The organism is Nonomuraea sp. NBC_00507 (assembly GCF_036013525.1).
Lineage (GTDB): Bacteria > Actinomycetota > Actinomycetes > Streptosporangiales > Streptosporangiaceae > Nonomuraea.
In genome coordinates, this window is the sequence record NZ_CP107853.1 from 3,367,159 (window position 1) to 3,424,829 (window position 57,671).

The following is a 57,671-nucleotide window of genomic DNA, read 5'->3' on the forward strand; positions in this document are numbered from 1 at the left end:
CAGCGTTCGCGCTCCCCGACATTCCCGGGATCGAAGTCGAACGACCAGGTCCCGTTCAGCGACAGCCACGTGTCGCCGGTGAACGGGCGCCGGTCGGCGTCCGGGCGCGGGTAGTCCTGCCGCGCCGGATCGGTGTCCCTGGCCAGTTCGAGGGTGACCGAACCGGCCGCGGTCGTGGACGCGAACGCGTACCCCTCCTTGCCGGCCACCACGAGCGCGCTGCTCTCCGGCACGCCGGCCAGCACGAACGTGCCGTTCTCGGCGGTCGTGGCGAACACGTCGCTCCGCGAGGCGTGCACGCTGGCCCCCTCGATCGGCGCGCCGCTGCCGGCGTCCACCACCCGGCCGCTGACCTCAATCGTGCGCCCCTCTGCGGGGGTCGCGGGCGGCGGCGGCACCGCGAGGGCGGGCGCCGTCGCCGCCAGCAGCGCCCCCGCGGTGAGCACCGCGACGGCGAAGGTCCGTCGTAACGTCATCGCCCATTCTCCGATCCGGCCCGCTCGATCGCCGCCGGGCGCAGTTGCGCCGCGCGGATCCGCGCGACGTCCAGCTTGCTCGACCGGTCGAAACGGTAGACGCCGTTCTGCTCCTGGTAGACGTCGGTGAGCTGCGTGTAGCAGTAGCCGAACATCCGGGGATCGTCCAGCAGCACTCCGACCAGCCCGGCGAAGCGCCGCTGCAGCTCCTCCTCACTGGCGGGCCGCTCGCCGTAACCCCAGGACTGCTCCTCGGGAGGCGCGTCCGGGTTCCACCAGATGCCCCCGAACTCGCTGCAGAAGTACGGCTGCCCCTGGTACGGCACCGACCACGCGGTCCCGTCGGGGCCGGCGTTGACGTACGGCTCCCCGTCCGCCAGCCCGGCCATCAGCTTGCCGAACACCTCGGGATCCTGCTCGTAGCAGTGGGAGTCGTACACGTCGGCCCCCGGCACTCGGTGGGCGTACCCGGACGCGTCGATCACCGGCCGGGTCGGGTCGGCCGCCTTTGTGGCCAGGTACATGCCCCACGTGACGTCGTCGAGCACGGTGATCCGGTCGTGCAGCTTCTGGAAGGTCTCGTTGAGCGGGCACCAGCCGACGATGGACGGATGGGAGTAGTCGCGTTCGACCGCCTCCAGCCACTGCGTCACAAAGGAGGCGGTCGGCCGCTGGTTGTCCCACGACGCGCCGCCGCCGGTGTTGGCGCCCCAGTCCCCGAACTCGCCCCACACCAGGAACCCCATCCGGTCCGCGTGGTACAGGTACCGCTCCTCGAACACCTTCTGGTGCAACCGGGCGCCGTTGAAACCGGCGGCCACGGCCAGCTCGATGTCGTGGCGCAGGGCCTCGTCCGAGGGCGCGGTCATCAGGCCGCCGGGGTAGTAGCCCTGGTCGAGCACGAGCCGCTGGAAGCGCACCTCGCCGTTGAGCAGCACGGCATGGCCGTCGATGGAGACCGAGCGCAGCCCGGCGTAGCTGGCGGCGGTGTCGATCACGGTGCCGTCGCCGTCGAGCAGGTCGATGCGGACGTCGTACAGGTGGGGGTCCTCGGGGGACCAGAGCCGGACGCGGTCCTGCGGCAGCGGCAGCCACACCTCGGGGGCGAGGTCGAGGTCGGCGCGCGCCCGCGCTCGCGCGACCTCGCCGTCCTGGTCCGACACTGTCACCTGCACCTGGTGCCCGGCGCGGGCGGCCGACACCGGCACGGTGATCCGGAACGCGGACGCGGCGACGTTGGGCGTGATCCGCGGCCGGCCGAGGTGCTGGGCGGGCACGGGCTCGCACCACACCGTCTGCCAGATGCCGGTGGTGCGCCCGTAGTGCGCGCCGTGCCCCTCGTACGTGGTCGCCTGCTTGCCCCGTGCCTGCGGACCACTCCGCGGGTCGCGGGCCCGTACGACCACCGTGTACGTGTGCCCCGGATCGGCCGAACCGGCCAAGTCGCAGCTGAACGGCGTGAACCCGCCCCGGTGCCGCCCGGCCTCCACGCCGTCCACCCACACGGTGGCGTCGTGGTCCACCGCCTGGAAGTGCAGCAGCACCCGCTGCCCGGCCCAGCTCCGCGGCACCCGCACGGTACGGCGGTACCAGACGGCCTCGTGGAAGTCCGGGTCGCCGATACCGGACAGCGGCGCCTCCGGGCAGAACGGCACGACGATCTCGCCGCTCAGCTCCCGGCCGAGCAGCCCTCGCTCCAGCCCGGAGTCGCCGGCGTCCCGCTCGAACTGCCACGTCCCGTTCAGGCACTGCCATTCGTCGCGGACGAACTGCGGCCGCGGATACTCGGGACGGGGGATCATGGAATTGTCAGGCACAATGCTCACTTTCGATAGATCAGGATTTGACGGCACCGGCGATGCCCTCGATGAAGTACCGCTGCAGCACGATGAACAGCACGACGACCGGCAGCAGCGAGATCGTCGCCGCAGCGGCCATGCCCGACCAGTCCGTGGCGTTCTCACCGACGAACGCCAGCATGCCGACGCTGACGGTGCGCAGGTCGGGCCGCGAGAACGTGAAGACCAGCGGCAGGAAGAACGCGTTCCAGGTGGACAGGAAAGTCAGCACGGTGACCGTGGCGGTCACCGGCTTGGCCAGTGGCAGCATGACGCGGAAGAAGATGGTGGCGAAGCCGGCGCCGTCGATGAGCGCGGCCTCGGTCAGTTCCTTGGGGATGCCGCGGAAGTAGCCGAAATAGAGCAGGATGGCCGCCACGTTCGCGGCGCCCGACATCGCCAGGATGATGCCGGTCAGCGAGTTGAGCAGGCCGAGCTTTTGGGACAGGTCGACCAGCGGGATGATGGTGTACCCGGCCGGGACGAACAGCGTGGCCACCAGGACGCCCATGATGATCTTGCGGCCGCGGAACTCGTGGCGCGCGAGGACGTATCCGGTCATGGCGCACCTGACCACCACGACCACCACCGTGCACACAGTGACGATCACGGTGTTGAGCAGGTATTTGCCGAACTCCGCCTCGACCCACGCGCGCTCGTAGTTGGCCCACTCCGGTGCGTCCGGCAGCAGGTCGAGCCCCTTGGTGAACACCTCGGCCGACGTCTTGAACGACGCCGAGACCATCCACAGGAACGGGTAGATCCAGATCAGGCAGCCGATGGCGAGCGCGGCGGCGGCCAGCCACCAGGGCAGCCGGCGCATGACCTTGGCCGCGTTCACGCCATCCCCCTGGTCCGGCGGGTGGCGCGCATCGCGAGCAGTTGCAACATGCCGACGATGCACACGAACAGGCCGAACAGCACGGCGGCCGCGGACGCGTACCCGAGTCGGGGGACCGTCGCGGCGAAGGCCCACCGGTAGATGTACACCTCGATCACCTCGGTCGAGTAGAACGGGCCGCCGTTGGTCATGGTCAGGACGAGGTCGAAGACCTGCAGCGACGCCTCGATCGAGAGCAGGGTGATGATCACCAGGAAGGGCTTGAGCAGCGGCATGGTGATGTGGCGGAGCGTGGCCAGGGCGCCGGCGCCGTCGAGCCGGGCCGCCTCGTACACCTCGTTCGGCACGGTCTGCAGCGCGGCCAGCCAGTAGACCAGCGTGATGCCGAACCACTTCCAGACGTACACGCCGATCGTCGTGCCGAGCGCCGTCGAGGACTGCCCGAGGAAGTCGATGCCGTCCGGCGCCAGCCCGGCCTCGCGCAGCGCGAGGTTCACGGGGCCGCTGGCCGGGTCGAAGACGAACTGCATGACGACGCCGACGATCGCCGTGGTGGTGACCACCGGCAGGAACAGGGCGGTCCTGAACAACTTGCGCAGCGGCATGCGCGGCGAGTTGAGCACGATCGCGATCAGCAGGGTGGCCAGCACCTGGATCGGCACCGCGACGAGCATGAACGTCAGCGTCAGCCGAAACGAGCTCCAGAACATCGGGTCGGCCAGGACCTCTTGGTAGTTGGCCAGGCCGATGAACGACGGGCTCGCGTCGAACCCGTTCCAGTCGGTGAGGGAGTACACGTAGCTGCCGACGATCGGGTAGACCGTGAACGCGCCGTACAGGAGCACGGTCGGGGTCAGGAACAGCCAGACGTACAGGGTGGTGCGGTCGCGGAGCCGACGCGCCGCGGAGGGGAGTGCGACCGTCATCCGCGCGCGCCCGTGGTGCTCTCGTCGACCATCAGCCGCCACGGCGCCTCGAGATGTACGGGGGCGCTGTCGTCGCCCTCGACGCGCTCCAGCAGGCGCCGCACGGCCAGCTCGGCGATCTTCTTCTTGTCGGGCACGATGGTGGTCAGCGGCGGGGTGGCGAACCGGCCCTCCTCGATGCCGTCGAACCCGGCCACGGCGATGTCCTGCGGCACCCGCAGACCTCGCGCCAGGATCGCCCGCATCGCGCCGAGCGCCAGCAGGTCGTTGTAGCAGAACACCGCGTCCGGCGGTTCCGGCAGGTCGAGCAGCCGCTCCATCGCGAGCCGGCCGTCCTGGCGCTGGTAGCGCAGCACCGGCACGGTGAGCTCGGCACGCAGGGGCAGCCCCGCCTCGTCCAGCGCCTGCCGGTATCCGGCCGACCGATGCGCCGCGGTGTTGCCCACCGGCCGGTCCACCAGGCCGATGGCGGCGATCCGCGTCCGGCCCAGGGAGGCCAGATGCGCGGTGGCGCTCCTGGCGGCGGCGGTGTCGTCGATGGCGACGTGGTCCACACCCTTTACCTGCACCTCGCCCAGCGTCACCGCCGGGCACTTGCCCGCCCAGTCACGCAGCTCGTCGGGGGTCAGGCCGAGCGGGCTGAAGATGAACCCGTCGAAGAGGGCCGAGCGGTCGCGCCGCATGACGATCTGCCGCTCCCGTTCCGCCACCCCCTCGGTGCGGTCGATCAGCACCGTGTAGCCGCGCTCCTCCGCCTGGTCCACCACGTGGGCGGCCAGCTCGGTGAAGTAGGGCACGTCCAGCGGTAGCACGAGGGCCAGCAGGTTGGAGCGCCCCAGGTTGAGGCTGCGTGCCGCGACGTTGGGCCGGTAGCCGAGCTCGTCCAGGGCCTGCTGGACCTGGGCGCGGGTCTCCTCGGACACGTACGCGAAGTTGTTGACGACGTTGGACACGGTCCGTACGGAGACTCCCGCCAGCCGCGCCACGTCTCTTTGGGTCACCAAGGTCGTTCACCTTTCGGTCGGAAGCCGGCGACATTTCCGTAGTGAAGAGTCTTGCCGCGCGGCATGCCGCGTGGCAAGAATGAATTTGCCACGCGGCAACATTTTTTACGACACGTTCACGGGCCGCGCGGTGAAAGGCAGGACCGATGACCGCGATGACTCGGCGAGGGTTCCTCGCCGCTGCGGGTGCCCTGACGGCCGTGGCCGCGACCAGTGCATGCGGCGGGAGTGGTGGTGGTGCTGGTGGTGGCGGTGCCGGTGGCAACTCGCTGACCTGGTGGGACCACCAGAACCAGCTCCAGTCGGCGAAGAAGGAGATCTTCGCCCAGTTCGCCAAGAGCCCCGGCGGCGCCCCCGTCCAGTACACGTACTACAACCCCGCGAAGCTGGGCCAGGCGCTGCAACTGGCCAAACAGAGCAACCAGCTCCCCGACCTGCGCAGCAACGCCGGGCTCACGCTGCCCGCCGCGGCGCTCGTCGCCGCCGGATGGTCGCAGCCGCTGGAGCTCAGCGCCGAGGCGAAGGCCCGGGTCCAGGACTCGCTTATCGAGGGCCTGCACATGTTCGACGGCAAGATCTACGCCTTCCCCATCTTCAGCCACCAGACCTACTCCGCGGTGACGTGGTTCAACAAGGAGCTGGTCGCGCGTGCCGGGCTGGATCCGGAGGCGCCGCCGAAGACGTACGACGAGTTCCGGGCCGCGGCGCGCGCGGTGCAGAGCAAGGGCGGCGGCCAGACGTACGGCTGGGTGTGGAACATCGGCATGCCGATGCGGTTGGCCGAGCAGGTCAACGACCTGGCGCAGGCGGCCGGGTTCGCCGGGGCCGGCGGCGTCCGCTACGACAACGGCGAGTTCGCCTTCCACTCCGACGAATACCTCAACGTGATCGAGTTCCTGGTCACGCTGAGCCGGGACAAGGTGCTGGTGCCCGGGGCGAACTCCTGGCTGGACGACGTGGCCCGGGCCCGGTGGACGGCCGGGATCGCGGCGTACTACTTCGACGGCCCCTGGTGCCCCGGCGTGGCGCTGAAGGCGACGCCCGGCTTCGCGGACAAGCTCGGCGTGGGACCGATCCTGACGCCGGAGGCCGGCACCGAAGTGGCCACCTACCATGTGCCGCAGCCCGGGGACTACTGGTTGTCCTCGACGAGCAAGAACGCCGCGCTGGCGAGCAAGCTGCTGAGCGAGCACTTCACCACGGAGGAGTACTCGCGCCGGGTCGCCGACACCATGTCGCAGCCGCCGCGCGACATCTCCGTCGTCGACCAGTCCCAGGCGCACCCCGCCTACAAGAAGCTGATTGGCTGGTTCAAGGAGAGCGTCTTCCTGGCCCCCGAGCCGATCGCCGGCAACAAGGACCTCCAGCAGGTGCAGATCGCCACCAAACCGGTCACCCCCACCCTCGGGGACATCATCCAGGGCGCGCTCACCGGCGACGTCACCGACGTGCGCGCGGCGCTGACCAAGCTGTCCAGCGACAGCGCCAGGCAGCGCGACGCGGCGATCGCGGCGGCCAAGGCCAAGGGCGCGCAGGTCAGCCTGGACGACTACACCTTCCCCAACTGGAAGCCGCGGACGGACTACACCAAGCCGATGTACGCCGAGCGCTGACGGAGCACCGTGAACCGACCCAACATCGTGCTGATCATGACCGATCAGCAGCGGGCCGACTGGACGGCCGCGAGCGGCTTCCCCCTGGACACCATGCCCTTCCTCGATGGGCTGATGGGCGGCGGGACGCGGTTCCGGCGGGCGTACACCACCTCGCCGCTGTGCGTGCCCGCCCGGATCAGCCTGCTCACCGGGCGCTACCCGTCCGCGCACCGCGTCCGCCAGAACCGCGCCGCCCGGCACGTGCTGCGCGGGGCCGACCTGGTGGACGTGCTCCGCGACGCCGGTTACGCGCTGCACCTGGCGGGCAAGACGCACTTCCACCGCGAGCGGGCCGACTTCGACACGTTCGCGGCGCCGTACTGGCATGATCGCGGCCCGGACGGCGCGGCGACGCCCGAGCAGGCCCGTTTCGAGCGGTGGCTGACCGAGCTGGACCACTCGGTCGGGCACGAGCCGACGCCGTTCCCGGTGGAGTGCCAGTTCCCGTACCGGATCGTGGACGGCGCGATCGACGCCATCGATCGGACCCCCGCCGACCGGCCGTTCTTCACCTGGTTGTCGTTTCCCGAGCCGCACAACCCGTACCAGGTGCCGGAGCCGTACTTCAGTCTGTTCGACCCCGACGAGATGCCGGAACGGCTCGCAGGCCCCGAAGGCGCCGCGCGCAAGGGCGGCATGTACGCCTGGCTGCGCGAGCTGATCGAGGAGAAACGGCCCGGCTACGACGCCGAGTGGCGGCGCTACCGCGCCAACTACTGCGGCATGCTGCGGCTCATCGACGACCAGCTCCGCCGGTTCTTCACCCACCTGCGTGAGACCGGGCGGGACACGGACACGCTGGTGTTCTTCGTCGCCGACCACGGCGACTACGTCGGCGACTACGGCCTGCAGCGCAAGGGCGCAGGCATGCCCGAGTGCCTGATGTGCATCCCGTTCGCCGTGGCCGGGCCGGGCATGCGGCCTTCGGTCAACCGCACCGACTTCGTCTCGCTCGCCGATCTGTTACCGACGATCTGCGACGCCCTCGACGCCGAGATCCCGCCCGGCGTCCAGGGCCGCAGCCTGTGGCCCCTGCTCACCGGCGCTCAGTACCCGGCCGAGGAGTTCGCCACCGGGTACGGCGAACGCGGGTTCGGCGGGCTGTCCTACGGCGTCGACGACCGCCCTCCGCTGCACTTCCCGTACGAAGGCCGCACCTTCGACGAGCTCAACACCGTCACCCAGGCCGGCACGACGGTGATGCTCCGGCGCGAGCGCTGGAAGCTGCTCCTGGACGAGCGCGGCGCCGGCGAGCTCTACGACCTGGAGGCCGACCCGGCGGAGCTGGACAACCGGTACGACGATCCGGCGCTCGCCGAGACCCGCGCCGCCCTCACGACCGACCTCGCCCGCTGGATGATCCGCGTCCGGGACGATCTGCCGGAGGCGGCGTACTCCCTCAAACGCGCACCACACAACTGGCACGCCCCGGAAGGGAGGTAGCCCCCGGGCCGCGCAGGCCAGCCAGTCCTCGATCTCGCGGTGCTGTCTCAGCCCCACCTGGTCGAACTCGTGCCAGCCGCAGCTCGACTCCACGCCCAGCGTGCGCCCGCCGGCCATGCCGCAGCGGCGGCTGGACGAGCCGGCCCGCTACGGTAAAACCTCGTTCTGACCTGCGGCCTGACGTTCTAGAGACCCATGCGAACGCCCCTGGAACAAGCTCCAAGGACGCTCGACGAGATGGCCCGGGCACCGCTGCCGCAGCAGCGACTGCCCCGCGTTTCGTACCGGGAGTCGACGGCGCTGACGCGGACGGACGTAGGCGTGGGACCGGGCCGCGCGGCCGGGACCGAGACGGTCGAGGCCGCGTTCACCGACGGCGTCGAACCCGGGCCCACCGACGGGAACCCCGCCGTCTGGGACTCCACGTTCCTCGACTGGCTATGTCGGTCTCACCCGACACCGGATGTCAGTCTCGTTCGACACCAGTATGGATGAGGGGTATCGGAGGTCGATGGGCGTCGACACCACGGGTGTTCCGCCGGGGATCGGGCCCCAGCCTCGATGGCTTCTACTGCCGCAGAGGTGACGAGGGGGTTGCCTACCTTGGTGATGCCGCTAGAGAGATCGGCAAAGGGCGACCCGCGAGATGAGGCGTATGCCAAGTGGCCGATCGCCGCTGAGACGGTGGGTGCTATCCAGCACGTTGACCGAGTCGCCGTTGAATGGCGTCCGGGTGGCCACAAGGTCGAAGTGCGCGCACTCGCCGACGAGTGAACAACGCGGGAATCCCAATCCGCCCGGGTGCGGGATCCCTCGCGGAGCCACGCCGTAGCGCGTTCGATGGTCCAGCGGGGGCGGCCCCTGACGCCACGAACGCAAGGCAGTCTTCCTCCTTCGTCAGCATCCTCCGCACTCATCTGCTACCGCAGAATCCGCGAACGAAGACGAACTCTTAAGCCGAACGTGGCGTCAGGATACCTGGATTGACTTATATAAGTGGAAACCGGTATTCTTCCTGTTCGTGCACGCGTTCGACATCCTCAGCGACCCGGTGCGCCGGCGCATTCTGGAGCTGCTCGCTGACGGTGAGCGGACCTCTGGCGCGATCACGGACGTGATCCGGGCCGAGTTCGGACTCTCCCAGCCGGCTGTCTCACAGCATCTGCGCGTGCTGCGTGACAGCGGGTTCACGTCGGTGCGGGCTGAGGGCGCTCGCCGGTTCTACGCCGTCGAGCCCGCGCCGCTGAGCGAGGTTGACGCGTGGTTGGACCGGTTTCGCCGGTTCTGGGAACAACGCCTCGACGCCCTGGAAACCGAGCTGGCCCGGGGCAGGCGTGCAACTCGGAGTCCGGCTGGTGGGGAGCCCACACGACCGGCCGAGCCCGGCACCGATGCGGACAAGACCGATCCATCAGCGAAGGGACCCTGACATGAAAGACATATTGGATGAACTGGCCACCGCGCGCCGAGCGATGGGCAAGGGCAGCGTGCCCGCCGGCGACGCGTACACCATCGAGGTGCGGCGTCGATACGAAGCGCAGATCGACGATGTCTGGGACGCCCTGACCAGCCCCGAGCGGCTGCATCGCTGGTTGAAACCGGTCACCGGGGATCTGCGGCTTGGCGGGAAGTTCGAGCTGGACGGTGGTGAGCACGGCGAGATCCTCCGGTGCGAGCCGCCGCGTCTACTAAAGGTGTCCTGGCTCTACGGGCCGGACGCTGACGCTTGGCCCGGCACGAGCGAGGTGGAAGTGCGCCTGGTCCCAGGCCCGACCGGCGACACCGAATTCGAACTGATCCACGCAGCGGTCGTCGAGGAGCCCCTCTTCCCGACCTACGGCCCCGGTGCCGGCGGCGTTGGCTGGGACCTGCATCTCCTCGCCCTGGCCCAGCTGTTGGCCGGTGGCGAGACCGCCGACCACGAGGCGGTCGAGAAGTCTCCCGAAGGGCGCGAGTTCATCCGGCGCAGCGCTGCGGCCTGGGGCGAGGCTCACGTGGCCGCCGGTGGCGAACCGGAGCACGTCGCGGCCGCAGTCGAGGCCACCACCAAGTTCTACGCACCCGACCCGACCTGACATCCCCGCTGCGGTGGGCTTACCAGCATTCCTGGGGCCTGCACCGCCGATGAATTGTCAATCGCGAGACGGATGTCAGGCCCCTCCGTCGAGGAGCAGGACGAGCAGCACAACAGCATGTTGTCCCACGCCTAGAAAGAATGCGCGATGAAGTACACCAACTCGATCGAGATCGCCCTGCCGCGGGAGCGGGTGGCCCAGCTGCTCGCCGACCCGGCACACCTACCGAAGTGGCTGCGGGGCTTGGTGCTGCACGAGCCGCTGAGTGGGATTCACGGGCAGCTCGGTACCAAGTCGCGGGTCGTGATGCAGTCAGGGCAACGGAAGATCGAGTGCACCGAAACGATCACACGGCGGGAGCCGGCAGACCTGCACGGGATCCCCAAAGGGATCGTCGTTCACTTCGACCGCGAGATCGTCGGCGCGGGCATGCGGAGCGTCGTGCGCGATCGGCTGACCGAGGCCAATCCGGAGACGACGCTCTGGGAGAGCGAGAGCGAATACCGGTTCAGCGGCCTGCTGATGCGGCTGGTGGGGCTCCTCATGCCCGGTGCCTTCCACAAGCAGTCGCAGCAGCACATGCAGGATTTCAAGGCGTTCGCCGAACAGGGGAAGGATGTCCGCGAAGGGAGGAACTGATCTGCCGCAATCAGCAACGAGAATCGCCGACGGCGATCGGCCGCTGCTTGGCGCGCCGGTCACGGGATCTTGGGGCGTGATCACGTCGGGCACTTGCGTTCCCACGTTCGGGTTCCTGGTGAGCGATCCCATCCGGGCGGGACGCGTCTGGAATGCCTGCCGCCGAGGAGGTTCTGACGTCATGGCTCGCGATGCACGTACGTCCCGTGTCGACCTGTACGCGGCGATCCGGCGCGACGCGAAGGCCGGTCTGTCGAACCGGGCACTGCAGCGCAAACACCGGGTCGGCTACCGCACCGTCGCGGCCGCGCTGGCCTCAGCGTGGCCGAAACAGCCGAGGCGGCCACCTAGGGCCTGTACGGAGTTGAGATCAGGGCATTCGTCTGCGTCTTGGTCCGGGATCCTGGTAGGCCATCGCCATGGCGCGTGGAGACCTCACCGATGGGGAATGGTCCTTGATCGAGCCTCACCTGCCCTTGGGTGAGCGGGGCCCGATCCCGGGCCTGCGGCAGCAGTTCAATGCCGTGATGTGGCGGTTTCGTACGGGCAGTCCGTGGCGGGATCTGCCCGCTGAATACGGGCCGTGGTCCACCACCTATGACAGGTTCCGGTCGTGGGCAAGGGCGGGCGTCTTTGAGCAGCTGATGCAGGCGTTGATCGCTGAGGCCGCTGCCCGGGGACAAGGTCGACCTTGACCTGATCAGTGTGGACTCCACCATGGCCCGTGCCCACCACCACGCCGCCGGGATGGTCTTGGACGGTGCGTTGGTGCAGGCGTTGGAGGAGGCCGCCGAGCAGGAAAGGGGGCTGCACCGAAGGGGCAAAACCCCCAAGTCGGCGGGCCCGGCAAAGACGAGGACGGGGATGGGGGCGGACGCCGGCGGTTACGACTGCGGCGCAGGATCCGGCTGAAGGCGGCGAAGTTGGGCCGCTCGCGGGGTGGGCTGACCAGCAAGGTCCATCTGTCCGCCGACCGGAGATGCCGTCCGCTGTCCTTTGTCTTGACCGCGGGCCAAGCTGGAGACAGCCCGCAGTTTCGCGCGGTGCTGGAGCGCATCAAGGTGCGCCTGCCCGTCGGCCGCCCGCGCACCCGCCCGGGCGCGGTGGCCGCCGATAAGGCCTATTCCTCCCGCGGCAACCGCGCCTACCTGCGCCGACGCCGCATCAAGGCGGTCATCCCCGAGAAGACCGATCAGGCGGCCCACCGCAAGAAACGTGGCTCTCGTGGCGGCCGCCCGGTCAGCCATGATCCAGATCTCTACAAAGAGCGCAACACGGTGGAACGCTGCATTAATCGGATCAAGGAGTGGCGTGGGCTGGCCTTCCGCTTCGACAAAACTCCCGACAGCTACCTCGCCGGCCTTCATCTACGCGGAGCAATCTTGTGGGTCCGAAGCCTTCGACCCATCTGAAGACCTCAAGTCCGTACAGACCCTAGGGCGCAGCCAAGGTAAGCCCAAAACCCGCCACGAGTGGATCTTGAATGAGGTCTCTCGTCTCGGTGTCAATGGTCTCACGTGGTGTCAGTGCCGAGCGCTGGTATCGACATCGGCTAGGTAGCGGTGCAGCGAGGTCTTTGGGAACCCGTTCTGCTGACGGCCTACCCCATCTTGCGGATCATGGCGGTGACCGCGTCCGGGTCGACGAGTTGGTGCAGGTGCAGACCTCGCAGGTGTTCGACCCGCCAGCCCCGCTCGCGCGCGTCCGCCGCCTTGTCGTCGTCGCCCTGCGCCTCGTCGCTGTCCGCCCCAAACATCAGATAGCCGCACGGCCGGTTGTCCCAGCCGGTCGGCACCGGGATGTGCTGCTCGAAGAAGGAGAGCGGCAGCCGCGGCTGCTCGTCGCAGATCGCCCGCCTGGTCTCCTCGTCCGGAAAGAGCGGGGCGACGTCGGCCTCCTCCCACCACTGCGACCAGGGCGGCAGCCGTCCGGCCTCCGCCTTGCGGCGGACGGTCTCGAGCAACGCGGGCGCGACGGCGTCGGTCAGTCCTTCACGGACCGGCAGGGCGGCATCGACGAAAATGCAGCTTTTCACCGTACGGTCAATCGCGTCCACAACGACCGGCATGAACCGGCCCGCGTTGCTGTGGGCGACCAGCACCACCTCCGTCTCGGGCGGCAGCGGGGCGACAGCGGCGGCCACGGTCTCGGCGACCAGCGGCCAGAATGGCGGCTCCGCGTCGGCAAAGATGCAGGAACGACGGCACCACCGCGCTCGGCAGGCGCTGAGCCACCAGCGCCCAGGTCGACGGTCCCACCAGCGGACTGTGCATCAGAACATAGGCGATCGTCACCGGCGTCATTCTGTCAGCGCGTGCCGCAGGGAGTGAGGCTGGAGACCACGGGGTGCCGGTTGTTCTTACGTGTCACCAGATCCAAACAGGCTGATCTTGCCTGGTCAGTTGTTCGGCGGAGGGACGTCCTCTGATCCCAACTCCGTACAAGCCCTAGCTCGACTCGGCCCGCAAGCACGGCCTGAACGCCCTGGACGCGATCCGCCGCGCCTTCACCGGCCCACCTCTGGATGCCCCCAATCGTCCTGACCGACTGACCAGCGAGCATCACACAACGCCACCGAGTTGATGAATGTTTTACCCTGGCGCTAACGTGATCACGATGTTCCGCCTGCCCGCCCCCTGCCCAGCTGTCCTGACTGTTGCGGGCCGCGTCGATGTTGAGCGTGCACACGTTGTTCGACGGCCCCGTGTCGAAGTACGCGAGCGACATCCTCCGCACCGTGCTGATCTGCACGCTCACGGCACGGATCCTCGCCAGAATGAGCTCCTGTGTGGCGGCGTGCCAGCGGCCGAGCCGAGCTGGGTGATCGGGTTCGCCCAGCTCGGGGAGATCCCGGCCGCGCTGCGGCCGTTGCCGGGCAGCACGTTCAACCCGCCTCACCCCTTCTGGTATGCGGCGGCCCGGGCCGAGCACCCGCGCTGGTTACGGAGAGTCGGATGACGGCGTGGCGGATCCTGCTGGTCACGGCGGCCGTCGCAGGCCTGGTGTGCCTGGCGACGTCGATCGGCCGCCCGTGGGCATACTTCACGGTGCAGAGCAACGTCATGCTCGCGCCCTACTACGGCTGGCGGCTGGTCAACGACCGCAGGAAACCAGCCTCCGCCGACGTCAAAGGCGCGGTGACCCTGTACCTGCTGGTCACATGCCTGGTCAACTACGTCTCGCGGGACCTGGCCAACCCGCTGACACTGCTGGCCGGCGGCGGGATACGCGGGCTGGGCAACTTCCTGCTGCATTACGTGACGCCCGTCATGGCGCTGGTCGACTGGACCGCTTTCGACCGGTCGCGCCGAGTCCGATGGGCGGCGCCGTTCGCCTGGCTGGGCTACCCGCTTCTGTACGGCGCCTTCGTGCTTCTTGTCAGCCCCAATCTGCCCCGCCGCTACGTCTACCCGTTCCTGAACGTGGAACGACTGGGCTGGCCGGCCGTCGCGTCGGCGTCGCTCGCAGCGCTGGCCGCCTTCGTGGTGCTCGGCTACGCCCTGCTCGGCATCCACCGGCTCAGGGCCGAACCCGCGGACCCCTGAACCCGCGCTGGATCCGTGCACAACACACGCACCGTGGACGGGCGCACCCAGCCGGACTGCAGCACCGCCCGGGACGGGACGAAGGCAATCCTCACGACCTACTCGATCTTGAGCCCTGTTGAATGCTTACCCTCGGGGAGGGTCCATGGGGGAGTTCGTCGGGATCGATCCCCTCGGCGCAGAGAAGGGCTACCATGCGAGACCCGCTGGTCAAGGTCGATCACCTGCCCGCCTCGACGGACCTGCTCAAGGTCACCGTGGGACGGCTGGAGAACGGCACGCCCTGGACCATCGACTTCCGCACGGTGCCGCATTGGCTGAACGCGGGCGCGACTCAGTCCGGCAAGTCGGACCTCGCCAACGCCCTGATCGTCGAGCTGGCTCCGCAATCCGTGGCCTTGGTCGGCTTCGACCTCAAAGGCGGGGTCGAGTTCACGCCCTGCAGTCCGCGCCTGTCCGCGCTGGCCACCTCGCGCGCCGAGACGGTCACACTGCTGGATGACCTCGTCGGCCTGATGGTCGATCGGATGGGGCTCTGCCGTCAGGGAGGTGCCCGCAACATCTGGCAGCTCCCGCCCGGCATCCGCCCAACGCCGATCGTCGTCCTGGTTGATGAGGTGGCCGGGCTGTACCTGATGGCCGACAAGAGCGAGAAGGACGAGATCGCCAAGACCTCGACCGCGCTGCTACGGGTGGCCCAGCTCGGGCGGGCGTTCGGCATCTACCTGTTCTGCTGCGGCCAGCGGATCGGCTCCGACCTCGGCCCCGGTGTCACCGCGCTCCGAGCTCAGTGCTCGGGCCGGATCTGCCACCGGGTCAACGACCTCATCAACGAGTCGGCCTATGCGTGTCCCAAAGAATTGCTGGCTGATGGTGGCAGCCTGGGTTCGTGACGCGCTCTGCTGAGTTGAGTGACGGGGGCAGCAGAGGGACCCCGCACCTCGCGATCCTTGCCGGCGATCTCCACTGACAAGATCACAGCCCCACTCGTCCGCGCGGCTACAGCGTGGCGAGCCTGCCGCCAACCTGGCGAACTTCGCCCTGTTCGCGGTGCTGTACGGGATGTTCTTTTTCTTCGCACAGTTCTTCCAGACCGCTCAGGGCGTCGGGCCGCTGGAGGCGCGGCTGCTGCCCGCCACCGGCGCGCTGATGATCGTGGCACCGGTGGCGGGGGCGCTCGCCGACAAGGTAGGCGAGCGCGTGTTCACGGTCACCGGGCTCGGTCTGTGGGGGATCTCTTTGGGGTGGCTCGCGCTCGTGGCCGATCCTGGCTGCCGTACTTGCAGATTCTGCCGTTGCTGGTCGTTCCGCTTCCTCGGCGGTGTCTTCGGGGTCGCCGTTGCCGGCATGCTCTTCACGAGCACCGGCGGGTACGGCTCACCGCACGCGTTCAGCGCCGGGTTCGCCGCGGCGATGGGCGGCGTGGGCATGATCGCGCTGCTCGGCGCGGTGGCCGCGCTGGGCATGCCGGGCCGGCGACGCGTTCCGACGCCGGAAAGGGAGCCGGTGGCATGACCCGCACACCATCGCCGGGAACGGAGCCAGTGGCATGACGCTCATGCCAGCCCGCACGGGGAGTTCGGTGAGGGCCAGGCGGCTCCTGGTCGCCGTCCACGTCCTGGTCACGCTGAGCTGGCTCGGCGGCGCGTACGCCACCCTCGTGCTCGCCGTCTCCGCCACATCAGCTTCCTACGCGCTCATCCAGCTCTATGACCTGGCCATCGTCGTCCCCTTGGGCCTGGCCGCGCTGGTGAGCGGGGTCGTGCTGGCGGGCTGGGCGGGACTGTTCGCCCAGCCCTGGGTGGTGGCCAAGCTGGTGCTGACAGTTCTGGCCCTGGCGGGTCGCTGCTCCTCCGTGCCGGGTTCGTGGTCGACGCGGCCGCGGGCGACGCGCGGGCCGCCTCCCGGGTGGTGACCGGATCGGTGGTCATCCTGGTGGCGCTGGTCGCCACCGCACTCCTCGGGATGTACCGGCCTTGGGGTCGCCGCGCAAGCAGGCGCTGAAACTCGGATGGCGGCCGAGTGCTTCGGGGCTCCGACAGATCACCATCAACGCACTCCCGTCACGTTCGCCCGTTGGTCGGATTCGGCGGTCAGGCTATTCGTGGGCGCTGGTGGCTTTCATCGCTCGGCGGCGGACCCCCGGTCACGGCATGATCGCGAGTCCGGTGTTCGGCTGATGATGCAGTGAAGCCCTGGTAGACGGGTTGATCACCACAATCTTCGCCGTCCCACCAGGCGCTTCGGTGCTGTCCTATCGCGCTGCCGTCGATTTGTCGTGTTCAACGCTGAACCACGTGGCCAGGCTGATCCGCCGGCATCGGCGCGCGAGCGGGTCGACCTGGCGGCTGCTCAACCCCGGACAGCAAGCCCTGCTGGTGCTGGTCTACCCCCAAGGGCGGGATGTTCACCGAGCTCGGAGGCCGTGACCTGGATGGCGAGCCTTGCAACTCACGGCCTCCCTGACGCAAAGGTGTTGCACGGATGCCAGATCAGATAAGGGAGCCGAAGACGGCGCGGTCTGGGTCGAGGTCGGCTGGGAGGGGCAGGGATTCGAGGGCGCCGGTTCGGGCGTCGAGGGAGAAGTAGCCGTAGTGGACGTTCTTCGATCCGGCGATGTGGATGAGGAGATGATTGCTGTCCACCCAGCCGAGCAGGTCGGTGAAGGTCTTCCCCCATGGCATCTTCGGCGCTATGCATGCGGCTCCAGCCCATACGGCGAGCCGGTCGGCTGATCAGCCGACCGGCTCGCCGATGGTGCCCAGGTCAGCTCCGGTAGCGGCGAAGACGAGCAGCTTGACGACGTGCTGGATGATGACGGTGCTCCTTGCAATGGCGGGAGCCGCGCGTTGCAGCGGGCGGCGTGGCAGTGGGCGCTGGAGCATCGTGGACCCGATGGTGATCTCCCCAGTGGGTCCCCAAATGCAAGCAACATGATCGTCTCCAGCATGAAAGCCTCCATGACGTCCAACGCGGGAAGCGATCGTTTCCTGGGTTTTCAGGCTTTCTTGAGAGGATGCCTGACGAACCGGCGACGGACGGCACGGTTTCGGCGTATGACAATCAAGGACCAGACGAGGTGGACGGTGGCACGCGAGGGGAGTTCTCGCCGGGCTCGAATGTATGGATCACGTGGTCGGGACTCAGTCGCGTGCCGTGCTCGAACGCGGCCGTGAACGACGCATCCCCGAGAGTCTCGCGCAGGGCCGCGGTGATGCGGTCTACGTCCCCTCGTTCGGCCGGTGGCAGCGGTGCGCCGACCGACTCGCGCAGCGCCGCGGCGACGCCCAGCAGGCGTGCGGCGCGTGGTGCGTTCACAGCGGTGAGTGCCCCCGCCAGTCCCTCGAAGGCCAGGGCCACGGCCCGGGGGTCGCCGATCTTGCGGGCGGAGGCGAGGCCGTCGAGGTGCAGACTCACCGCGGCTTCGGCGTCGCCGCGCTGTTCGGCGGCGAATCCCAGCTCGGCCAGGGCCAGGGCCAGGCCGGGCTCCCCTGACACGCCGCGTAGCCAGTCCACCCATTTGGCCAGGTGGGATTCGACCAGCTCCGGTTTGCCCTGGCGGCGAGCACTCAGGGCCAGCCCCATCTCGGCGAAGTGCTCGGCGACCTTGTTGGACTGCTCGGCGGCCAGGCGCATCGCCTGCTCGTGGTACGCGTCGGCGGCCGCGAGGTCGCCCGTCAGAAGGGCGATCCTGCCGAGCCCGGACAGCCGGAATGACGCCTCGCCCCAGAGGGAGAGCTCCTCGGCTATGCGCAGGCCCTCGCGGTGCAGCCGGGCCGCCTCGCGATAGTCGCCCGCGATCTCGGCGAGTTCAGCGAGAGTGTTGGTGGCCTTCACCCGGCCCCACCGGTCGCCGAGTTCCTTGAAGAGCTCGTCGCTGTTCAGAGCGTCGCGGTGGGCGGCGGCGAGGTCGCCCCGGGCCCGGGCGATCGTGGCCCGCACACTCAGCGCGGCGGCCACCCCCCAGCGGTCGTCCAGCTCGCCGAAGCCGTCAAGGGCCTGCTCAAGCAGGGCTGAGGTGACGGTCAGGTCGGTGAAGCCGCGGTGCGCGTAGCTCAGGAACCACTGAGCCCGTGCCCGCGCGCCCATGTCGGCGATGTTCTCGTAGGAGCTGGTCGACGCGCGGGCATCCGCATCGGTGCCGTCGCTCATCAGGAGGCGCACGCCGGTCCGCCAGGCGACCACGCGGGCGTCGTCGCATACGTTCAGCGCCAGGTCGAGCGCGCGCCGGGCCTCGGCCAGGCGTCCGCGCAGGAGCCAGTACCAGCCGAGCGCGTTGACGAGGCGGGCTGCGGCGTCGCCGTCGGCCAGCCGTACGGTCGTGTCGAGGGCGGCGCGCAGGTTGGCCCATTCGCGATCGAGGCGTTCCAGCCAGGGCCGCTGGCCGGGGCCGCGGAGGTGCAGCGCGGCGCGTTCGGCCAGCCCGGTGTAGTGGCGCAGGTGGCGGCGGTGGATCTCGTCGTATTCGCCGGCCTCCCGCAGGCGGTCGAGGCAGTATTCCCGTACCGACTCCAGGAGATGGTAGCGGGGGCCGACCGGACCGTCCGCCATGACGACGAGCGACCGATCCACCAGTCGCGCCAGCACGTCTATCCCGTCCACCCCGTCCAGCGAGCCGACCTCCTCTGCCGCGGTCAGCGTGCACCCGTCGGCGTGAACGCCGAGCCTGCGCAGGGCCACGCGTTCGGGCTCGGACAGCAGCTCCCAGCTCCAGTCGATCATCGCGCGGAGCGTACGCTGCCTAGCTGGGGCGCCGCGCCTGCCCGCCACCAGCACACCGAACCGGTCGTCGAGCCGGGCGGCCAGCTCGTGCACCCCAAGCGCGCGCACGCGAGCGGCGGCCAGCTCCAACGCGAGCGGGATCCCGTCCAGGCGCTGGCAGATCGCGGCCACGGCCGCGGCATTGCCGGGGCCGAGCCCGAAGCCCGGTGCAGCGGCGGCGGCACGGGTCACGAACAGCTCCACGGCGGCGAAGCGGCGTAGTTCCTCGGGCTCTGCGGCGGGGTCCGGCAAGTCCAGCGGGGGCACGGCCCACAGCCGTTCGCCGGGGAGACCCAGGGACTCCTGGCTGGTGGCGAGGATGCGCAGGCCGGGCGCCGTCCGCAGCAGCACCTCGGCCACCACGGCGACGGACTCGATCACATGCTCGCAGTTGTCCAGTACGAGCAGGAGGCTCCTCGTACGGAGCGCGTCGGCCAGCCGGCCCAGCAGGTCACCGGCGGCCTCTGCCTGGTCACGGATCCTGAGAGCGTCGTCGCGGACGCCGAGGGCCGAGGCGGCGACTCCGGCCACCGACGCCGGGGAGTCGCCGGAGGCCCGATCGAGGCCGGCCAGCTCCACCAGCCACGCGCCATCGGGGATGCCGCCCTCCAGTTCGCGGGCGACCTTGAGCGCGAGCTGGGTCTTGCCCACCCCGGCCGCGCCGGTGAGCGTGACCAGTCGTTCCGACTCCAGTAGCGTGCGTAGGTGGCTCACCGCTTGCTCCCGGCCGATGAGTTCGGCCAGGGCTGCGGGCAGATTGGTACGCTGCCGCACCGCGACGGCGGTCCCCTCCAGCGCTGGGTCCTGCCTGAGTATCGCCTCGTGCAGGGCCACCAGCTCAGGGCCGGGGTCCAGGCCGAGTTCGTCGGCCAGCCGCTCGCGCAGGTCGGCGTAGCTCGCCAGTGCCTCGCTCTGCCGTCCAGCCCGGGAGAGGACACGCATGTGCAGGGAGCGTAGGCGCTCGCGCAGCGGATGCCGGGTCACCAGATCGCCCAGCTCGCCGGCCAGCCAGCCGTGCTCGCCGAGTGCCAGACGCGCCTCCGCGTGCTCCTCCAGCGCGGCCAGGCGCTCTTCTTCCAGCCGGGCCGCCACCGGCCTGGCGAAGTCCTCGTCTACGAAGTCGGCGTACGCCGGTCCCCGCCACAACGCCAGCGCGTCGGCCAGCAGCTTCGCCCGCTCCCGTACGTCGACCGCCGCCTTGGCCCGGGTGACCAGCGACGCGAACCGGCCGGCATCCACGGCCTCGGGTTCCAGCCGCAGCAGGTAGCCCGGAGGCTGCGACACCACCAGGTCGCGACCGCCCGGCTCGGCGCTCTCCAGGACCCGGCGCAGCTGGGACACCCTGGAGTGCAGGGTGCCGGTGGGATTGCGCGGCAGCCGCTCGCCCCACAAGTCGTCGATCAGCAGATCGGACGACACAGGACGCCCCTCGTACACGAGTAGATCGGCCAGCAGCGCCCTCACCTTCGCCTCGGGAATGCGTACGGGCCTGCCGTCAGCCGTCCAGACGGCCAGCGGACCGAGCACCCCGAAACGCACAACCGCCAGGTTAGACGAGTTCGGACGGGCCCAAAGACGCCCCGCAGAAAACCCGAAGGGGCCCGGATCAGGATGAAGCCATCAACCGATCTTTCAAAGGATGAATGAACGATGAGGGTCAATCGCGAGATCCGGCTTGCCTCCCGCCCGGTCGGTGAGCCGGGACCGGACAACTTCGAGCTGGTCGAGGTCGAGCTGCCGGAGCCGGGCGAGGGTCAGATCCTGGTCCGTAACACGTGGATGTCGGTCGACCCGTACATGAGGGGCCGAATGAACGACGCCGAGTCGTACATCCCGCCGTTCCAGCTCGGCGTCGCGCTGGAGGGCGGCGCGGTCGGCGAAGTGATCGCCTCCCACGCCGAGGAGATCCCGGTCGGGGCGACGGTGTCCCATTTCCTGGGCTGGCGCGAGTACGCCGTGCTGGATGCCACCGCAGCGGCCGTCGTGGACACCGGCCTCGCCCGCCCGCAGGACTATCTGGGCGCACTCGGGCCGACCGGCCTGACCGCGTACCTCGCCGTCACCGAGATCGCACCGGTCAAGAAGGGCGACGTGGTCTTCGTCTCCGGCGCCGCCGGCGCCGTCGGCGGCGTGGCCGGGCAGCTCGCCCGCAAGCTGGGCGCCGCCAAGGTGATCGGCTCAGCCGGGGGACCCGAGAAGGTCAAGAAGGTTGTCGAGGACTTCGGCTTCGACGCCGCCATCGACTACCGAACCGGCTCGCTGCCCCAACGGCTCGCCGAACTCGCGCCCGAGGGCGTCGACATCTACGTCGACAACGTTGGCGGCGACCACCTGCAGGCCGCCATCGGCGCGCTGAAGGTGCACGGTAAGGCCGCCCTCGTGGGCATGATCAGCCAATACAACGCGACCACCCCCGTTCCCGGCCCGAGCAACATCTACGACGTGGTCACCAAGCGGCTGACCCTGCGCGGTGTGCTGGTGACCGACCATCTTCACCGCTTCCCCGAGTACATCTCCCAGGCCGCAGCCTGGCTGACCGACGGCGGCCTGCGCACGGAAGAGACTGTGGTCGAGGGCCTCGAGCAGGCTCCGGACGCCTTCCTCGGTGTGCTGCATGGCGCCAACACCGGCAAGATGCTCGTCCGCCTGGCGCGAGGATGACGACATGTCCACTCGCATGACGATCGAGGAACGCGAGACGTTCCTGGCCGGCACCCACATCGGCGTGCTCAGCGTCCCTGAAGGTCGCGCCTCGCAGCTGATCCCGATCTGGTACGCCTACGCGCCCGGCGGCGAGATCAGAATCAGCACGCCGTCCGGCAACCGCAAGCTGGGCCTGATCCAGGAAGCCGGTTACGTAGGTTTCGCCGTCCAGCAGGAGGAGATGCCGTACAAGTTCGTCTCCGTCGACGGCCCGGTCGTCGCCTACGAGCCGGCCGACCCGACGGAGTACCGTCGATGGGCGATCCGGTATCTCGGCCCTTCTGATGGGAAGCGGTTCTTCGAGTCGATCGAGGACGGTCTGCCGGATTGGGTCACCATCCGGATCCGGCCGGAGCGGTGGCGCACGTTCGACTTCGGCAAGGAGTTCAGCTGATCGGTGCTTGGACCGCGCGGGTCAGTGCAGCGTACGTGCCCATCCATCGGAAGATTCCGAACGCAAGTCGATACCATGCCGCAGTGCCCTCAGAAACATTGATCGTGACGGTCGCCCAGATTCCCCCCGAACCAGGGGATGTGAGAGCGAATGCCCGTTCAGCGGCGGCTCTGATGATCGAAACCGCGGATGCCGGTGCGAAACTGCTCGTGTTCCCCCAGCTGTCACTTGTCAGCTACGACCTGGAGCTCTTCACCGACCCGTCGGCTTGGGTGACCGAGGACGACCCGCGGCTCGACGTCGTCCGCCAAGCCAGCGCGGAGTGCGGCGTGACCGCTGTGGTCGGCGCCGCGTACCGCGGGCCGGACAACACGGCCTGGATCGCCTCGCTGGCGATCCGCCCCAATGGCGAGATCCAGGTTTACGGCAAGCAGAACCTGCACGGCGTGGAGCGCGACCTGTTCCAGCCCGGCGACAAGATCCAGATCCTGGACATCGACGGCTGGCGCGTCGCCCTCGCCATCTGCTACGACGCCGCGGTACCGGGGCACGCAGCGGAAGCGGCCGGCCTGGGCGCCGAGGTATATGCTGTGTCCGCCCTGTACACGCAGGAGGAGGTGCGGCGCATTGACGTCCACTCCGCGGCCCGGGCCATGGACCACCGCATGTACGCGGTCGTCGCGAACCTCGCCGGCCGGGGACCGGGGTGGGAATCGTGCGGCGGCAGCGGCACCTGGCACCCGGACGGCACGCGGCTGAGCCAGGCCGGGACCGACCCGGGTGTGTTCACCATGGCGTTGTCGCGCAGTGAGCTGCAGGCGTTGCGCGACAAGGACGCCCTGGCCGGAAACCCGCGGACCGCGCTCGTCGCAGACACGTGGACGTGACGGCACCAGGCCCGGCTGAGCCACACGGCGGCTCTCTCACGGGACAGGTACTGATCTTCGACGCCGATGACACGCTGTGGGAGAACAACGTCCTCTTCGAACGCGCCGTGGACGACTTCCTGCTCTGGCTGGACCACCCGACCCTCGACGGGGCCGAGATCCGCGCCATCCTCAACAGCATCCAGGCGGCGAACGCGGTCACCCACGGATACGGCGGCAAGATGTTCTTGCACAGCCTGAAGGAGTGCCTGAAGCGACTCCGCGAGCGGCCGGCGAGCGCTGCGGAACTGCGCTATGTCGACGGGTTGGCCGCGGCCGTCCTGGAAGGACGCGTGGAGCTGGTCCCGGATGTCGCCGAGACACTCACAGTTCTCGGCGGCCGGCATGAGTTGCTCCTGCTCACCAAGGGCGATACCGAGGAGCAGCAGCGCAAACTGGATCTCTCGGGGCTCGTGCACCACTTTCGCGGCATCCATATCGTGGCCGAGAAGGACGTCGACACCTACCGGCGGCTCACTCGCGACCTCGACCTGGCGCCGGCTGCGACCTGGATGATCGGCAACTCGCCGAAGTCGGACATCCTTCCCGCCCGGCAGGCGGGCATGAACGCTGTCTTCATCCCGAACGACAACACCTGGGTGCTGGAGCACAGCGAGCTCGATGACGACGATGAAGGAGTGCTGCGGCTGCGGACGTTCTCCGAGCTACTGCATCACTTCTGAAAGCGAAAGGAACCTGCTGTTGAGCAACGATCCGACTGCAAACGTTCTCGCCGGGCCGTCCCAGCCGGGCGCCGATCAGGTGCGCAGGACGCCCAGTGTCTCGTGCGTGTTCATCTGCCACGACGGAGACGGCCGGGTGCTGCTGGCCCGGCGCGGCGCCGGTGCGCGTGACGAGCCCGGAGCCTGGGACTGTGGTGCCGGAGCGCTGGAGTACGGGGAGTCGTTCGAGACGGCTGTCGCCCGGGAGGTCGGCGAGGAATACACGACCCGTCCGCTGACGATCGAGACCATCGGCGTTCGCAACGTCCTGCGAGAGGAGCCGCCCTCTCACTGGGTCGCGGTGATCTTCGCGGTCGGGATCGATCCCACCGAAGCCGCTATCGGCGAGTCTCACAAGTTCGACGAGCTGGGCTGGTTCTCTCTGGACTCGCTGCCGTCGCCGATGCACTCGCAGCTCGCCGAGAGCATCAGGCTGTTCCGCGCATGGCAAGGGGTATAGCGCGGACACCACGGCTTCCACGCTACGGTCGGCGACGGTCAGGCGTTCGACTGGCGCCCGAGCCGTGCCTGCGCGCGAGGAAAGAGCAGGAATCATGATCCAAGTCTTCGGCGAGGGCACAGCGCTGCACCCGCGGTTGGGTGGAACGGAATCCGCACAAACCCGTGTTGGGACGCGCCGACCGACACAGCTGCCGGGGGGCGGGCTGCCGGGCGGGTGAGGCCCGGGCGTAAGCAGGGCAGCCTGGTCAGCGACGCACGATCAGCCAGGTGGCGATGGCGGTGACGGGGTGATTGCCGATGATGTGCTGCCGACTGCACGGAAAAGTGATCGAGTCACCCTTGGACAACGTGACGAGCTCCGACTCGAACTCGATGGTCAGCTCCCCGCCGTGACGGTGCCCACCTCGTACCCCTCGTGCTTGAGGAACTGTCCGTGAGCCGTGGAGACGGCGTTCGGCGGGTAGGTGGACTCGAAGAACTCCACGTTCGGCGCTGGCACCGGTGACAGCCGTCGGCAGGTCACTCCTCCGCTGAGCTGGATCGGCGCGACCTCCCAGGCCCTCCTGATCGCGAAGCCGGGCACGGAGGCGTCGGCACGGGGCCCCTCCTGTGTGTCGAAGACGGGGCCGGCGGCACCCCGATGGCCTACACGTATGCGATCAGGCGGCTCACCGAGGGCTGCATCGGCACACGCTCGATCTGTGACACCGCCCTTGCCGAGATGTCCAGCTCACAGGAGTGGCGGAAGGCTGCGCGGCCGTAGACGATAAGTAGATAATCTATTTCAGAACTATCTGCTAATGTCCTTCTTGTCGTAGCGGCTTCCACCAGAGGAGATCTCGATGTTCACGCGTGCCCTCATCGTCGACCCGTCCGCCCCCGCAGGCATCGGCTTCGGGGAGATCGCCGACCCCGTCGCCGGTCCCGGACAGGTGCTCATCGATGTGCAGTACGCCTCGCTCAACTACGCCGACATCAATGACGCAACCTCTGGACGCGTTCCGGTCGGCGCAGCGCTGGGCCTCGACGCGGCCGGGTCCGTCCTGCAGGCGGCGACGGACGGCTCCGGCCCTGCCGTCGGAACCCGTGTCGTGCTCTTCGCGCAGGGGGCGTTCGCGGAGCGGGTGGCCGTCGATGTGTCGGCGGTGGCCCAAGTCCCGGACGGTGTTGGGCTGGCCGAGGCGGCCGCACTGCCGACGGCGGGCCTGGCCGCGCTCCGCTCGCTGCGGGCCGCCGCGGCCGGACCCGGCAAGCGCGTGCTGGTGACCGGCGCCTCGGGCGGTGTGGGACGGTACGCCGTGCGTCTCGCCTCCCACGCCGGGGCGTACGTCATCGCTTCGGTCGGCTCTCCCGCGCGAGGGGACGGCCTTGCCAAGGCGGGCGCGGATGAGGTGGTCGTGGGCCTGGACGACGTCAAAGAGCCCGTCGACATCGTCGTGGAGACGGTCGGCGGACCCCATCTGGTCGCGGCCTGGGGACTCCTTGCTCCCGGCGGGACCCTCCAGTCCGTCGGGTGGACCTCGGGAGAGCCTGCTGTCTTCTCGCCGTATGCCACTGTCGGCCCGACCAGGACGCTCGCTTCCTATGTCAACGAGTTCGGAGCCGCCGCCGACCTGGCCGAGCTGGTACGGCTCGCGGCTGAAGGCGTCCTGGTGCCCGAGATCGGCTGGCGCGACTCCTGGGAAAGCTTCGCCGAGGCGGCCGACGCGCTGCGCGGCCGGCGCGTGGCAGGAAAGGCGGTATTCGACCTCAAGTCCCGCGATTGACACCCTTCCGTCCGAAATGCGGCCTGGCGTGGGTCAGCGGGCTACGTCCATGCGCTGTGTGCCGATGACCGACAGCAGCCGGTCGGCGCGATGCTCGGTCCAGTCGGCCAGCGCGGCCGTGGTGGCGGGCGTGTGCCTGGGCAGATCCAGCAGCCCGAGCAGGGAGAGCAGCCGCGCCGCGTCCTGTCCGGCTGGCTCCACGCGCAACTGCTGGTGGCTGACCGCGATGCTGGTGCGTACGGTCAGGTCAGCGTAGTCCAGAGATCGAGCCGCCGGGTCGCGTCGGCCAGCCGTACCGGGAGGTCGGAGAGCGACCCGTCGGGACGGGCGGTCAGGCGGACTCCCGCGATGCGCAGGGCGAGCGGGAAGCCGCCGCAGAGCTGTACGATCTCCTCCGCCGACTGCGGCTCGGCATCCACGCGGTCGGATCCGGCGACCCGGGCGAGCAGCGTGGCCGCGTCGGTGTCGTCGAGCCTGGCGAGGTGCAGGTGCCGAGCGTTTTCCAGGGTGGCCAGCGGATCGCGGTTGGTGATCAGGACGCGGCAGGCCAGCGCGGCCGGGATGGCGCACCTGACGCACGTCCCGTGCGTTGTCGAGGATCACCAGCAGATGGCCTGTGGCGGTGAGCGAGCGGTAGCGGGCGGCGGCCTCCTCGATGTCCGTGCGTAGGGCAGCGCCGTCCAGCCCCAGGGAGCGCAGCAGGCGGCGGAGCGCTTCGATGGGTGCCAGCGGAGCGAGTCCGGCGGTGGAACCGTGCAGGTTGACGTAGATGACGCCGTCGGTGAAACGCCCGAGCGGCACCAGGCGCCTCACCGCGTAGGCGCAGCCCGCCACCTCGGCCACGGTCAGGGCCGTCGGGGTGGAAGTTGGGGTCGAGCAGCACTTTCTCGCGCCACCATCGGGTGGTGACGGGGTCGGCAGGCATGCTTCTGTTCCATGCCTCTACGAAGGCCTCCGCGTCACCCGGGAGAAAGGTTCGCATCCGTCCAGTATGTTGCTCAGGTGAAGCGGCGTGCCTTGCGCTCGATCAGGTCGCCGGGCAAGTCCCATGGCCGGTCCGATCTCAAGCGCCTGGTCAGCCTGGGCATTCTCATGGAGATCGAGCCGGGATTGTTCGCTCAGTCGCGTCCATGGCCGGGCAACGAGCCCGTGACCAGCCCTCCCCGTGCAGCGCAAGCGATCAAAGGGACATCAACTCGCGAACCGCCCTCTGAGTGGGCGTTTAGGTATGGCCGGTTAGCATATGCCCGCTCTGCGGTCGCAGACTTTTGAGCTCTTCGCCCTAAAGGAGTAGATTTGAGTAGTCCTCATCGCCGATGAGAGCACTCGCTTGATTATCAAATGACGCTCAAATTCCGTCTAGTCTAGAAACGTGGCAGAAACTCCCTACCAGTCGAAGACCACTACCGATCACATGTTTCTGGTAAAAGTTCCGCCATGAGCAACCGGAAGCCGTACCCCAGTGACATATCCGACGCCCGCTGGGCCTTAATCGAACCCACCTTAACCGCCTGGCGGCAAGCCCGACTCGACCGCCGGCCCACCGGTCAACCAGCCTCAGTCGAACTACGGGACGTCTTCAACGCGATCCTATATGTCAACCGCACGGGAATCGCCTGGAAATACCTACCGCACGACTTCCCCTCGTACAACACCGTCTACGCCTACTACGCAGCCTGGCGCGACGAAGGAATTTTCGCACAACTCAACTACGAGCTGACCGGCCTGGCCCGCGTCAAGGAAGGCCGCACGGCCGAACCGACCGCGTGCATCATGGACACCCAGAGCGTGAAGACCTCCACCAACGTGCCCCTCACCAGCCAAGGAACCGACGCCGCAAAGAAAATCGTCGGCCGCAAGCGAGGCATCGTCACCGACACGCTCGGCCTCATCCTCGCCGTGGCCGTCGCCGCCGCAGGCCTGTCCGACAACCTGATCGGCAAAGGACTTCTCGACCAAACCAAAAGCGCCTACCCGACGATATCCAAAACCTGGGTCGACACCGGCTTCAAGAACGCCGCAATCGAACACGGCGCCAGATTAGGCATCGACGTCGAAGTCGTCTCCAGAAAATCCGAGACCCGTGGATTCCACGTCGTCAAACGCCGCTGGATCGTCGAACGCAGCCTGGGCTGGCTCATGCTGTACCGCCGTTTAACCCGCGATTATGAAACCCTGCCCGCCAGTTCCCAAGCCGTGATCCACATCGCTTCAATCAACAACCTGACCAAGCGCATAACGGACGAGAATACTCCAACCTGGCGAGGCACCTACTAGAACATAAGCCGCAAACTACTCAAATCAAACGCCCTCTGAGAGCGGCCTCAGGGCAACGCGCGATTATCCCAACCCCCGATGCAGAATGCCTCACTACGAGAGAATGAGACCTTCCACAGGAGTCCACGCCAGACTCGCCTCCACGATCGAGGGGGCGTATAGCCCGGTGCATGACTACTCGGTCAGGCTCATCGACGTGAAGGACAACTGCTCGTCCGGATCCCGCCTGGGCGTGTGGTACCAGCGCAGTCGGATCAGAGAAAGATCGCCCTTCTGGGTCGACATCAAGCTGGCCGAGCAATCCAGACCCGTGAGCGGAGCACCCGGGGTCGTGGTGACCAACCCGTTCCCGGACGAGGTGCTGGACTTCAACGGCTGCACCGTGGACGGCATCGGACCGAACATCGTGGGCCCGCCGGGACCAGGAAACTGATCAGATGATGGGTGGGGCGGCGACACACCGCCCCCTACCGGAAGACTGAAGCAGAACGACGATGAGCCAGCATTTCGACGCCTACACGGACGCGCACTCCTACCTCCCCGAACAGGCGTGCCTCACCTGGATCAGGACCTACGACCTGGAACAGGTCATCCACGCGTTGGGTGCCGATCCGGCCGAGGCGTCGGAGGAAACCTGGACCGACCTGATCGACGAGGGATCCGGCGAGGACGTGCTCGCCGCGCGGTACGGCGGCTGGACGCTCCTCCTGGAGCCGTTCACCTGTCACGGCATGAGTGAGCCGGTCCTGAGCGCGGGCCAGGAGGTCTACAGCCTCCGGTGGACCGTAAACCACGATGTCGTCGTCTCTTACGCGCGCGCGGGTGAGATCGTCAGCGTCTTCGATCCTCTGGATCTCGAAGGCGCGGAACGGGCGTGGGCCAACCGGGTGAGCGAGGACGAATGGCGGCGGGACTGGCTGGCCGCTGCGCTGGCCCAGGGGGAGGAGCTGTCAGGTCTCCGCCTGGACCGTGCCTGGCTGGCCCGCCCGCATCTTGCCTTCATGCCCGCACCCGTCCAGAGGCGGCCGCCGCTCCGGCTGGACGCGGACATGAGGGCTGCCGTCGCCGGGGACGCGCGGCTCGCGGCCATCGTTGCCGATCCCGCCGAGGACATCCTGCCAGAGCTCATTGCCTGATGCCGCTGAGCTCGCGGTCGCCACAACCGGCCTCCACGGGCCCCTCGTCGAGGAGGCCCTGCGTCTGATCTCCGAGCGCGAGTGGAACTCCGAACGCGCCCGGGCAGCGGGCCGTGAACTGGACACGCTCAGCCGGAGTCTCCAGGAGCAGGCCCGGGCCCTCTTTGACGGGACGGGCGGCATGTATCCCGGCCACGCAGCACGGCCGGCTGCTCCTGCAAGACAAGGCTGCCCAGACCCTGATGTGCCCCCTGGGAACGAGCCGCCCCCTCCCAACCGTGGCCAGGGAAACTGCCCGGCTGGCGGGACTGACCCATCTGGACGAGGACGACGACGAGTGCCAGCGCGTTCTGTACGCGGTCGCGTACTACGTGGACATGGACGACAACTGGCTATAGCCACAGGCTGGTCACGACCAACTCCGCGCACGCCCGCCATCGGGAGGCAAGGGCACGGTCAGGTAACCGTCTCGGTCGCCGAAGTGGTCGCGCGCGGACATGAGGCGGCGGCCGTGGTGCGCGATCCCGGTGGGGATGCCGGGACCTGCCATCCGCACGTCAGGCGCCGTTGGCGGTGGAGACACCGAGAGCGGGTGACGGCCGCGCCGAAGGATCCGTCACTGAACGGCGCGGCCCCTGCCATCCACCACCGGACTCCGGCAGGAGGAGGCCGCCCGGGGAGTCATTCTGAAAACCGCGCCCACCCCTGTCATGCCCGGGAAGCGAATCGGTTCGATACGATCGAAAATCGTCCGGTCGATGTTCAAGGAGTTTCGGGCCCGTTGGAAGCAGTGCAGCCAGGGGTTGGGGAAGGTTGGATCGCAACCTCATGGCTTTCTGGGAGCCTCGGCGTCGGCCAGGTGTAGCACGCTTGTTGCCCTGAAACTTTCAGTATGTTTCCGGGGGAACGATTCGATACGTGCCAGCAAGACGGGCATGGGTCGCCGCTCGTCCGGACAGAGGAGCGGGCCACGCCTTGACGGGACCTGCACGCCTCGTATTTGCTCCGTCGCACCACCACCCATCGGCGGAGGGTAGGCGCGGCGAAGCGATGTTAACGATCACACGATTCTTCCGTCACGCCCTTCAACCGCCACCAGGTCTGCACGGATGAGAGGACTGATCAAACCTCATGTTAACGCTAACCGAGGCCCTTGCACTGCCCCTCTCGGCGGTGCCACAGGCAGGTGAGTGATGTTGCGGCGTAAATCCCTCTTCGCCGCTGTCATGGTCGCGGCGCTTCTCGTGGTGGCCACCGGTGGTACGGCGCTGAGCAGCAGCGAAACCACGTCACGCGCGGCGAGCGCCGCCGCGGCGACGGCAGGATGCGGCAAGACTCCAACGCTCAGAAGTGGCACGCAGACGATTCAGAGCGGCGGCGGGACTCGCTCGTTCATCTTGAGAATTCCCGACAACTACAACAACAACAACCCCTACCGGTTGATCTTCGGGTTCCACTGGAACGGCGGCACCGCCAACGACGTCGACTCGGGCGGGAGCAGCGGATTCACCTGGTCTTACTACGGGCTCAGGCAACTGGCGAACAACACCGCGATCTTCGTCGCCCCCCAGGGCCTGAACAACGGCTGGGCCAATTCCGGCGGCCAAGACCTGACCTTCGTCGACGACATGATCAGGCTGATCGAAGCAGACCTGTGTGTCGACACCACGCAGCTGTTCGCCGGAGGTTTCAGCTACGGCGGCGGCATGAGTTACGCCCTGGCCTGCGCCCGGGCGACGGTCTTCCGCGCGGTCGCGGTCTACGCCGGCGCACAGCTCAGCGGATGCAGCGGCGGCACCCAGCCCATCGCCTACATCGGGCTACACGGCCTCAGGGACAACGTACTTAACATCTCGCTGGGCCGGTCGCTGCGCGACAGGTTCGTCAGGAACAACGGTTGCACTTCCCAAAACCCCCCCGAGCCGGCACAGGGCAGCCTGACGCACATTGTCACCGCCTACTCGGGATGCCGATCCGGATACCCGGTCGTATGGGCGGCGTTCGACGGGGGCCACACCCCCGGTCCAGTGGATGGGTCCACCGCCGACGACGGCGCACGGACCTGGACCAAGGGAGTGGTGTGGAACTTCTTCAACCAGTTCCAGAGCACGAACGACACCACTCCGCCGACCACGCCGGGCACTCCCGCCGTCTCCAACGTGACCGCTACCAGCGCCACCCTGACCTGGACGGCATCCACCGACCAGGGCGGCTCCGGCCTGGCGGGTTACAACGTCTACCGCGTAACGGGCGCCCCCACCGACCCGCTACTCGGCCAGTCCACCACCAACTCGATCACCCTGACCGGGCTGACCGCCAACGCCCAATACCAGGTCTACGTACGAGCACGGGACGGCGCGGGCAACCTGTCGGCCAACTCCGCGTTCGTCACGTTCACCACGGCCTCCACCGGCGGCGACACCACACCACCGACCGCCCCGGCCGGGCTGGCGGCCTCCGGCACCACCGCCGGCAGCACCAACCTGTCCTGGACCGCGTCCACTGACGACGTCGGGGTGACCGGCTACGACATCCTGCGCGCACCCGGAGCCACCGGCGGCACCTTCGCCCAGGTCGGCACCTCGGCCACGACCTCGTTCAGCGACACGGGCCTGACCCCGAGCACCACCTACCGTTACCAGGTCCGCGCGCGGGATGCCGCCGGCAACCTCTCGCCGGTGTCCGACACGGTCCAGGTCACCACCAGCGGCGGCACCACCGAAACCTGCACGGCCACGCCGACCGTGCAGACCCAGTGGGGCACCGGCTATGTGATCCAGCCGCTGACCATCACCAATACCAGCACCTCGACGATCACCAGTTGGACGGTCACCTTCACGCTCCCGGCCGGGCACGCGCTGACCGGCTCGTGGAACGCCACCGTCACCACCAGCGGGCAGACCGTCACGGCCAAGAGCGTGAGCTTCAACGGCACGGTGGCCCCCGGAGCCAGCACCAGCTTCGGCTTCCAGGTCAGCCGTCCCGACGGCAACACGGCCCTGCCATCCGGATACACCTGCACCAGCGCGTAACCGACATTCGAGGCCGCCCACACCGGCACCCGCCGGTGTGGGCGGCCCCATCGCGAGCAGCGCGGCGTTGCCTCTGAAGCGCGGGGACGATGGACAGTGCGACCGGGAGGATACGAGCGCCGGTCGACAGTGGGCCCAACTCGCGGACTACCTGGAAGTACTGGGTGATCAGGAAGATGAACCCCGACAGCGCGAAGAAGGCGACCGTGACCGCTCCGCTGGCGGCGCTGAACCGACGGTCCGTGAACAGCCGGACGTCGAGCATCGGGTGCTCGGCCGTGCGCTCCACCGCGACGAAGGCCACAGTCAGCACCAGTGCGATCGCGAACCCGATCAGGGTGTTCCCACTGCCCCAGCCGCGCTCGGGTGCCTCGATCACCGTATGGACGAGGGCGCCGAGCAACGCAATAGAGGTAGCCAAGCCACGCAGGTCAAGCGCGGGTACGGCCGGATCGCGTGACTCGGGCACCAGCAGGAAGCCGAGGACAGCGGCCACCAGCGCAACCGGAACCAGCGCCCAGAACACGCTGCCCCAGTAGAAGTGTTCGAGGAGCAGTCCGCCGGTGACGGGCCCCGGACGCGACGCCGACTTCGACGACGGCGCCCTACCCACCGAGGGCGACCGCGTGCCGGCGCCGGTCCGAGAAGGTGTTCGTGATAATCGACAGGGTCGTGGGGAAGATCAGCGCGACGAACACGCACATGCCGAAGCGGGCTGCGATAAGCGCGCCCCCGCCTTGCGACTCACGACGGATTCTCGGGGGAGGCCGTGCTGGCTTCAGTCGCCAGATCTGCCCACCAAGTCTCGATGGCTTCGCTGAACTCGTCGGGTGCGTCAGACTGCAGGAAGTGGCCGACTCCGTGGAGCACCGTCGTTGTGGCGTTGGGGAAGGTCGCTTCCAATCGCTTCCGGTACCTGTCGGTGAAGATCGGATCCGTGTCAGCCCACACGATCAGGGTAGGCAACTTCTCGAGTGCGCCGAGTTGGTCTGCGAGATTGGTGAAGAACTCCCTAGCGCCGACGAGTTCACCGGGGAGGACGGCGCCGGCGTGGCGACGCTCTGGCGTGCGCGTTGCCTCGCGATAGTGGGCCATTTCGGCCTCGGACAGCTTCCGGCGCTTGTGCGCGGCTGGGATGAAGTAGTCGACGAGCAGGTTGAACCGCTTGACCAGCGCCCGTCCGACCGGGTTCCCCATGCCGCGGGAGAACACTTCGCTGCTCAGGTCGCCGTTCAACGGCCACGCCCAGGTGTTGGTCAGGATGAGGCGTTCGAACTTGTCCGGTCGTTGCTGTGCGGCGTACAGGCCGAACGGGCCGCCCCAGTTGTGGCCGACCAGGGTCAATTCTGAGACGTCGAGCCGATCGAGAAAGGAGACGAGCAGCTCAGCGTGGTCCTCTGCCAGGTACCGGTAGCCGGGGGCGGCGGTGGACAGGCCGAACCCCGGAAAGTCCAGGGCGATGCACCGAAACTGCTCCCGTAGGGCGGCGATCACTTCGCGGTACACGAAGGACCAGACTGGATTGCCGTGCAGCATCAGCAGGATCGGCCCCGAGCCCTCGTCGACGTAGTGCACGACATTCCCGTCGATCTCCACGAAGCGGCTTTCGAATGGAAACAGTTCGTCGCCGACCCACTCAGGCCGTTCTCCAGCAGCCATGGCCACATTCCTCTCCGTCGAGTATGCTTGAGATTTTCAAGTCCTCTTGAGAAAGTCAAGCAAACTATGAGTCGAAGCTACGGCCAGTACTGCGGCCTCGCCCGAGCCCTCGACGTCATTGGTGACCGCTGGAACCTCCTCATCGTCCGCCAACTCCTCATTGCTCCCGCCCGCTACCGCGAACTCCTCGACGGTCTCCCGGGCGTGGCGACCAACCTGCTCTCAGACAGGCTCCGCGATCTCGAGGCGGCAGGAGTGGTCGAACGGCGCCCAGCCGCGAAGGGCAACGCCGTTGTGTACGCTCTCACCCCATGGGGCGCCGAGCTGCGAGAGCCGATCGAAGGCCTCATTCGCTGGTCTACGCCCCTCATGGTGAACGGGCCGGGCGGCGATCGCTTCCGCCAGGAGTGGCTTGCCGTAGCGCTTCCGGCACTCATAGACGGTGGGACGGCGGATGAATCATCGACGGTCGGAGTCGCGGTCGATGAGCAACTGTTTCAGGTGCGGGTGACCGACGCAGGCCTAGAGGTCACTCGGCATGACGGACGACCTCTCGATGCGGTCATACGCGCTGACGCAGCGATCATTCTTGGCCTGGCGGCGGGCATGCTCGCCCTCGAGGACATCCGCGGGGTTGTTGATCTCGAAGGTGATGAAAGTGCTCTGCGAGGCATCTTCGCTCCCTGACGCAGTAAGGAACGGCGGTTCGCGCTCAAGACGATCGAGGCTGATCGCGTGCGGCAGCGATGTATTGGGCGTACGTCGCCGCTGAGCCAGTTGCGTGACGCTCGATCGTCGACGGGTGGTAGGCCAGCGCGTCAGCGATGATCGGCACCGGACCGAGCTTGGTCAGCTCGTGCAGGGTCCAAGCCGTGCCGCCCGCGTGCGCGGGGAGCACTAGACCGAACCGAGTCGTCCACCGTAAGGCAGGGGACCATCCCCGCGTGCGCGGGGAGCACTCTCGTTGACCTGCGTATTTAGCGGCTGCCGAGGCCGTTTTGAAGCACTTTCGTGGAATCGAGCATCGCGGACTCTCGTACGGGCCGGGTGAACGGAGGCAGTACATCCCATCAGGTCGCTGGAGGACTTAGCGAGAGTCTTGCATGCCGACAGTTGTGCGCACGTATTTGGCACGATCACCCGCCAACGATCAGCCACATCCGTACATCACCGGACACATCAAGAAGCCCTTGACTGGCGTTTCCACTGGTCAAGGGCGCTTTGCTGCTGGTCGGACCTGGTGCATCGGACCTGGTGCCCCCGGCAGGATTCGAACCTGCGGCACCGCTTTAGGAGAGTGGAGGCCGTCTGGCTGGTTCGCGCGCTCTGACCTGCGGAGATACCTCCCGGCGCCCGCGCCATCTGCTAGATCATCCCGCGCATGTCCCCGCATTCGTCGAGGCTGACCGCCACGTCACTCTGAGGCAAGCGAACGGGTACTCGTCACCCTTCTTCGGCACTGGATCGTATTTGACGCCGCTGATCCACGACTGCGAGATCTCGTTTCGGCATACCGCCCCCGGCAAACCCCGTTGCGCAGCGTTGATGTCGTAGGGCGGCTCGCTCACGACACGGTGGATCGGTCCCTCCGGAGGTCCTCCGGACATGTCCTTTTTCGCCCTGCTGACTGGAAACATTGGGCCGGGCGACTGAAGATGGATGGGGCTGGGCGTTTGGGTCGGTCAGCGTCTTCTTGACTTATCCCGCATTCTGGGGGAAACCAGGAGTCCGGCCGCCCAGACGTACGCCCTGATCCCGGATTCTTCAGCGTGGGGTTCGGGAATCAAGGCAACTGCCTCTTGGTAATCTGGCTGAGGGCGCGGCCGGGATGGACAACCGGCCAGAACTGAAACCGCCACTCCTCCAACCCCTCCGGTAGCATATCGACTTGATAATGGGGATTCTCGCCGGGGCGGGCGCTAGCCCGGACCCACCACTCTTGATGTTCTAGGCGTAGGTCTAGGAACGTGTAATCTACTCGACCTCCTACTTCATCGACGCAGGCAAAGCCTGAGCTTGAGTAGAATTTGACGGTTCGGCTCCGATCCCACTGTTCCCCATCGTCGGGGGCTTCAGTATCCCAAAGCTCTATTGAGGTTTTCGCCTTATGGAAGCCCACACCGCTGATGACAATCGCCTGGTTCGCCGTCGCGACAAACCAGTTATCCTTGCTGGCTTGCCGAGCTGTATCGTCCCATGACGGCCACCCCGGCGGGTCCGTGTAGCCGCCCATCCAAGAGGCCAGCAGGAATTGGGAGTAGGCGACATCGATGATGTCGAGAACTGTTTCGATTGGCTGAAGCATGCCTGCACTCCGGTGAAGGGGTCAATATCCGGTTCCAATACCCTATAGTCGAGCATTGGAACCGGATACCAAGTATGACTCGTGGCTATTCGGGAGTGGCATCCGGGTTCATGCGATTACCTTCGGCATCGTAGAAGGCGGATGAAGAATGCGTCTTCTGTGAGGATTCGATAGGCAGTTTCCTGGGATCACCTTGCTGGTGTTGGCGAATGCCTTTTTGATGTGACGAGCGACCTCTCCATGGGTGGTGCTGCTTTCGTAATAGGTGAGGAACCTGTTGGCCTTGGTCCCACCACCGCTGGAACGTATGCATGGAGCGATGGCTGCCTAGACGTCTGTGTTCGCCATTCATTGTCCAACATCACTGTCGGATGGACGGCAGAAGTAGCGTCTGTGCTCGCGGTTCAACCAGTCCACTGTCAGGCGAACGCCGGTGAGCCGTTCCGTGAGGATGAGGGCGTGCGTCTTCCAGGCGGCAAACGACGGCAGCTCTGCTATCTCGTCCAACGACGGTAGCCCTGACGTGAGGGACAGTCCTGAGAGAAGGGGCTCAAGAGACGAAGCGTCGCCATCTGGTTGGGCTCCCCAGCGGAAGCGGCACACTTGGCGGCCATCACGCGAATAGTGCAGATGGTAGTGCCTGAGTGTGTCACCGATCACCAAAGACACGGCTTCGCCGGCTCCAGAGAGCCGCGGCAGCGCGTCGACGGCTATCCAGCCTGCAGGCTCCAGCACGACCAGCCAAGGGCCGAGTTCGCCGATGACCAGGGTCCTGCCATGGCCGGACCTTGAGATTTCAGGTTGCGCTTCTTCGTCGGCACTGAAAAGCGAGCGAGGGGCGGCGCTCTGCAGCTCTCCTCCTAGCGAAACGGCCAGCTCATCGACACTCGATGCTCTACACCAGGTGATGCTGCCATCCGGCAGCGATTCAGTCAGGTAAGCCGTGACAGCTTGGTAGTGGGATTCGAGGTCAATCGACACGTTTCTCCCTTCTCGTTCTCGAAAGCCGCTTGCTGGGGCTCCCTTATGAGAGAGAGCCCCAGCAAGTCACCTTCTCATCTCTGGTCAGTTTGGCGTCTTCACGAAGAAGCTCTCATACGGGTGCCACCTATCGACACCGTTTAGGGGGTCGGAGCCGAAAACGCGGTAGAGCTGCCAGAACGATTTCATTTTGCTTCCGACTGATCGGTTATGATCATGGGCGATGAAGTCGACCGCGACATTCCGGTTGGTGGTTTGCCCTGCGGATCCCTCGTGCGTGGCGGCGAACGGGTATTCGTCGCAGTCCTTGTACTGCGGGGATGGCTCGCCTGGCTTGAGGAGTTGTGCGCAGTACTTCACCGACTGGGCGCGGTTAATACGGTCCCGATCTTCACTGCTGGTGCGGTGGAGAGGTCCGACGCTGGGCGCTCCCGGAATCACCTTCGGTTCGTCGGTCTTCTTGGGATCGGTCTTCTCTGGCTCCTCAAGCGCTCGCCTGATCAGGTCGGTCGACTCATTCATAATGGTCTCGTCGCCGTCCCAGCCGTAGATGAGCGGAGTCTCGAACGTAGGCGTGAATTCGGTGTAAACGCACCCGCCATAGTACGTTTTCAGCTCTTCTGACGTGTCGCACCGCACAGGCATGTCGACCATCTTCGTGTTGATTAACGGGTTGGCGAAGCCAGCCTGCCAGCCCAACACGAGAATGGGCGTGAACGTGCACAAACTCAGCTGGTGAGGTCCAGTACTGCCGTTTTTATTGGAGACGAACTCAAAATACTGCTGCTTGTTCGCATCGAGTCGCTACTCGCCGATGGTGGACGTGTGGGCGCCGCCTCCTGAAGCTGCGCAGTGCATGCCGCCTGGCGCACTCCCCCCGATGTTCACGGTCAAGTCTGTGCTCTCCGGGAAGATGAGAGAGGCTGCTCGACCGGTCACCTTAATGGTGTCCACGCGCGCCCACATCCGGGTTGTGCGGCTGTTGATGTTGCCGTTGTTCTGGTCAATCTCGGCGTATTGGCCACCCTCTTTGCCGCCTGCGAAGGTGTGACCCGCCACGCTGAAGAGGAATTCTAGCTTCGCCTTCACCTTGATCTCTGTCTTCCACCCGATGCAGGGGCCACACCAGATTCTCTTCTTCTCGGTCCGGGCCTTGCCTACGGTGCGAACAGAGCACCAATTGTAGGAATCCCGAACCCAGCCATGCGGATAGGCTCTCTTGTTGTTTGCTTTGTTGCTGTTGGCCCAGCAGTCCTCGAGCCTGATTCGGTTGGCCGGCCAAAGTCTCCGGCGGTCCCGGAGTATCCGCAACTGTAGCGGTTTCGTTGTTGGGCGATGGAGTCGCGGTATTCGGCGACGCCTTCAGGCGAAGCACGTTCCAAGCGCTCCAAGCGCCGGTGATACCTGGGGTGGTGGCTCGGGCACGCCATCGCACCTCCCAGCCATGCTCCAGCCGGTCCTTGGGAAGCCGCAGCGTCACGTGCGAGTCGCCGGGCTTGGCGGTGGCCTGGCCTGACCAGATCAGACGCTTGTCTTTGGCTGTCTTGTCCGCCTTGGCAGGTTTGTGTGCGATTTCCACTTCCACCTTTGTCTCACTGCCGCGCCCGGCGGAAAGCCAGGTCGTGAGGCGGGGGGTGAGGGTGGAGGCGACGGTCACGCCATCCACGGTAGTACCGCCGTTCACCGACAGTCGTGGCCGGTGGTCAACCCGGCCCAAGCGCGGCGGCTCCTCGACGCCATCCCCCAGGTGGGCCGCAAGCGCGGTGTCCGGCTCAAGGCCCTGTTCGCCTGCATCTACTACGCCGCCCTCCGGCCGGAGGAGGCAGCCGACCTGCGGTTGAGGAACTGCACGTTGCCGGAGACAGGCTGGGGCCTGATCGTCCTGGAGAAGGCGCGCCCCCAGGGGACGAAGCGCTGGACCAACTCCGGTGAGACCCACGAGTCACGCTGCCTGAAGCACCGCGCGGACAAGGAGACACGAGAGATCCCGATCCCGCCCGTCCTGGTCGCCATGTTGCGCGAGCACATCGCCACGTACGGCGCCGCCAAGGACGGCAGGATCTTCCGCACCGGTACCGGTGGCTCCTACTCCAGCTCGGCGTACTCCTACGTCTGGCAGGAAGCCCGCAAACTCGCCCTCACCCCGGAACAGATCGCGTCGTCGCTGGCCGCCAGGCCGTACGACCTCCGCCACGCGGCGGTCTCGCTGTGGCTGGACGTGGGCGTCCCGGCCGTAGAGGTCGCCAAACGCGCCGGTCACAGCGTTGACGTCCTGCTGCGCGTCTACGCCAAGTGCATCGACGGTCAGCAAGAGCAGATCAACGGCAAGATCAACGATGCCTTGAACGAATAGCGCACCCGAGTTGGCTCAATTTAGTGCGCACCTTCCCGGCCGTGGATCTGGTTGAGCGCGTCGCGTAGGTCGGCGGGCAGGGGGTCGGCGGCGGTGAGGCGGTGGCGGCCGGCTCGGATGTGGACGGTGCGGTAGCGGCGTGCAGTGCGGACGAACTTCTTGATGGACCAGCCGGTTCGGTGTTCGATCCATCGGCTGACGGCCAGGGCGGCGAACACGATGGTCAGGTGGGCGTCGATGGATTCGCGTTTGTGGTGGTAGATCGGCCGGGCCTTGAGGTCGTGCTTACTCATCCTGAAAGACTTTTCGATCTCGAACAGCCGGTGGTAGGCCTCGATCACGAACGCGGGTGTGACGCCGGGCAGGTTGGTGATGTAGCCCTTGAGCCCGGCTAACTCCCGCGCTTTGGCCTCCAGGTCCCGGTTGACGCTCTTGGCCGCTCCGGTGAGTTTGATGAACCTGTTGCGTTTGACCGGCGCTTGGCCGTCGACGGCGCGTTCGGCCTTGGCGACCTGCTCGTCGATGCCGCGCAGGGTGCGCCGGGCCCGGTCGGCCCGGTACTGGTAGTAGATCATCTGGTCCCGGCGGGACTGCGTAGCTGCGGCGGGCCAGGGCTGGATGAAGATGTGCCCGTCGGGAATCTGGGTGTCCGGGTGTTCACGCCGCCACTGCTTGACCACGTAGGGGACCTCAGGAATGCGCATGCCGAGGATGAACGACAGACCTGCCTCCTCGATCGCCCGCTTGTTCGCCTCGGAGATCATCCCCGCGTCGGCCACGATGGTGACATCGGAGAGCCGGTGGGCGGTCATAAACGCACCGATCACCGGGAGCATGGTGTGCGTCTCAGCCTTGTTGCCCTCGAAGGCCTGCACCATCAGCGGGAACCCGGAGGCATCGGTCAGCAACCCGATCGTGATCTGCGGGTCCAGCCGCCGCTCCTTGGAGAAGCCCGGCTCACGGAACCCGTCCCCGGCGTCGGTCTCGAAATACAGGGTGGAGACGTCGTAGAGCACCAGCGAGGCCGGTCCCAGCCGGGCGTGCGCCGCGCACGCCTCGGCCAGGGCCGTGCGCCAGCGGTCTGCCGCATACAGCGGAAGCCGGCGTTTCACCGTCGCATACGACACCGAGGTGATGCCCGCTTCGTCCAGCACGCGCAGGCTGTCCTGCTTGCTGGTCGGCTCGATCACCCGGGCCAGCACCAGCTGCCGGAACACCTCATCACCCGCGGACGCGGCGTCGAACCCGAGCGCGGCATAGGCGCGGGACAGGGCATCCCACAGGTGCTCCATCCGGGAACTGGCAATCTCCAGCGGACCGCCCGCGGCCGGGCCGTCGTCCAGCCCGAGATCCAGCTCTTCCTGCCCGGCGGCCAGCCGCTGACGCGCGATGGCCTTGAGCATCTCCAGCTCGGCGTCGTCGTGCGCGGATCCGATGTGCTCGATCTCCCGCGACCCGCGGCGCGAGGAGTACACGATCTGCACCGCCCGCGCCCCTGAGGCCGTCTTCACCGTCCGCACGTACGGAGACACGGCCTACAGCGTAGAGACGCCCCCGATTTAGTGCGCACTTTTCGCCATCCTCGACGGCGGATCCCAAGGTCAGCGACCTACGACTCGGATTCGATCTTGAACGTGAGCCAAGTCAGGTCACAGCGTTGACGTCCTGCTGCGCGTCTACGCCAAGTGCATCGACGGTCAGCAAGAGCAGATCAACGGCAAGATCAACGATGCCTTGAACGAATAGCGCAGGTTACCGCCTTCGGCCCCGGGCGACCGGGGCCATGCCACTCAATGCCGCTCGTCATGCCGCGTCGCTCCCGCCAGGGGCCGCTACCTTGCGTCACTCTTGCATGCACGGGCAGAGAGAGGAGGACCATGAACAGTGATCAGAACCGCTCCGCCGTCCCTCCCGGAGAATCGCGTCCAGTGAGGCGCCCGCCGAACGGCCTACCGCTTCGGGACCGGCCCCGGCTCCTCGCCACATCCGACTCGCTCTGCTGGAGAAGGTACTCGACCCCGGTCCCACCAGAACGATCCCCTCTTCGAAGCTGGGATCGCCCAGCACGACTGGCGCTCGTTGCTGGCTTCCTGGTGTGCGTAGGCGTCGGCATATGGTCGTCGAGTTCATGGGGCGCCAACGGTTCCTCACCCCAAACGACGGTCGCCTCAAGGTCGACGCCTCGCCCAATCGTTTCCGAGCGGCCCGTGGTGCTCGCCTTGCCATCGACGTCCACGTCCGCACCTCGAACGCCGCCACCCGCGGCGAGGACCAGACCAAGCCCCAAGGTGTCGAAGAACAAGGAGCGATATCGTCGGGGAACCGTCATCGACCAGCGACTTCCACCGTGGCGCGTCCGCCTCAGCGTTGTGAGAACATCCAGGTCCTGCGCAGGAACTCAACGAGTCGCACTGATCGTGCGGAAGCGCCCAGGCGCATTGATAGCGAAGATGAGGACAAGAAGCGACAGGGATCGCTGATCGGCGCGAAGTGCGACGAACTGTTTCCGCCTTCCCGTCCTGCATTCCGCATCCGCAACCGCGCATGCCACCTGATTCTTGAATCGCGCCACGTTAGTGGGGCACTCAGGAGCCAAAGCGCCGAGTAATCAGCGATCCCCTATGGGTGTCGCACCACTGAGGACGAGCTAAACCCATTCCGTATCACTAAGCTCAGGAGGTCGGCTCTTCGGTCGAGGGCTGCTCGGTCTCGGTGCCGTCCGGCGCCACGGCGACCTGACCGGAGCCGGTGAGATCCCAGATCATGTCACCCTTGCCGTCGTTGTTGATGTTGTAGATGATCCTTCCGTCGGCGGTCCACCCACCGTTGAGGGATGAGTTGTAGTAGGCGTAGCAGTCCCACATCCTGCCCTCGGAGTCGGAGATGCTGTTGAGGTCGCTCTTCCAGTTGCATTGCTCGTTCCCATAAATGATGTCGTAGCGCTCGACGCGTACTTCCGCGATGAACTTGTCGAACCGCGTACCGCCCAGGAAAGACCCCTGCCAGTTAATACTGAGTATGGCTTGCTTCTGATTGTTGCCCGTACCCCTGGTATAGACGCATAGCTCGGCCCCCACCCACACGTCAGGCTTTCCGGGCAAAGAGAAGGTCTTCTCCTGCGGCGGGGAGCAATCGGCCTCCGCCCACGCAGCGGTCGTGGGCGTGACGGTGAAGCCGGCGATGAAGAGCGAGGCGATAGCGGCAAGCCGCAGGACCGTCCGTACCATGGAGTCCTACCCTTTCCGAAGCGTCGCACGTCAGGCGACAACGTTGATCGTTTGCCCGGAAGGTAGATCACAAAGAAAGCCTGCGCCAGACCCAATTACCATTTGGAACGAACCATATTTTCATAGAACGGTGCAGGAACTCCGAACGGTCCTCGCTTCGATGCTGCCCGCGGTTCCGCATGGGTGGCCCGCAGTGCGCGAAGGCCGTAAATGCCCACCTCAGACACTCACTGAGGAGGAGCTACACTCATCCCCTATTACGTGAGCCTGCCGTCCCGGGCTGAGGCACTCACGTCGTCTTTGGCATAGATGACTTCACCTGGACATTAGTAGCGGCCCAGGCGAGACCGAGATGCACGCCTTCGGCCAGAGGTCTTGCATTGCCAATCTCCCAGAGGAAGCCCGCAGCGAAGGCGTCGCCTGCTCCGGTGGCGTCTACTGCATCTGTTGGGATGGCCGGGTAGTGGTCGCTCTTGCCCGATGAGTAGACGGTGACGCCTTTAGCGCCTTCGGTCACGATGACAGTGGCTTCCTCCGGGATCACGGAGAAGTCGTTACGGGATCCGATCAGGTATCGCATGGCGGGGGTGGTGCCCGGTGGGACGCTCAGCGCTCCTGCGGCTGCCATGGCTTGGGCTGCGGCGGTGAAGGAGTCGTGCCAGGCGGCGAAGTAAACGATGTCTCCTGCCGCCACGGCCTCGACCGGGATCGTGATGGTGTGCAGCAGGTCGGCGTGGATGCCGATGATGGTACGTTCGCCATTTGGTTCGATGAGCAGAACCACCGAGGACGTGTGTCCCGGCAGGACCTGCACATGATCGACGTCGACCCCGGCAGCACTGAGCGTCTTCGTCATGTTCTGGCCGGCGGTATCGGCCCCCACATAGCCAACCATGTGGACACGGCTCCCGACCTGGCTCAGTGCGACCGCGACATTCGCGCCGGTTCCGCCTGGACGCTCGACACTTTCCCTGGCTTGGACGAAGTGACCGCTCGCGGGGATGCGGTCAACGTATAGGGCGAGGTCCCAGGCGATGGGGCCGATGATCCAGAAGTCACGCATACGCCGCCCGTCGCATGGCCCACAGCCCTTCGGCAAGCGTGTCCAGCCCTGCCGGGAGAGCGACTTGTGGTGCCCAGGGGATGTCCGCCGTGTCTTGGCGGCAGCTCGGGATGCCTCCGATGATTGCAGCCACGGTGTCAGTGTCCCGCCAAGGCTGACCGCATACCGCATGGCTTCAACCGGTTCGTTGTGAAGGTGGAGTACGTGCAGGATCGCGCCCAATGTGTCCATGACATCCAGCGACACTCCGCTCGGATCGGGCTCCCATCGTGCGGTGATGGGGACGTTGAAGTGGTCGAGTTCTTCTCGGGCGACGGAGATCAGGTCCTGGGCGGTGCAGGCCTCGAACGCCCAAGATCCCATGGCGGCCACAGCGCTGGCGGTGGCGATGGCCTTCGGGTCGGCATGGGTGGTTTTCGTCATTCGTATGGCCAGCTCACGGCGGCGTTCGGCTTCGGTGGCGGGTAGGGCCCAGCCGATGGGCAGCACGCGCATCATGGCACCGTTGGTCGCTCCGCCATCGGCTACCAGTTCTCCGGTTGCCTCAAACCGCGCCACCGCTCTCCGAGTGGTGGGGCCAGCTCCCCGTATGGTCGGCAGTGCCGCAGCGAGGGTGGTGAGAAAGACAGCCCCTGAGCCGCCCGTGTCGATCAGATTCCGGGCGAGCATGATGAGCTGTTCCGTGTCGTCTGACGTGCTGCCGAGCGGCCATCCCTCTCGTGTCGTGAGTGTGTCGGAGAGATGGATGTCCTGGGGCGGCTTGCCCTCCCAGGGGACGCCGAGCGCGTCGCCGCAGCAGAAGCCGGCAAGACCGTTGAGGATGCGTACCGCAGGCGGGATCGCCTGGTCAGGGAACAACTGGGCGAGGACACCGAACCCACCCCGTTCGATGGCGCGCCGTCCGCGGTCGGCGTACCGGACGCGTTCGCGGCCTTGCGCCAGGCGGGCCAGTGAAAGGCAGGCGGAGGCCACGTCGTAGGGGGTGCCGTGGTGCTCGAACTCTTTCAGGGCCTGGACGGTCAGTTGCCACGCGCCGACATGGTCGCCGTTGGCCTGGCGTACGTCGGCTTCGCTGTGGGTGACCTTCGCCGCGAGTAGGCCGTCGCCGAGATCTCGAGCTGCGCGACCGGCCTCGGCGAGAGTCTGAGCGGCTTCTCGCACCAGGCCGAGACCGCATTGGGCCTTGCCCAGCCCGTGGAGGGACTGAGCGATTCCGCGGGCGTCTTCTGACGCTTTACGGATGTCGAGGGCCTTGTTCTGGCTGTCCAACGCGATCTGCCAAGCGCCGGTGGCCTCGGCGACCAACGCTGCGTCCTGCAGCAGGCCAGCGAACAGGGCCTGGTCGCGCAGGTGGGTGGAACGGGCAGCCACGTCCTGTAGTGCCTGGTTGATGAGTGTGTCGGCACGATCGACGTTGCCGGAGAAGTATTCGATCTCGCCGAGAAGCTTGAGCCAGGGCGCCTGATCGGTCGTGGCGTTCATGCCCTCGGTGGCGTGCTCGCGTCCCTCTGGGAAACGCCCTCGATACAGCTCGATCTCGGCCAACCGGAACAGGAAGCCTTCCCGGGCGTCGGCTTCCGTGAGCGCCAACGCCGCCTGGGCGAGATGGTCGGCCCTTTCGAAGTCGCCTCTGCAGAAGGCCACCTCGGCGCGGAGCAGCTCAGCGTGTGCTGACCGGTGAGGTAGCCCGTCCAGCAGGGCTTCGGCCTGGCTCCAGCGGCCTAGTCCGAGGTAGGCGCGGGCCACGCGGTACAGGCAGCGGCCTTTGTCCTCGTCGCGGTCGATGCGCAGGTCGCTGAGCAGGCTCGCGAGAGCGCGGCATCGGTCGAAGCGGCCGGTGGCCAGGCTGCGATCCATGAGCGTGGCCCAGGCGGCTACGCCTTGGGCGGCGTTGAGATGGCTCAGGTGGTAGGCCGCCTCCAACTCGGCGGTGAACTCCTGACGCCCGCTGTAGTGCCGAGCCAGCACCTCATGGGACCTGCGCACCTCCGCCGGCCGGACGTGTTGGAGGGAGCGGCGCAGGATGTTGTGCATGGTGTACGCGCCGGATCCGCTGGCCGTACCGCCCCGTAGCGGCGAGATGAAGGAAAAGGCCGTCAGTTTGCTGAAGGCGCTGCGATCGCAGGGGAAGTCCAGCTCCTGGCCGAGGTGGTGGAAAGTCTCGGCGGTGAAGGCGCGGCAGGCGCTCACGGCCAGGATGCCGTACTCGGCTTCGGCAGGCGTCCACTGGAGCAGCCGGCGAGCCAGGTCGCGTTCCTTATCCACCAGTGTGGAGAAGTCGGCAGGATCCAGGCGGGAGCCGGCGGCCAGCGCTACGTCGGCGCACAGGCCCAGGAAGTAGGGGTGCACCTCATCGGGAGCGGTGGAGGCATAGTTCACCAGCGCTGCTTGCATGGCTGGATCGGTGATGCCGGCCAGGGTGAGGTACTGCGTCGCATCGGCGGTGGTCAGGTGGCCGACCAGCCGATGATCGATATAGCGCTCCGGGATGGGGAAGACGGGCGCGGACGGCCACGGGGGACGGGTGCGGCCTGCCACGATGGCGATGATCCCGGCTCCCAGATCGAGGTGGCCGAGCAGGCAGCGCAGCCACTCGTCGCGCATTAGCTTGTCAGCGTGGATCAAGCTGTCGGCATCCCCGATGGCCTCGCCGAAGAACGCCTCGTGGGTGTCGAAGAGCAACACGATCCGCGCGTGGTCGCCGGCAGCGTCGTTGAGATCCTTGGCGAACAGGCGCGGCAGCTCATGCAGCAGGTCCGGCTCAGGCACCAGAGTCAGGATGTCTTCCGCGTCCTGCTGGGAGAGTCGGCGCTGCATCCGTCGGCGGGTGAAGGCCTTGTCCATGCGGGCGTTGAGCATCTGGAACAGTTGCTGCCCCACGCGCAGAACCGGCAGCGCCAGCACGGCATCGGCGATGTCCAACGCGATGTTGACCTCGCCGCGGGGGAACAGCTCGGGCACCCGGTGGGCGATGTCGAACCCGAGTTTGTGGAGGTAGGTGATGGCGGCGAAGTCGAAGCGGGGCGTGGCGATCCCGTGCTGGGCGAGCTGGCGTTTGAGCATGAACAACGCCGAGAACGCCTCCTGCGGGCGATTCTCGCCTGCCGGCCGTGCGCCGAAGTCGATCCTGGCCATCGGCACCTGCTGACCATGCTCGGCCAGTCGCTCCAGCAGTTCGGGGTCAGAGGCGTCGCGAACCTCCTCCCATCTGTCGGTACGGAGGCAGCCACGCTTCTCCAGATGGCGCAGCAGCAGCGACTTGCCGTTGCCACCCAGCCCGTGCAGGTACAGGATCCGCTCTGGAGGCGGGTCCTCGTTGATGAGCGTGACGACATGCCGGGTCAGCTCGAAGCGGTTGGCGAATAGATCCAGCGACCGATCGCGCGTTGCTATGCAGCGGGTCTGGCCCTCGTCGAAGATCGGCACAATCAGCTCGCCACAGGTGCAAATCGCATGTGGTTCTCCCGGGAAGAGAAATGTCGATACGGCCCATTTACGATCTATGTCAACGCCGCGGAGTGACCTGGGCCAAGCCGTCGCAGTCGGTTGTACACCGAGGTGTTGCCCGCTTCCACCTTGTCCGCGAAGCACGCACAGAACCACGAGCCATTTCAGGCAGCGATCGACGGGCGCTGGACGAACACAGACGTAACTTCGGGCGCAGAAGGGAGTGGCTCGGCCCTATATCAAATTTTCTGTATAGGGGTGACGTCCCTCGACGTACCGGACGCGGGGAACATAACGTCAATCCATGCCAGATTTGCACCCGGCGCTGGCCCAGCAAGGGCGCCAGATCATCGAACACGGACTGGACGCTCCGCACGATGCTGATCTGCTGCCCTTGTCCTGTGACATCGTCGATGGCGACATTGCGGCGGTGCTGTTCTCTCACGTGGGTGCTCTGGAATGGGTCGTGTACGAGTACGACACCGATTGGTCGTCACTGGGTATGACCGCGATCCGCATCGCGGACACCCCCCTGCGCGGGCAGGAGGCGCGAGTCGACATACGACACGACACTTGGGAACGTAGCCGCACCAGACGCTGGAGCCCGAAAGGCCGTCACCTTGTCCACGCGCGCATCCTGCGTACGCACCGGATCGCCCAGCTGCGCGTGGCCACACGAACTGTCGCGACGCCGCACGGCTGGGCGATCATGGTTTGGCGAGGCCGTCGCCTGCCCGCCATCTCGGTGGCCGACGCTTAGCAGATGGCCCGCAGGTAGACCAACGAGTAGGCGTGCGCTCTGGCTCGTGGGACGCCTTGGGCGAACCCGTCGACGACCCAGCGGTACTCCTCGCTACCGGAACCGGTGCACTCCCAGGGGTATTGCATCTCCGCGTAATGGCCGCGGGACCAGGCGATGGTCGTGCGGTGCACATTTCGCCAGACCCCGAGGCCTAGGTAGCGCTGCAGGGTCAGCCGCGGCCCTTGCGGGATGTAGCCGGCCCCGGTGCACCATTGGCGGCCGATGCCTTTGATGTGCCAGCGGCCGTTGTGTCTCCAGAACTGCGGATCGCTGACGTAGAGGTGGCAGCGCCACGCCGGCGCGGCGGCGCGTTGGTCTTCGGCTGCCGGAGAGCGGACCTCATACGTTGTGCTGCCTTGGGGGCCCGGAGTATCCCAGGCTGGCACGAGTTCCGCTCGCGGCTTGGGCGTGGGGTCAGCGTGAACGGCGGGAGCGATGAGCCCCGCGGCGGTCAAACCTAACACTGCCAGTAAGGCGATCTTGCCTTGGATGCGCATGGTGCCTCCATGGTTGATGGGGCTACGCATGACCCGGGCGGCTAGTGGGCCTGCAGAAGCAGATTCCTCCTTCAGATGACAACCGATTGGAGGGACGGGTATCAAGACAAGTGGAGAACTCTGTATAGCACCTGGTCACAGCCGCTTCCCAGGTGTCACCGAAAACGCCCTACTCGGTCGTGACGACGGCTTCCGCTTGTGTGCTGACCCACAGATCGGCGGTTGAACCGGGAGTGCACCGGCTCGCGTACTCCTGGTTGAAGCCGCGGTCGCCATATCGGTAGCGCAGGAATCCTTAGACAAATGTCAGGCTGAGGTTAGGCTGATTGGCGATCCGGACGTATTCCCCCGAAGATGCCGGAAATCACTCATGACTCAGCCCGCCGATCTACCGTCGAAGCCGTTCGACGACAAGTTCTCCGGAATCAACCCATCGTGGATGGGCCCGTTCGAGAAAGCACTCGGTCGCGCCGGAGAGCTGTTCCGCAGGAACGAGCCGCTGGTCCGGCGTGTCATGGAGAAACTCGAGCTGGACGTCTCGGGACTGAGCGCCATGCGGGAGGCGGAAGGCTGGATCCGTGCTAAGACGCCCGAGCTCCGGCGGCGGAACGACGCTATCCAGGCGATGGACGAAACTTGGGGACCCAAGGGGTCGGGTGGACTGATCGGGTTCGACGAGGAGCTCCACAAGAAGGTCTCCTACGACGCCGACGCCTATGCGGCGGCGGCTCACCTCAACCAGGCTGCGGACGGCGAGGAAGTCGACGACAAGACGCTCGCCCAGCTGGAGAAGCATGCGGGCGATGCCGGCTTCGCGCTCAAGCTGATGAACGCGATGGGCCCGGAGCGGGTCCGGCGACTGCTCGCCAAGACCGACGGGCAGGACAAGAAATCCCAACGTCTGCAAGCGGCTCTTGGCAAGGCGCTCGGCAGCGCCAGCGGCCAGTTAAGCACGCGGTGGCGCAACGACCTGACGGCCAATCTCTCACGCAGCACCCAGGCAGGGATCGCCGCCGCGCTGAAACACGGAACCTTCAACAGCTCTTTCCTGCTGGAGGTAGCCAAGGCGCTGGATGCCACCGAGCGGAAGCAAGCGACGCACCACGTGGTCGGACGACATCCGATGGCGGACGTGATGAACGCCCTGAGCAAGCACCCGGACGCCGCCCAGGGATTCTTCGCCAGCGGCGACAGGCTCAAGTACTACACGACCAAGCTCCCGCTGTGGGATAGCGGTAAGGCGGTGGGCGAAGCGCTGGAAGCGGCCACGATGACCTACCGAGACCGCGCGGGCTCAGCCGCGCAGCCGTCCTCCGGCTACCTGTCGGCCAAGCTGGCCGCTGAGCTCATGCATCTCGAATACGAGCAGATTCACGCGGGCAAGCGGCAGGAGGCGTTCGTAGCGCCCATCTCCATCGGGCGGATCCTGGCGGCGTACATTCCCGATGTCAATCGGGCCGCCATGGACGCTATGCAACAACCCGGAGTCTATGAACAAGACCATGCCGGCATACCTGGGCAGGAACCCTGGGGGGCGAAGTTCAACCAAGGTCAACTGCGTGAAGTGATGCAGAACGTCTTCGCCAAGGATGAGAAGGCCTTCGGGATAGTCATGGCTGCGCAAGCGGCATGGGGAAGCCAACTGTTCGATCACGGCGCCGCACAGCTCGCCGCGAAACAGGGCAAGAACGCGATGAACACCGCCGTGCAAGAGGCTGGGGCGGGTTTCGGGATGATCGCCCACGCGGCCGGCATCGCGAAGATCGAGACAGGGCGTGAACTGGACGAGGCCCAGAAGCGCAACATCAAGATCTTTATGGCCATCATCAACACCGGGCTGTCCTTCCCTCAGAAGGCGGCATGGCCGATCACTGCCAGCGTGGTGAGCTCTTGGGGAGGTGTGATCGAGGACAGCGTTAAAGGCACGAAGGAGAAAGAGGCCATCGCGTCCGCCAATTTCGCTTCCGAACAAACCAAAGAGCTCGTTGGCCAGCTCGCGGCTCAGGCCATGTTCAACCATAGACTGTTCGGCGCGGCCGAGCCGCCCGCGAAGTCCCATCCCTGGGCGTCGCTGACCGACATGAAACCCGGCACCGACCCCCGCAAAGCAATTAACAACTTCCTCAAGGATGATGGTAAGACGCTCATGACTATGGAAGAGATGATGAAGTCGGGCCAGCATCCCTACGATGCCTATAAGAGATGGCTACGCCGACCGAATGACAACCCCTGGGTGGACCTAGGAGTGCAGCAGACCGTGGACTCGGCCTTCAAAAATGGGTTCCCAGCCTTCTAGGCCGATGAAGGAATCCGCCGCCCGGGTAGCGAGCCTGCTCACCTGCATACTGGTATTGATCTCGGCATGCCAGCAGGACAAAACTCCCGTAGTTGATACGGCTCCTCTGCCGTCGGCACCCGCCCCTCCCTACCTCTGTGATCATATTCCGGAGGCTGCGGCCAAGCTGATGACAGGGGTAAGCAACCCCATTGTGGTTGGCTTTCTCACGGAACCTCGCACCGAGGCCGGCTACGGCACCTGTGCCACCTACCAGCCGACAGGAGAGCGGGCGCGGCTGCTGCGGGTCATCCTCGATGCCGGGGGCGTCCGCGGTCAAGTTGACGAATATCTCAAAGACGGCGGCAAACTGCTGCCCGAAATCGTGCCCGGTGGCTACGGAGCCTATATAAAAGACCCCGACGAGGAATCTCATGTGGGCGCGATACTCGTCAAGGGCAAAGCGCGCCTTTTGGTCGAGCTCGCGCGGGGAGTCAAAGGCCGGGACAACGCCGCCGACATGGTGGCGTTCATGAAACTGATAGCGCCGAGACTCCTCATCGGAACCGACACGCCGTCCCCCAGTCCGTCCCGGGGGAAGGGGAGCTGAACTGATGCCTGAAATGGTGCCCAATCCGTTGCGTGAGGCGCTGCGGGACGCGCTGAAGACGATAGAACCGCTGCTGCATGAGATGCAGGACGCACTCGACGCCCCCGCCAAGAACTTCCACACCGGCAGAATCTGGACGGGCCCGGTCGCCAAGACTTTCGACGTCGAACTCGATCGACAAAACAGGCGGGTCCAGCATGCGGGCGAAACCATACTGAACGATCTACGCTGGCAGATCACGCGCACCGCGGCGGAGGTCACCGAGCGGCAGGCGCTGGAGATCAGCCGCCGGTACGACCTTTAGTTGCTCCGGATGCCAGCGCCGCTGTACCGGTGTCCTCGTATGGCTCGCGGAGCGTGCATTGCAGAGCGGGCCGGTATCTTCTAATTAGCGGTGACTAGCTCCGAATTGCCTGTTTAAGACCTTCTGGTGCAACTTCTCGCGACGGATGTCGGCTAATTGAAATAGCTGATCTGTGAAGTAGTGGACGCCCAGTTTGCCAACGAGCTCATCCCCAATTCAATCTCGAGGTCCCATGGTTACTGATGCCGCTTGGCCATGCCGTGCAGTTCAAGGACCCGTCATCTCCGCTTGATCACTCCGGTGCCCACCCCCAGGCAGCAGCGACGCTCCCATCAAGTTCTCGTCCGTACCGGAACCGTTCTCCGTAGTTGCAATTCTCGATATATAGATCGAAAAAACCTGCGGCTGGAAGACGCTCGATCAGCTCAGCGATTTGCTCCTGCGCCCCTGCCTCCCGCAGGCTGTCCAGCAGCAGGTCCACTGGGTACGCGCTGTAGAGCGTGGCTTGGGTGGTGACACGTTTGGCCAGAATGGCGACCTTGTCGCGTGCCTCAACCTCCCGCATCTTCGCCATTAGCCGGGTCACGCCATACGCGTCGTATAGAGCGACCTGGGTGGCGGCACGTTCGGCCAGCGCAGAGGCCTGTTTTTGCGCTCCCACATGCCACAGTCGACTGAGCAATAGGGTCGCCGCTCGCGGGTCATCGAGGACAGTTTGGGCGGCGGGGTCATGAGCCAGTAGCTCAGCGACTAGCTCGTGCCCCCCAATTTCCCGCAGTCTGACCAGTAGTTCCGCCACGGCGCGTGCGTCATCGAGAGTGGCAGCACGTTTGACCAGGGTTGTGACCTGTTCTTGCGCCCCAACATGCCTTAGCTTGTCCAGCAGTTGGGCCACGGCGTCGGGCTTGTCGAGAGCGACTTGGGCGGCGGGATTACGGGCCAGCAACTGAGAGATCTGCTCATGCGCCCGGACCAGCCACAGCCTGCCCAACAACAGGGCAACCGCACCTGGATCGTCGAGAGCGACTTGGGCGGCGGGGTTACGGGCCAGCAACTCGGCGGTCTGCTCATGCGCTCTGACTCGTTCCTGCATTCCCAGCAACCGGGCAACCGCATACGGGTCCTTGAGAGCGACCTGGGTGGCGGCACGTTCGGCTAGGGCGGCGGCGTGCTCGTTCGCCCCAATCTCTCGGAGCCTGATGAAGAGTTCGGCCACTTCCCGTGGGTCGTCGAGGACAACTTGTGCGACGAGGTTATGAGCCAGCAGCTCAGCGATCAGCTCTTGTCCCCCAATCTCGTGCAGCCTGACCAGTAGTTGGGCCACGAAGTATGGGTCTTCGAGAGCGGCGACGCGTTCGATCAGGGCGTCAGCGTGTTCGTCTGCTCCAACCTCTCGGAGTTTGACGAGGAGTTCGGCCACTTCCTGCGGATTGTCGAGGACGACTTGGGTGGCGGCTCGTTCGGCTAGGGCGGTGACCTGCTCGTCGGCTCCCATTTCCTGCAGCTTGCTCAGTAGTTCGACCACCGCATGCAGGTTGTTGAGGGCGATTTGGGTGGCGGCGCGTTGGGCTAGGGCGGTGGCCTGTTCGTTCGCCCCAACCTCTCGGAGTTTGACGAGGAGTTCGGCCACTTCCTGCGGATTGTCGAGGACGACTTGGGTGGCGGCTCGTTCGGCTAGGGCGGTGACCTGCTCGCTGGCTCCAACCCGTCGCAGTGTGGCAAAAAGCCATGCCACTTCAGCTGCCTTGTTAAGAGTGGCTTGGGTGGTGACCCGTTCGGCTAGGGCGGTGACCTGCTGATCGGCTCCCATTTCCCGCAGCTTGCTCAGCAGTTCGGCCACCTCATACACGCTGTGAAGGGAGGCGTGGGTGGCGGCACGTTTGGCTAGGAGGGCGGCGTGTTCGTCTGCCCCAACCTCTCGGAGTTTGACGAGGAGTTCGGCCACTTCCCGCGGATTGTCGAGGACGACTTGGGTGGCGGCTCGTTCGGCTAGGGCAGTGACCTGCTCGTCGGCTCCCATTTCCTGCAGCTTGCTCAGTAGTTCGACCACCGCATGCAGGTTATTGAGGGCGATTTGGGTGGCGGCGCGTCGGGCTAGGGCGGTGGCCTGTTCGTTCGCCCCAACCTCTCGGAGCCTGACGAGGAGTTTCGCTACCCCCTGCGGATCATCGAGAGCGACTTGGGTGGCGGCTCGTTCGGCTAGGGCGGTGACCTGCTCGCTGGCTCCAATTTCCTGCATCATGCTCAGCAACTCGGCCACTGCACCAGGGTTGTGGAGGGAGACGTGAGAGGCTGCCCAGCGGGCAGGGCGGTGGTCGGTCGGGTGCAGGGCATGTAGGTGGTGTATGAGGATTCTGGCGGCACGCGGGTCGCCATTGGTAGTGGCGTGCCTGTAGAGGCGGACGGCATCGCGGTACAAACCGCGGTCCCAGGCGGCGTCCCCGAGCGCTCTTAGGTCGCCGGGATGGGCATGGGCGGTGGCGGTCCAAAAGGCGCGTGGCGGCATCTGGTCGGCGCGATGGCGGTGACCGTACTGGTCGAGGGAGTCGGCCAGTCGATAGCCGGCGACGCCGAAGCCCTCCTCGGGAGGCACGGGTTCTAAAGCCTGAAAAGCGCCCTTGAGGGTACGTGTGGCGTATTTCCAGGCTCGTTCTTGGCATGCGGCGAGTTCCTTGCCCACAAGGGCGCGGTGCCGGGGAGCCAGATAGCCAACGGCGGCCTGTTGCAGCAGTTTTTGCGTCAGCAGGTGGGTGTGGCCCAGGCGGACGGCGTCCATAGCTGCTTTGATTAAAGCCTGCCCGTAAGGGTCAGCGCCGGGTCCCTGATAGTGGTCCAGGAGGTCGGGGACCCCGGCCAAGAATTGGGTGAGGCGCCCCGCCGCCCCAGCACTCTCGGCGGTGGCGAGGGCCTCCTGCACTATCGCATCGCCGCGGCGGCGAGCCTCAGCGAGCTGTTCATCGGTGAATTGATCGGGCACGTCGATAACTCCGCCCCGAGTCACGTCCAAGCGCCGACGTGCTGTGCCACTCAGCTCCGGCAACGACCGGAGTAGGTCCCGAATGGCCAAGGACGGGTCGGCAGCGCCCGGCTCGTCGTGATGATCGGCGGTGTAGGTTGCCCAACTGTCCAGCCACAGTGTGGTGATGGCCACGATGTGGCTGGTGCCGCGCAGCAACTGTGCCAGCGCGGACAGCGGTTGCACACCATCCGGATCATCAGCGTAATGGCGCAGTTCGTTGAGCCACAGCACCGACCGACGAGGTATGCCTTCCTCCAACAGCCGGGACAGCGCGGTGGCTGTGGGCGGATAAAACAACGGCCAGTTTGGCAACCGTGCCACCACCGCCTGATATGCCGCCCGCGACTTGCCCGTGGAGGAATCCCCCCGCAATACCACCAGTCGGTTGGCAGCCACGGCCGGGTCCAGCGCCGAGTACAGCAGATCGTCATGCGAACGCCGGACATAGCTCGTCAGCGCCCCGCCTCCGACCGTTTTATGTACTCCCAGCGCCACTGGGCCCCACCGCCCCACGGGCTGTCCCAGCCGATCCGGTCGCTTTATAGCCGGGTCAGCAGCGTCGGTACCGGAGGTAAAGCGCCCTGCGCGACGCGAGTGACGGGTCTGCTTGGCTTCGGCGAGCAGATGGAGCCACCCTTCAGCATCACAAGGCAGCATTCCGAGATCCGCATCTCGCTTGGCGGCCAGATCCAAGCACAGCTCTACCACCGACAGCAGCGGCCCGGTGGGTTCAGGAAGGTGATCGCCCTTCATCCACTCATACAGCGTGGTTCGACCGACCCCCAGCCCCTTAGCCACCACCTTGCTCACGGTCAGACCCGCGACGGCTAATAGCTCAGTGAACGCCTCACCGAAATCCTCTGGCGTTCGACGTGATGCCATACATCCGCCTCGCAATCGTCGCCCTTGGCGGCCATCACTGCGGCAGCCAATTGGTGCGATGGTGTCCGACGCCTTCGGATATTGCCCTATCTGGACGCCTGCTGCCCAGCCTGCGGCTTGACAAGCATGCGTCCGAACTTGTCCGAACCCCGTGGCGGATCGGCAACTGCCCACGTCAATCTGCGGTCATGCCCGCTGCACCTTCCAACACTCGTCGCCGGTCTTCCGTGACTGCCAAGGGCGGCGCGGTCCTGACTGTGGCCGCTGTCCATACCGGAGTTTGGCTGAGCGCTCCCACCTTGGCCGTGGTTCTCACGCTGCTGGAAGCATCGCTGACCGTCATGATCATCGTGACCGCTCTGTATGCGCCCGACTCGATCAGCGATCGTGCCTTTCGCATGCTGCCCTGGACAACGAGCAAGACCGAGAAGTAGCGCTCTTGGAGACCACCGAGATGGGTCTGTTCCGACAGCCCGGGTGACCGGGGATGTTGGAACCCGAATGGCTCGGAAGTAGTGCTCACCTGGGAAAACGCTGTCAAGATCATCCCGCATATATCCCGTGATCATGGTCCTACGGCTGCATACGGGTGCCCTCGGCGACCTACGAGGGGCCTGGCAAGCAAAAGACCTGCGGTCAAGAAACCGCAGGTCAGATGCCGGAATGCCTGGTGGAGATGAGTGCCCCCGGCAGGATTCGAACCTGCGGCACCCGCTTTAGGAGAGGGATTGCGGTTTTGTGTTGATCACGGCTTTGAGCTGCGGGAATGGCGACCTGGGCATGTTCAACGGCGGTGATCATTCCGGAGATATTCCGTGGTGATCCGGTGCGTCCGCAGGGGGTTGACGAATTGTTGCGGTGGTGCTGGATCCATGGGGCAAGATCGCAAAAGAGGGGCATTACAATGATCAACTTAATGGGGAGGGGCAGCGCCCCTGCCCGCGAACTTTCCCCTCCCGCCCCTCTTTTGCGATCTTGGAGGGGTCCCCATGGATTCGGCTCCGAAACAATTCGGTGACCCCCGGAACCGGCCGTCTCGCCGTGCGGCTCTCTGTTCCTCGGATGCAAGCCTGCGAGTGTTCTCCGCCCTCTTTGTTGTCGCGGACGCGCATGGGCTGTGCGGTGGCCGCTGGCGGTTCCTTGCCTTGTGGTGGGAGAGCTGAGGAACGCGGAGCGGAGCATGCTCCATGCCGCCTATGTTCCGTCCCCTGCTCACGGTGTGCCGCTTGTCGGCACGCGCGCCGCCGCGGGCGGGACCGGCCGGAGAGCCGCAGCCCGCCCGCGAGCGGGCGCGCAGGGGCCAGCCTCCTGTCGCGTCTTCCCCGTGGTGGTGTGCGTGGTGGCAAGGGCAGGAGTAGAAGGGGCGGGGCTTGGGTGGCCGGCGCCTGCCTCCGTGAGGCTTCTCGGTATCCCGAGCTGGCGGGGCCGTGGTGGTTGCCGTGCTGTCCTGCTGTCTGCCCTGACGACTTCCCTACGACCTTCGGTGGAGCCTTATTGGAACGAGCGGCCGTATCCCGTGGATCTTGGCCGCTCGTTGGCGATCTTCAGGCTTCCCATGATCTCCGTCCTCACCGTTGCCCGCCTTCCGCCGCTCGGCGGCGGCTTGAAGACGTAAGCAAAGTTGTA

General features: G+C 66.4%; 51 protein-coding genes, 1 tRNA gene and 3 pseudogenes (1 of these 55 running past the window's edge). 31 read left to right on the forward strand and 24 right to left on the reverse strand.

From position 1 onward, the window contains the following. The 5 genes in view from OHA25_RS16945 to OHA25_RS16965 are tightly spaced (at most 19 nt apart) and all read right to left on the reverse strand, a layout consistent with a single transcriptional unit that may run on beyond the window. On the reverse strand, window positions 1-476 hold the beginning of the coding sequence (locus tag OHA25_RS16945; protein ID WP_327588532.1) for a glycoside hydrolase family 2 TIM barrel-domain containing protein. The gene continues 3,541 nt to the left of window position 1, outside the view; 476 of the gene's 4,017 nt are visible here — the first part of the coding sequence; it begins with the start codon at window positions 474-476; its stop codon lies beyond the left edge, outside the window. Beyond that, window positions 473-2,293 (reverse strand): glycoside hydrolase family 2 protein, encoded by a 1,821-nt coding sequence (locus OHA25_RS16950; protein WP_327588533.1) that lies wholly within the window; start codon window positions 2,291-2,293, stop codon window positions 473-475. The genes OHA25_RS16945 and OHA25_RS16950 overlap by 4 nt, the downstream gene beginning before the upstream one ends. Before the next feature lie 19 nt (window positions 2,294-2,312). Next, complete coding sequence (locus tag OHA25_RS16955; RefSeq protein ID WP_327588534.1) at window positions 2,313-3,155, reverse strand: carbohydrate ABC transporter permease; 843 nt, start codon at window positions 3,153-3,155, stop codon at window positions 2,313-2,315. Then, the gene (locus tag OHA25_RS16960; protein WP_327588535.1) at window positions 3,152-4,081 is read right to left on the reverse strand and encodes a carbohydrate ABC transporter permease; all 930 of its coding nucleotides are present in this window, start codon (window positions 4,079-4,081) and stop codon (window positions 3,152-3,154) included. The genes OHA25_RS16955 and OHA25_RS16960 overlap by 4 nt, the downstream gene beginning before the upstream one ends. After that, window positions 4,078-5,082: a LacI family DNA-binding transcriptional regulator gene (locus tag OHA25_RS16965; RefSeq protein WP_327588536.1), complete on the reverse strand. Its 1,005-nt coding sequence runs from the start codon at window positions 5,080-5,082 to the stop codon at window positions 4,078-4,080. Before OHA25_RS16965 ends, OHA25_RS16960 begins: the two co-directional genes overlap by 4 nt. Before the next feature lie 149 nt (window positions 5,083-5,231). Between OHA25_RS16965 and OHA25_RS16970 the strand changes: the two genes are divergently transcribed. The 7 genes and pseudogenes from OHA25_RS16970 (at window position 5,232) to OHA25_RS17000 (ending at window position 12,309) form a co-directional block, all read left to right on the forward strand. Further along, a complete protein-coding gene (locus OHA25_RS16970; RefSeq protein ID WP_327588537.1) occupies window positions 5,232-6,698 on the forward strand; it encodes an extracellular solute-binding protein in 1,467 nt (488 codons plus the stop codon). A 9-nt stretch (window positions 6,699-6,707) separates the two neighbouring features. Next, window positions 6,708-8,183: a sulfatase-like hydrolase/transferase gene (locus tag OHA25_RS16975; RefSeq protein ID WP_327588538.1), complete on the forward strand. Its 1,476-nt coding sequence runs from the start codon at window positions 6,708-6,710 to the stop codon at window positions 8,181-8,183. 237 nt (window positions 8,184-8,420) lie between these two features. Continuing rightward, window positions 8,421-8,678 (forward strand): hypothetical protein, encoded by a 258-nt coding sequence (locus tag OHA25_RS16980; RefSeq protein WP_327588539.1) that lies wholly within the window; start codon window positions 8,421-8,423, stop codon window positions 8,676-8,678. Between the two features lie 526 nt (window positions 8,679-9,204). Further along, entirely contained in the window at window positions 9,205-9,612 is a 408-nt protein-coding gene (locus OHA25_RS16985; RefSeq protein ID WP_327588540.1) for an ArsR/SmtB family transcription factor, read from the forward strand. A 13-nt stretch (window positions 9,613-9,625) separates the two neighbouring features. Further along, on the forward strand, window positions 9,626-10,258 hold the full coding sequence (locus OHA25_RS16990) for an SRPBCC domain-containing protein (protein WP_327588541.1): 633 nt from the start codon (window positions 9,626-9,628) through the stop codon (window positions 10,256-10,258). Between the two features lie 147 nt (window positions 10,259-10,405). Beyond that, entirely contained in the window at window positions 10,406-10,897 is a 492-nt protein-coding gene (locus tag OHA25_RS16995) for an SRPBCC family protein (RefSeq protein ID WP_327588542.1), read from the forward strand. Between the two features lie 419 nt (window positions 10,898-11,316). Further along, window positions 11,317-12,309, forward strand: a pseudogene (locus OHA25_RS17000) (IS5 family transposase). Window positions 12,310-12,497: 188 nt separating this feature from the next. Here OHA25_RS17000 and OHA25_RS17005 read toward each other — a convergent pair. After that, a complete protein-coding gene (locus tag OHA25_RS17005; RefSeq protein WP_327588543.1) occupies window positions 12,498-13,040 on the reverse strand; it encodes an alpha/beta hydrolase in 543 nt (180 codons plus the stop codon). 653 nt (window positions 13,041-13,693) lie between these two features. Here OHA25_RS17005 and OHA25_RS17010 point away from each other — a divergent pair. The 6 genes and pseudogenes from OHA25_RS17010 to OHA25_RS17035 all read left to right on the forward strand — a co-directional run. Continuing rightward, window positions 13,694-13,855: a hypothetical protein gene (locus tag OHA25_RS17010; protein WP_327588544.1), complete on the forward strand. Its 162-nt coding sequence runs from the start codon at window positions 13,694-13,696 to the stop codon at window positions 13,853-13,855. Next, window positions 13,852-14,442 (forward strand): Pr6Pr family membrane protein, encoded by a 591-nt coding sequence (locus OHA25_RS17015; RefSeq protein ID WP_327588545.1) that lies wholly within the window; start codon window positions 13,852-13,854, stop codon window positions 14,440-14,442. The genes OHA25_RS17010 and OHA25_RS17015 overlap by 4 nt, the downstream gene beginning before the upstream one ends. Before the next feature lie 188 nt (window positions 14,443-14,630). Continuing rightward, window positions 14,631-15,266 (forward strand): annotated as a pseudogene (locus OHA25_RS17020) (FtsK/SpoIIIE domain-containing protein); the annotation flags it as partial. Window positions 15,267-15,504: 238 nt separating this feature from the next. Then, window positions 15,505-15,957 (forward strand): hypothetical protein, encoded by a 453-nt coding sequence (locus OHA25_RS17025; protein WP_327588547.1) that lies wholly within the window; start codon window positions 15,505-15,507, stop codon window positions 15,955-15,957. A gap of 34 nt (window positions 15,958-15,991) precedes the next feature. After that, window positions 15,992-16,357, forward strand: coding sequence for a hypothetical protein (locus OHA25_RS17030; RefSeq protein WP_327588548.1), 366 nt, complete (start codon window positions 15,992-15,994; stop codon window positions 16,355-16,357). Window positions 16,358-16,688: 331 nt separating this feature from the next. Further along, window positions 16,689-16,832, forward strand: a pseudogene (locus OHA25_RS17035) (IS5/IS1182 family transposase); the annotation flags it as partial. A 102-nt stretch (window positions 16,833-16,934) separates the two neighbouring features. Here OHA25_RS17035 and OHA25_RS17040 read toward each other — a convergent pair. The 3 genes from OHA25_RS17040 to OHA25_RS17050 form a co-directional block, all read right to left on the reverse strand. Then, window positions 16,935-17,126, reverse strand: a complete 192-nt coding sequence (locus tag OHA25_RS17040; RefSeq protein ID WP_327588549.1) for a hypothetical protein — start codon at window positions 17,124-17,126, stop codon at window positions 16,935-16,937. Window positions 17,127-17,177: 51 nt separating this feature from the next. Further along, the gene (locus tag OHA25_RS17045; RefSeq protein ID WP_327588550.1) at window positions 17,178-17,327 is read right to left on the reverse strand and encodes a hypothetical protein; all 150 of its coding nucleotides are present in this window, start codon (window positions 17,325-17,327) and stop codon (window positions 17,178-17,180) included. Between the two features lie 178 nt (window positions 17,328-17,505). Next, window positions 17,506-20,742 carry a BTAD domain-containing putative transcriptional regulator gene (locus tag OHA25_RS17050; RefSeq protein WP_327588551.1) on the reverse strand — a complete coding sequence of 1,079 codons (3,237 nt, stop codon included), beginning with the start codon at window positions 20,740-20,742 and terminating at the stop codon, window positions 17,506-17,508. 111 nt (window positions 20,743-20,853) lie between these two features. Here OHA25_RS17050 and OHA25_RS17055 point away from each other — a divergent pair, with 111 nt between their 5' ends. From OHA25_RS17055 to OHA25_RS17075, 5 genes are all read left to right on the forward strand, one after another. Continuing rightward, complete coding sequence (locus OHA25_RS17055) at window positions 20,854-21,864, forward strand: NADP-dependent oxidoreductase (RefSeq protein ID WP_327588552.1); 1,011 nt, start codon at window positions 20,854-20,856, stop codon at window positions 21,862-21,864. A 4-nt stretch (window positions 21,865-21,868) separates the two neighbouring features. Next, entirely contained in the window at window positions 21,869-22,300 is a 432-nt protein-coding gene (locus tag OHA25_RS17060) for a pyridoxamine 5'-phosphate oxidase family protein (protein WP_327588553.1), read from the forward strand. A gap of 104 nt (window positions 22,301-22,404) precedes the next feature. Further along, window positions 22,405-23,187: a carbon-nitrogen hydrolase family protein gene (locus tag OHA25_RS17065; RefSeq protein ID WP_327590991.1), complete on the forward strand. Its 783-nt coding sequence runs from the start codon at window positions 22,405-22,407 to the stop codon at window positions 23,185-23,187. Then, on the forward strand, window positions 23,184-23,909 hold the full coding sequence (locus OHA25_RS17070) for an HAD family hydrolase (protein ID WP_327588554.1): 726 nt from the start codon (window positions 23,184-23,186) through the stop codon (window positions 23,907-23,909). The genes OHA25_RS17065 and OHA25_RS17070 overlap by 4 nt, the downstream gene beginning before the upstream one ends. 19 nt (window positions 23,910-23,928) lie before the next feature. Beyond that, entirely contained in the window at window positions 23,929-24,408 is a 480-nt protein-coding gene (locus tag OHA25_RS17075) for an NUDIX domain-containing protein (protein WP_327588555.1), read from the forward strand. 378 nt (window positions 24,409-24,786) lie between these two features. On the opposite strand, the gene OHA25_RS17080 is transcribed toward OHA25_RS17075, so the two are convergent. Continuing rightward, window positions 24,787-24,993, reverse strand: coding sequence for a hypothetical protein (locus OHA25_RS17080; RefSeq protein ID WP_327588556.1), 207 nt, complete (start codon window positions 24,991-24,993; stop codon window positions 24,787-24,789). Window positions 24,994-25,252: 259 nt separating this feature from the next. Here OHA25_RS17080 and OHA25_RS17085 point away from each other — a divergent pair, with 259 nt between their 5' ends. Next, window positions 25,253-26,176 carry a zinc-binding dehydrogenase gene (locus OHA25_RS17085; RefSeq protein ID WP_327588557.1) on the forward strand — a complete coding sequence of 308 codons (924 nt, stop codon included), beginning with the start codon at window positions 25,253-25,255 and terminating at the stop codon, window positions 26,174-26,176. Between the two features lie 33 nt (window positions 26,177-26,209). Here the strand turns inward: OHA25_RS17085 and OHA25_RS17090 are convergent, their stop codons facing one another. Then, window positions 26,210-26,377: a hypothetical protein gene (locus tag OHA25_RS17090; protein ID WP_327588558.1), complete on the reverse strand. Its 168-nt coding sequence runs from the start codon at window positions 26,375-26,377 to the stop codon at window positions 26,210-26,212. Between the two features lie 41 nt (window positions 26,378-26,418). Continuing rightward, complete coding sequence (locus OHA25_RS17095; protein ID WP_327590992.1) at window positions 26,419-26,739, reverse strand: NB-ARC domain-containing protein; 321 nt, start codon at window positions 26,737-26,739, stop codon at window positions 26,419-26,421. An 874-nt stretch (window positions 26,740-27,613) separates the two neighbouring features. Here OHA25_RS17095 and OHA25_RS17100 point away from each other — a divergent pair. The 4 genes from OHA25_RS17100 (at window position 27,614) to OHA25_RS17115 (ending at window position 32,621) form a co-directional block, all read left to right on the forward strand. After that, the gene (locus OHA25_RS17100; RefSeq protein WP_327588559.1) at window positions 27,614-28,453 is read left to right on the forward strand and encodes an IS5 family transposase; all 840 of its coding nucleotides are present in this window, start codon (window positions 27,614-27,616) and stop codon (window positions 28,451-28,453) included. Window positions 28,454-28,556: 103 nt separating this feature from the next. Continuing rightward, on the forward strand, window positions 28,557-28,886 hold the full coding sequence (locus tag OHA25_RS17105; RefSeq protein WP_327588560.1) for a hypothetical protein: 330 nt from the start codon (window positions 28,557-28,559) through the stop codon (window positions 28,884-28,886). A gap of 61 nt (window positions 28,887-28,947) precedes the next feature. Further along, complete coding sequence (locus OHA25_RS17110) at window positions 28,948-29,589, forward strand: hypothetical protein (protein WP_327588561.1); 642 nt, start codon at window positions 28,948-28,950, stop codon at window positions 29,587-29,589. A 1,193-nt stretch (window positions 29,590-30,782) separates the two neighbouring features. After that, window positions 30,783-32,621, forward strand: coding sequence for a cellulose binding domain-containing protein (locus OHA25_RS17115; RefSeq protein ID WP_327588562.1), 1,839 nt, complete (start codon window positions 30,783-30,785; stop codon window positions 32,619-32,621). On the opposite strand, the gene OHA25_RS17120 is transcribed toward OHA25_RS17115, so the two are convergent. Further along, complete coding sequence (locus OHA25_RS17120; RefSeq protein ID WP_327588563.1) at window positions 32,563-33,147, reverse strand: hypothetical protein; 585 nt, start codon at window positions 33,145-33,147, stop codon at window positions 32,563-32,565. The genes OHA25_RS17115 and OHA25_RS17120 overlap by 59 nt on opposite strands. A gap of 218 nt (window positions 33,148-33,365) precedes the next feature. After that, entirely contained in the window at window positions 33,366-34,280 is a 915-nt protein-coding gene (locus tag OHA25_RS17125; RefSeq protein WP_327588564.1) for an alpha/beta fold hydrolase, read from the reverse strand. Window positions 34,281-34,346: 66 nt separating this feature from the next. Here OHA25_RS17125 and OHA25_RS17130 point away from each other — a divergent pair, with 66 nt between their 5' ends. Continuing rightward, complete coding sequence (locus OHA25_RS17130; RefSeq protein ID WP_327588565.1) at window positions 34,347-34,967, forward strand: winged helix-turn-helix transcriptional regulator; 621 nt, start codon at window positions 34,347-34,349, stop codon at window positions 34,965-34,967. Window positions 34,968-36,063: 1,096 nt separating this feature from the next. Here OHA25_RS17130 and OHA25_RS17135 read toward each other — a convergent pair. The 4 genes from OHA25_RS17135 to OHA25_RS17150 form a co-directional block, all read right to left on the reverse strand. Continuing rightward, window positions 36,064-36,585 carry a hypothetical protein gene (locus OHA25_RS17135; protein ID WP_327588566.1) on the reverse strand — a complete coding sequence of 174 codons (522 nt, stop codon included), beginning with the start codon at window positions 36,583-36,585 and terminating at the stop codon, window positions 36,064-36,066. Window positions 36,586-36,933: 348 nt separating this feature from the next. Beyond that, a complete protein-coding gene (locus tag OHA25_RS17140; protein ID WP_327588567.1) occupies window positions 36,934-37,566 on the reverse strand; it encodes a DUF6461 domain-containing protein in 633 nt (210 codons plus the stop codon). A gap of 84 nt (window positions 37,567-37,650) precedes the next feature. Beyond that, window positions 37,651-38,268: a NucA/NucB deoxyribonuclease domain-containing protein gene (locus OHA25_RS17145; protein ID WP_327588568.1), complete on the reverse strand. Its 618-nt coding sequence runs from the start codon at window positions 38,266-38,268 to the stop codon at window positions 37,651-37,653. 102 nt (window positions 38,269-38,370) lie between these two features. Further along, entirely contained in the window at window positions 38,371-38,655 is a 285-nt protein-coding gene (locus OHA25_RS17150; RefSeq protein WP_327588569.1) for a hypothetical protein, read from the reverse strand. 610 nt (window positions 38,656-39,265) lie between these two features. Here OHA25_RS17150 and OHA25_RS17155 point away from each other — a divergent pair. Then, window positions 39,266-39,919, forward strand: a complete 654-nt coding sequence (locus OHA25_RS17155) for a tyrosine-type recombinase/integrase (protein ID WP_327588570.1) — start codon at window positions 39,266-39,268, stop codon at window positions 39,917-39,919. A 20-nt stretch (window positions 39,920-39,939) separates the two neighbouring features. Here the strand turns inward: OHA25_RS17155 and OHA25_RS17160 are convergent, their stop codons facing one another. Next, window positions 39,940-41,451, reverse strand: coding sequence for an IS1634 family transposase (locus OHA25_RS17160; RefSeq protein ID WP_442942118.1), 1,512 nt, complete (start codon window positions 41,449-41,451; stop codon window positions 39,940-39,942). 581 nt (window positions 41,452-42,032) lie between these two features. Between OHA25_RS17160 and OHA25_RS17165 the strand changes: the two genes are divergently transcribed. Beyond that, window positions 42,033-42,527, forward strand: a complete 495-nt coding sequence (locus OHA25_RS17165) for a hypothetical protein (RefSeq protein ID WP_327588571.1) — start codon at window positions 42,033-42,035, stop codon at window positions 42,525-42,527. Window positions 42,528-42,591: 64 nt separating this feature from the next. On the opposite strand, the gene OHA25_RS17170 is transcribed toward OHA25_RS17165, so the two are convergent. Both OHA25_RS17170 and OHA25_RS17175 read right to left on the reverse strand, forming a co-directional pair. Continuing rightward, window positions 42,592-43,146, reverse strand: a complete 555-nt coding sequence (locus OHA25_RS17170; RefSeq protein ID WP_327588572.1) for a hypothetical protein — start codon at window positions 43,144-43,146, stop codon at window positions 42,592-42,594. Window positions 43,147-43,435: 289 nt separating this feature from the next. After that, window positions 43,436-47,800: a PfkB family carbohydrate kinase gene (locus OHA25_RS17175; protein ID WP_327588573.1), complete on the reverse strand. Its 4,365-nt coding sequence runs from the start codon at window positions 47,798-47,800 to the stop codon at window positions 43,436-43,438. A 160-nt stretch (window positions 47,801-47,960) separates the two neighbouring features. Here OHA25_RS17175 and OHA25_RS17180 point away from each other — a divergent pair, with 160 nt between their 5' ends. Beyond that, the gene (locus tag OHA25_RS17180; RefSeq protein WP_327588574.1) at window positions 47,961-48,416 is read left to right on the forward strand and encodes a hypothetical protein; all 456 of its coding nucleotides are present in this window, start codon (window positions 47,961-47,963) and stop codon (window positions 48,414-48,416) included. Here the strand turns inward: OHA25_RS17180 and OHA25_RS17185 are convergent. Continuing rightward, the gene (locus OHA25_RS17185; protein WP_327588575.1) at window positions 48,413-48,955 is read right to left on the reverse strand and encodes a hypothetical protein; all 543 of its coding nucleotides are present in this window, start codon (window positions 48,953-48,955) and stop codon (window positions 48,413-48,415) included. The two genes, OHA25_RS17180 and OHA25_RS17185, sit on opposite strands and share 4 nt — an antisense overlap. Before the next feature lie 370 nt (window positions 48,956-49,325). Here OHA25_RS17185 and OHA25_RS17190 point away from each other — a divergent pair, with 370 nt between their 5' ends. Genes OHA25_RS17190 through OHA25_RS17200 form a run of 3 tightly spaced genes read left to right on the forward strand, consistent with a single transcriptional unit; the run spans window position 49,326 to window position 52,144 of the window. Then, a complete protein-coding gene (locus OHA25_RS17190; RefSeq protein WP_327588576.1) occupies window positions 49,326-51,251 on the forward strand; it encodes a hypothetical protein in 1,926 nt (641 codons plus the stop codon). 4 nt (window positions 51,252-51,255) lie between these two features. Beyond that, window positions 51,256-51,840 carry a hypothetical protein gene (locus OHA25_RS17195; RefSeq protein WP_327588577.1) on the forward strand — a complete coding sequence of 195 codons (585 nt, stop codon included), beginning with the start codon at window positions 51,256-51,258 and terminating at the stop codon, window positions 51,838-51,840. Window positions 51,841-51,844: 4 nt separating this feature from the next. Further along, window positions 51,845-52,144, forward strand: a complete 300-nt coding sequence (locus tag OHA25_RS17200; RefSeq protein WP_327588578.1) for a hypothetical protein — start codon at window positions 51,845-51,847, stop codon at window positions 52,142-52,144. A gap of 292 nt (window positions 52,145-52,436) precedes the next feature. Here the strand turns inward: OHA25_RS17200 and OHA25_RS17205 are convergent, their stop codons facing one another. Further along, window positions 52,437-55,973 carry a hypothetical protein gene (locus OHA25_RS17205; protein ID WP_327588579.1) on the reverse strand — a complete coding sequence of 1,179 codons (3,537 nt, stop codon included), beginning with the start codon at window positions 55,971-55,973 and terminating at the stop codon, window positions 52,437-52,439. A 65-nt stretch (window positions 55,974-56,038) separates the two neighbouring features. Here OHA25_RS17205 and OHA25_RS17210 point away from each other — a divergent pair, with 65 nt between their 5' ends. Continuing rightward, window positions 56,039-56,479: a hypothetical protein gene (locus OHA25_RS17210; RefSeq protein ID WP_327588580.1), complete on the forward strand. Its 441-nt coding sequence runs from the start codon at window positions 56,039-56,041 to the stop codon at window positions 56,477-56,479. 247 nt (window positions 56,480-56,726) lie between these two features. Here the strand turns inward: OHA25_RS17210 and OHA25_RS17215 are convergent. After that, a tRNA-Ser gene (locus OHA25_RS17215) sits at window positions 56,727-56,797 on the reverse strand. Between the last annotated feature and the right edge of the window lie 874 nt (window positions 56,798-57,671).

Coding starts and splice junctions, on each gene's coding strand:
- OHA25_RS17030 (WP_327588548.1), top strand. CDS start 15,992: ATGACGCTCATGCCAGCCCGCACGGGGAGTTCGGTGAGGGCCAGGCGG.
- OHA25_RS17200 (WP_327588578.1), top strand. CDS start 51,845: ATGCCTGAAATGGTGCCCAATCCGTTGCGTGAGGCGCTGCGGGACGCG.
- OHA25_RS17025 (WP_327588547.1), top strand. CDS start 15,505: ATGTTCTTTTTCTTCGCACAGTTCTTCCAGACCGCTCAGGGCGTCGGG.
- OHA25_RS17040 (WP_327588549.1), bottom strand. CDS start 17,126: ATGCCATGGGGGAAGACCTTCACCGACCTGCTCGGCTGGGTGGACAGC.
- OHA25_RS17190 (WP_327588576.1), top strand. CDS start 49,326: ATGACTCAGCCCGCCGATCTACCGTCGAAGCCGTTCGACGACAAGTTC.
- OHA25_RS17115 (WP_327588562.1), top strand. CDS start 30,783: ATGTTGCGGCGTAAATCCCTCTTCGCCGCTGTCATGGTCGCGGCGCTT.
- OHA25_RS16995 (WP_327588542.1), top strand. CDS start 10,406: ATGAAGTACACCAACTCGATCGAGATCGCCCTGCCGCGGGAGCGGGTG.
- OHA25_RS17185 (WP_327588575.1), bottom strand. CDS start 48,955: ATGCGCATCCAAGGCAAGATCGCCTTACTGGCAGTGTTAGGTTTGACC.
- OHA25_RS16960 (WP_327588535.1), bottom strand. CDS start 4,081: ATGACGGTCGCACTCCCCTCCGCGGCGCGTCGGCTCCGCGACCGCACC.
- OHA25_RS17180 (WP_327588574.1), top strand. CDS start 47,961: ATGCCAGATTTGCACCCGGCGCTGGCCCAGCAAGGGCGCCAGATCATC.
- OHA25_RS17055 (WP_327588552.1), top strand. CDS start 20,854: ATGAGGGTCAATCGCGAGATCCGGCTTGCCTCCCGCCCGGTCGGTGAG.
- OHA25_RS17195 (WP_327588577.1), top strand. CDS start 51,256: ATGAAGGAATCCGCCGCCCGGGTAGCGAGCCTGCTCACCTGCATACTG.
- OHA25_RS17100 (WP_327588559.1), top strand. CDS start 27,614: ATGAGCAACCGGAAGCCGTACCCCAGTGACATATCCGACGCCCGCTGG.
- OHA25_RS17135 (WP_327588566.1), bottom strand. CDS start 36,585: ATGCTTCAGCCAATCGAAACAGTTCTCGACATCATCGATGTCGCCTAC.
- OHA25_RS17045 (WP_327588550.1), bottom strand. CDS start 17,327: ATGCTCCAGCGCCCACTGCCACGCCGCCCGCTGCAACGCGCGGCTCCC.
- OHA25_RS16980 (WP_327588539.1), top strand. CDS start 8,421: ATGGCCCGGGCACCGCTGCCGCAGCAGCGACTGCCCCGCGTTTCGTAC.
- OHA25_RS16970 (WP_327588537.1), top strand. CDS start 5,232: ATGACCGCGATGACTCGGCGAGGGTTCCTCGCCGCTGCGGGTGCCCTG.
- OHA25_RS17210 (WP_327588580.1), top strand. CDS start 56,039: ATGCCATACATCCGCCTCGCAATCGTCGCCCTTGGCGGCCATCACTGC.
- OHA25_RS17105 (WP_327588560.1), top strand. CDS start 28,557: ATGAGACCTTCCACAGGAGTCCACGCCAGACTCGCCTCCACGATCGAG.
- OHA25_RS17110 (WP_327588561.1), top strand. CDS start 28,948: ATGAGCCAGCATTTCGACGCCTACACGGACGCGCACTCCTACCTCCCC.
- OHA25_RS17085 (WP_327588557.1), top strand. CDS start 25,253: ATGTTCACGCGTGCCCTCATCGTCGACCCGTCCGCCCCCGCAGGCATC.
- OHA25_RS17130 (WP_327588565.1), top strand. CDS start 34,347: ATGAGTCGAAGCTACGGCCAGTACTGCGGCCTCGCCCGAGCCCTCGAC.
- OHA25_RS17125 (WP_327588564.1), bottom strand. CDS start 34,280: ATGGCTGCTGGAGAACGGCCTGAGTGGGTCGGCGACGAACTGTTTCCA.
- OHA25_RS17060 (WP_327588553.1), top strand. CDS start 21,869: ATGTCCACTCGCATGACGATCGAGGAACGCGAGACGTTCCTGGCCGGC.
- OHA25_RS17015 (WP_327588545.1), top strand. CDS start 13,852: ATGACGGCGTGGCGGATCCTGCTGGTCACGGCGGCCGTCGCAGGCCTG.
- OHA25_RS17170 (WP_327588572.1), bottom strand. CDS start 43,146: ATGGTACGGACGGTCCTGCGGCTTGCCGCTATCGCCTCGCTCTTCATC.
- OHA25_RS17165 (WP_327588571.1), top strand. CDS start 42,033: ATGGTCGTCGAGTTCATGGGGCGCCAACGGTTCCTCACCCCAAACGAC.